The sequence below is a fragment of the Paraglaciecola sp. MB-3u-78 genome, assembly GCF_002835935.1.
Taxonomy (GTDB): Bacteria; Pseudomonadota; Gammaproteobacteria; order Enterobacterales; family Alteromonadaceae; genus Paraglaciecola.
Map to the genome: position 1 here is coordinate 115,343 of NZ_PJCF01000009.1, position 52,228 is coordinate 167,570.

At 42.1% G+C, this 52,228-nt stretch carries 50 protein-coding genes, 5 tRNA genes, 3 pseudogenes and 1 riboswitch (1 of these 59 only partly in view); of the genes and pseudogenes, 28 read left to right on the forward strand and 30 right to left on the reverse strand.

Annotated elements, in window-relative coordinates; all coding sequences use genetic code 11:
- The 4 genes and pseudogenes from CXF95_RS21375 to CXF95_RS21390 form a co-directional block, all read right to left on the reverse strand.
- A protein-coding gene (locus tag CXF95_RS21375; RefSeq protein WP_101200599.1) for an amidohydrolase family protein crosses the window boundary here: on the reverse strand, window positions 1-349 show its 5' end (the start). It extends 932 nt beyond the left edge of the window; only the first 349 of its 1,281 coding nucleotides appear in the window; it begins with the start codon at window positions 347-349; its stop codon lies beyond the left edge, outside the window.
- Window positions 346-1,771: pseudogene (locus CXF95_RS21380) on the reverse strand (amidohydrolase). The gene CXF95_RS21375 and the pseudogene CXF95_RS21380 overlap by 4 nt, the downstream one beginning before the upstream one ends.
- 91 nt (window positions 1,772-1,862) lie before the next feature.
- Window positions 1,863-2,789 (reverse strand): tRNA dihydrouridine(16) synthase DusC, encoded by a 927-nt coding sequence (dusC, locus tag CXF95_RS21385; RefSeq protein WP_101200600.1) that lies wholly within the window; start codon window positions 2,787-2,789, stop codon window positions 1,863-1,865.
- Window positions 2,789-2,986 (reverse strand): DUF1289 domain-containing protein, encoded by a 198-nt coding sequence (locus tag CXF95_RS21390; protein ID WP_101200601.1) that lies wholly within the window; start codon window positions 2,984-2,986, stop codon window positions 2,789-2,791. Before CXF95_RS21390 ends, dusC begins: the two co-directional genes overlap by 1 nt.
- Before the next feature lie 289 nt (window positions 2,987-3,275).
- On the opposite strand from CXF95_RS21390, the gene CXF95_RS21395 reads away from it, so the two are divergent.
- The 3 genes from CXF95_RS21395 to CXF95_RS21405 all read left to right on the forward strand — a co-directional run bounded on the left by CXF95_RS21395 (window position 3,276) and on the right by CXF95_RS21405 (window position 7,680).
- Window positions 3,276-4,454, forward strand: a complete 1,179-nt coding sequence (locus tag CXF95_RS21395) for a YjgN family protein (protein ID WP_101200602.1) — start codon at window positions 3,276-3,278, stop codon at window positions 4,452-4,454.
- Window positions 4,454-5,485, forward strand: a complete 1,032-nt coding sequence (locus CXF95_RS21400) for a M48 family metallopeptidase (RefSeq protein ID WP_101200603.1) — start codon at window positions 4,454-4,456, stop codon at window positions 5,483-5,485. The genes CXF95_RS21395 and CXF95_RS21400 overlap by 1 nt, the downstream gene beginning before the upstream one ends.
- Before the next feature lie 374 nt (window positions 5,486-5,859).
- Window positions 5,860-7,680, forward strand: coding sequence for an acyl-CoA dehydrogenase C-terminal domain-containing protein (locus CXF95_RS21405; protein ID WP_101200604.1), 1,821 nt, complete (start codon window positions 5,860-5,862; stop codon window positions 7,678-7,680).
- Window positions 7,681-7,937: 257 nt separating this feature from the next.
- Here the strand turns inward: CXF95_RS21405 and CXF95_RS21410 are convergent.
- A pseudogene (locus CXF95_RS21410) lies at window positions 7,938-8,244 on the reverse strand (STAS/SEC14 domain-containing protein).
- 369 nt (window positions 8,245-8,613) lie between these two features.
- Here CXF95_RS21410 and CXF95_RS21415 point away from each other — a divergent pair.
- Entirely contained in the window at window positions 8,614-9,075 is a 462-nt protein-coding gene (locus tag CXF95_RS21415; protein ID WP_232787966.1) for an oleate hydratase, read from the forward strand.
- Window positions 9,076-9,095: 20 nt separating this feature from the next.
- Here the strand turns inward: CXF95_RS21415 and CXF95_RS21420 are convergent, their stop codons facing one another.
- Genes CXF95_RS21420 through CXF95_RS21430 form a run of 3 tightly spaced genes read right to left on the reverse strand, consistent with a single transcriptional unit; the run spans window position 9,096 to window position 11,412 of the window.
- The gene (locus CXF95_RS21420; RefSeq protein WP_101197785.1) at window positions 9,096-10,712 is read right to left on the reverse strand and encodes an IS66 family transposase; all 1,617 of its coding nucleotides are present in this window, start codon (window positions 10,710-10,712) and stop codon (window positions 9,096-9,098) included.
- A 35-nt stretch (window positions 10,713-10,747) separates the two neighbouring features.
- Window positions 10,748-11,113 (reverse strand): IS66 family insertion sequence element accessory protein TnpB, encoded by a 366-nt coding sequence (gene tnpB / locus CXF95_RS21425; RefSeq protein WP_101197784.1) that lies wholly within the window; start codon window positions 11,111-11,113, stop codon window positions 10,748-10,750.
- Window positions 11,110-11,412: a hypothetical protein gene (locus tag CXF95_RS21430; RefSeq protein ID WP_101197783.1), complete on the reverse strand. Its 303-nt coding sequence runs from the start codon at window positions 11,410-11,412 to the stop codon at window positions 11,110-11,112. The genes tnpB and CXF95_RS21430 overlap by 4 nt, the downstream gene beginning before the upstream one ends.
- Window positions 11,413-11,475: 63 nt before the next feature.
- Between CXF95_RS21430 and CXF95_RS21435 the strand changes: the two genes are divergently transcribed.
- From CXF95_RS21435 to CXF95_RS21455, 5 genes are all read left to right on the forward strand, one after another.
- Window positions 11,476-12,639, forward strand: a complete 1,164-nt coding sequence (locus tag CXF95_RS21435; RefSeq protein ID WP_232787967.1) for an oleate hydratase — start codon at window positions 11,476-11,478, stop codon at window positions 12,637-12,639.
- A gap of 104 nt (window positions 12,640-12,743) precedes the next feature.
- Window positions 12,744-13,061: an STAS/SEC14 domain-containing protein gene (locus CXF95_RS21440; RefSeq protein ID WP_255418945.1), complete on the forward strand. Its 318-nt coding sequence runs from the start codon at window positions 12,744-12,746 to the stop codon at window positions 13,059-13,061.
- A gap of 230 nt (window positions 13,062-13,291) precedes the next feature.
- On the forward strand, window positions 13,292-15,448 hold the full coding sequence (gene katG, locus CXF95_RS21445; protein WP_101200606.1) for a catalase/peroxidase HPI: 2,157 nt from the start codon (window positions 13,292-13,294) through the stop codon (window positions 15,446-15,448).
- A 237-nt stretch (window positions 15,449-15,685) separates the two neighbouring features.
- On the forward strand, window positions 15,686-17,059 hold the full coding sequence (locus CXF95_RS21450; RefSeq protein WP_101200607.1) for a hypothetical protein: 1,374 nt from the start codon (window positions 15,686-15,688) through the stop codon (window positions 17,057-17,059).
- Between the two features lie 241 nt (window positions 17,060-17,300).
- Window positions 17,301-17,936: a LysE family translocator gene (locus tag CXF95_RS21455; protein ID WP_101200608.1), complete on the forward strand. Its 636-nt coding sequence runs from the start codon at window positions 17,301-17,303 to the stop codon at window positions 17,934-17,936.
- Window positions 17,937-18,301: 365 nt separating this feature from the next.
- On the opposite strand, the gene ltrA is transcribed toward CXF95_RS21455, so the two are convergent.
- The 6 genes from ltrA to gltX form a co-directional block, all read right to left on the reverse strand.
- Window positions 18,302-19,543 carry a group II intron reverse transcriptase/maturase gene (ltrA, locus tag CXF95_RS21460; protein ID WP_232787834.1) on the reverse strand — a complete coding sequence of 414 codons (1,242 nt, stop codon included), beginning with the start codon at window positions 19,541-19,543 and terminating at the stop codon, window positions 18,302-18,304.
- A gap of 247 nt (window positions 19,544-19,790) precedes the next feature.
- Window positions 19,791-19,973, reverse strand: coding sequence for a hypothetical protein (locus tag CXF95_RS21465; RefSeq protein WP_101199148.1), 183 nt, complete (start codon window positions 19,971-19,973; stop codon window positions 19,791-19,793).
- A 355-nt stretch (window positions 19,974-20,328) separates the two neighbouring features.
- Window positions 20,329-20,404: transfer RNA gene (locus CXF95_RS21475), tRNA-Glu, on the reverse strand.
- 187 nt (window positions 20,405-20,591) lie between these two features.
- Window positions 20,592-20,667 (reverse strand) — tRNA-Glu (locus CXF95_RS21480).
- Between the two features lie 248 nt (window positions 20,668-20,915).
- Window positions 20,916-20,991 (reverse strand) — tRNA-Ala (locus CXF95_RS21485).
- Between the two features lie 102 nt (window positions 20,992-21,093).
- Window positions 21,094-22,503, reverse strand: coding sequence for a glutamate--tRNA ligase (gene gltX / locus CXF95_RS21490; protein WP_101200610.1), 1,410 nt, complete (start codon window positions 22,501-22,503; stop codon window positions 21,094-21,096).
- 507 nt (window positions 22,504-23,010) lie between these two features.
- Here gltX and CXF95_RS21495 point away from each other — a divergent pair.
- The 3 genes from CXF95_RS21495 (at window position 23,011) to CXF95_RS21505 (ending at window position 23,835) form a co-directional block, all read left to right on the forward strand.
- A tRNA-Val gene (locus tag CXF95_RS21495) sits at window positions 23,011-23,086 on the forward strand.
- Window positions 23,087-23,136: 50 nt separating this feature from the next.
- Window positions 23,137-23,212: transfer RNA gene (locus CXF95_RS21500), tRNA-Val, on the forward strand.
- Between the two features lie 365 nt (window positions 23,213-23,577).
- A complete protein-coding gene (locus CXF95_RS21505) occupies window positions 23,578-23,835 on the forward strand; it encodes a hypothetical protein (protein WP_101200611.1) in 258 nt (85 codons plus the stop codon).
- Window positions 23,836-23,958: 123 nt separating this feature from the next.
- On the opposite strand, the gene CXF95_RS21510 is transcribed toward CXF95_RS21505, so the two are convergent.
- The 6 genes from CXF95_RS21510 to CXF95_RS21535 are packed head-to-tail and all read right to left on the reverse strand — an operon-like array spanning window position 23,959 to window position 28,977.
- Window positions 23,959-25,209 carry a lipopolysaccharide assembly protein LapB gene (locus tag CXF95_RS21510; protein WP_101200612.1) on the reverse strand — a complete coding sequence of 417 codons (1,251 nt, stop codon included), beginning with the start codon at window positions 25,207-25,209 and terminating at the stop codon, window positions 23,959-23,961.
- Window positions 25,206-25,847, reverse strand: a complete 642-nt coding sequence (locus CXF95_RS21515) for an energy transducer TonB (protein ID WP_157828197.1) — start codon at window positions 25,845-25,847, stop codon at window positions 25,206-25,208. The genes CXF95_RS21510 and CXF95_RS21515 overlap by 4 nt, the downstream gene beginning before the upstream one ends.
- Window positions 25,848-25,876: 29 nt before the next feature.
- Window positions 25,877-26,284 carry a biopolymer transporter ExbD gene (locus CXF95_RS21520; protein WP_101200614.1) on the reverse strand — a complete coding sequence of 136 codons (408 nt, stop codon included), beginning with the start codon at window positions 26,282-26,284 and terminating at the stop codon, window positions 25,877-25,879.
- Window positions 26,277-26,828 (reverse strand): MotA/TolQ/ExbB proton channel family protein, encoded by a 552-nt coding sequence (locus CXF95_RS21525; RefSeq protein WP_101200615.1) that lies wholly within the window; start codon window positions 26,826-26,828, stop codon window positions 26,277-26,279. The genes CXF95_RS21520 and CXF95_RS21525 overlap by 8 nt, the downstream gene beginning before the upstream one ends.
- Window positions 26,822-28,210, reverse strand: a complete 1,389-nt coding sequence (locus tag CXF95_RS21530; RefSeq protein ID WP_101200616.1) for a MotA/TolQ/ExbB proton channel family protein — start codon at window positions 28,208-28,210, stop codon at window positions 26,822-26,824. The genes CXF95_RS21525 and CXF95_RS21530 overlap by 7 nt, the downstream gene beginning before the upstream one ends.
- Entirely contained in the window at window positions 28,207-28,977 is a 771-nt protein-coding gene (locus CXF95_RS21535) for a DUF3450 domain-containing protein (RefSeq protein ID WP_101200617.1), read from the reverse strand. The genes CXF95_RS21530 and CXF95_RS21535 overlap by 4 nt, the downstream gene beginning before the upstream one ends.
- Before the next feature lie 381 nt (window positions 28,978-29,358).
- Here CXF95_RS21535 and ppdK point away from each other — a divergent pair, with 381 nt between their 5' ends.
- The 9 genes from ppdK to CXF95_RS29675 all read left to right on the forward strand — a co-directional run bounded on the left by ppdK (window position 29,359) and on the right by CXF95_RS29675 (window position 40,024).
- Window positions 29,359-32,142 (forward strand): pyruvate, phosphate dikinase, encoded by a 2,784-nt coding sequence (gene ppdK, locus CXF95_RS21540; RefSeq protein WP_101200618.1) that lies wholly within the window; start codon window positions 29,359-29,361, stop codon window positions 32,140-32,142.
- A gap of 96 nt (window positions 32,143-32,238) precedes the next feature.
- Window positions 32,239-33,612: a V-type ATP synthase subunit B gene (locus CXF95_RS21545; RefSeq protein WP_198556663.1), complete on the forward strand. Its 1,374-nt coding sequence runs from the start codon at window positions 32,239-32,241 to the stop codon at window positions 33,610-33,612.
- A complete protein-coding gene (locus tag CXF95_RS21550; RefSeq protein ID WP_101200619.1) occupies window positions 33,593-34,198 on the forward strand; it encodes a V-type ATP synthase subunit D in 606 nt (201 codons plus the stop codon). Before CXF95_RS21545 ends, CXF95_RS21550 begins: the two co-directional genes overlap by 20 nt.
- Window positions 34,195-35,991, forward strand: coding sequence for a V-type ATP synthase subunit I (locus CXF95_RS21555; protein ID WP_101200620.1), 1,797 nt, complete (start codon window positions 34,195-34,197; stop codon window positions 35,989-35,991). Before CXF95_RS21550 ends, CXF95_RS21555 begins: the two co-directional genes overlap by 4 nt.
- A complete protein-coding gene (locus CXF95_RS21560) occupies window positions 35,988-36,446 on the forward strand; it encodes an ATP synthase subunit C (RefSeq protein WP_101200621.1) in 459 nt (152 codons plus the stop codon). Before CXF95_RS21555 ends, CXF95_RS21560 begins: the two co-directional genes overlap by 4 nt.
- Window positions 36,446-37,141 carry a hypothetical protein gene (locus tag CXF95_RS21565; RefSeq protein ID WP_101200622.1) on the forward strand — a complete coding sequence of 232 codons (696 nt, stop codon included), beginning with the start codon at window positions 36,446-36,448 and terminating at the stop codon, window positions 37,139-37,141. Before CXF95_RS21560 ends, CXF95_RS21565 begins: the two co-directional genes overlap by 1 nt.
- 176 nt (window positions 37,142-37,317) lie before the next feature.
- Window positions 37,318-37,962, forward strand: coding sequence for a DUF2764 family protein (locus CXF95_RS21570; RefSeq protein WP_157828198.1), 645 nt, complete (start codon window positions 37,318-37,320; stop codon window positions 37,960-37,962).
- A gap of 22 nt (window positions 37,963-37,984) precedes the next feature.
- On the forward strand, window positions 37,985-39,850 hold the full coding sequence (locus CXF95_RS21575) for a V-type ATP synthase subunit A (protein ID WP_101200624.1): 1,866 nt from the start codon (window positions 37,985-37,987) through the stop codon (window positions 39,848-39,850).
- Between the two features lie 6 nt (window positions 39,851-39,856).
- A complete protein-coding gene (locus tag CXF95_RS29675; protein ID WP_157828199.1) occupies window positions 39,857-40,024 on the forward strand; it encodes a hypothetical protein in 168 nt (55 codons plus the stop codon).
- Between the two features lie 76 nt (window positions 40,025-40,100).
- Here the strand turns inward: CXF95_RS29675 and CXF95_RS21580 are convergent, their stop codons facing one another.
- A complete protein-coding gene (locus CXF95_RS21580) occupies window positions 40,101-40,235 on the reverse strand; it encodes an antitoxin Xre/MbcA/ParS toxin-binding domain-containing protein (protein ID WP_101200625.1) in 135 nt (44 codons plus the stop codon).
- Between the two features lie 267 nt (window positions 40,236-40,502).
- On the opposite strand from CXF95_RS21580, the gene CXF95_RS21585 reads away from it, so the two are divergent.
- The 4 genes from CXF95_RS21585 to CXF95_RS21600 all read left to right on the forward strand — a co-directional run bounded on the left by CXF95_RS21585 (window position 40,503) and on the right by CXF95_RS21600 (window position 42,874).
- Window positions 40,503-41,411, forward strand: a complete 909-nt coding sequence (locus CXF95_RS21585; RefSeq protein ID WP_101200626.1) for a tetratricopeptide repeat protein — start codon at window positions 40,503-40,505, stop codon at window positions 41,409-41,411.
- 117 nt (window positions 41,412-41,528) lie between these two features.
- Window positions 41,529-41,882 carry a hypothetical protein gene (locus tag CXF95_RS21590; RefSeq protein ID WP_101200627.1) on the forward strand — a complete coding sequence of 118 codons (354 nt, stop codon included), beginning with the start codon at window positions 41,529-41,531 and terminating at the stop codon, window positions 41,880-41,882.
- A gap of 60 nt (window positions 41,883-41,942) precedes the next feature.
- Window positions 41,943-42,416: a hypothetical protein gene (locus CXF95_RS21595; protein WP_101200628.1), complete on the forward strand. Its 474-nt coding sequence runs from the start codon at window positions 41,943-41,945 to the stop codon at window positions 42,414-42,416.
- Entirely contained in the window at window positions 42,416-42,874 is a 459-nt protein-coding gene (locus CXF95_RS21600) for a hypothetical protein (protein ID WP_101200629.1), read from the forward strand. The genes CXF95_RS21595 and CXF95_RS21600 overlap by 1 nt, the downstream gene beginning before the upstream one ends.
- A 296-nt stretch (window positions 42,875-43,170) precedes the next feature.
- Here the strand turns inward: CXF95_RS21600 and CXF95_RS21610 are convergent.
- The 5 genes and pseudogenes from CXF95_RS21610 to CXF95_RS21630 all read right to left on the reverse strand — a co-directional run.
- A pseudogene (locus tag CXF95_RS21610) lies at window positions 43,171-43,845 on the reverse strand (RHS repeat-associated core domain-containing protein); the annotation flags it as partial.
- 55 nt (window positions 43,846-43,900) lie between these two features.
- A complete protein-coding gene (locus CXF95_RS21615) occupies window positions 43,901-44,494 on the reverse strand; it encodes a hypothetical protein (RefSeq protein WP_101200632.1) in 594 nt (197 codons plus the stop codon).
- Between the two features lie 14 nt (window positions 44,495-44,508).
- Window positions 44,509-44,805, reverse strand: a complete 297-nt coding sequence (locus CXF95_RS21620; RefSeq protein ID WP_101200633.1) for a hypothetical protein — start codon at window positions 44,803-44,805, stop codon at window positions 44,509-44,511.
- A 56-nt stretch (window positions 44,806-44,861) separates the two neighbouring features.
- On the reverse strand, window positions 44,862-45,839 hold the full coding sequence (locus tag CXF95_RS21625) for a tyrosine-type recombinase/integrase (RefSeq protein ID WP_157828200.1): 978 nt from the start codon (window positions 45,837-45,839) through the stop codon (window positions 44,862-44,864).
- Complete coding sequence (locus tag CXF95_RS21630) at window positions 45,820-46,287, reverse strand: hypothetical protein (protein WP_101200634.1); 468 nt, start codon at window positions 46,285-46,287, stop codon at window positions 45,820-45,822. The genes CXF95_RS21625 and CXF95_RS21630 overlap by 20 nt, the downstream gene beginning before the upstream one ends.
- A gap of 563 nt (window positions 46,288-46,850) precedes the next feature.
- On the opposite strand from CXF95_RS21630, the gene CXF95_RS21635 reads away from it, so the two are divergent.
- From CXF95_RS21635 to CXF95_RS21645, 3 genes are all read left to right on the forward strand, one after another.
- Window positions 46,851-47,507, forward strand: coding sequence for an RHS repeat-associated core domain-containing protein (locus CXF95_RS21635; protein WP_101200635.1), 657 nt, complete (start codon window positions 46,851-46,853; stop codon window positions 47,505-47,507).
- An 80-nt stretch (window positions 47,508-47,587) separates the two neighbouring features.
- Window positions 47,588-47,872, forward strand: a complete 285-nt coding sequence (locus tag CXF95_RS21640) for a hypothetical protein (RefSeq protein ID WP_232787969.1) — start codon at window positions 47,588-47,590, stop codon at window positions 47,870-47,872.
- Window positions 47,873-48,069: 197 nt separating this feature from the next.
- Window positions 48,070-48,423, forward strand: a complete 354-nt coding sequence (locus CXF95_RS21645; protein WP_101200637.1) for a hypothetical protein — start codon at window positions 48,070-48,072, stop codon at window positions 48,421-48,423.
- Between the two features lie 41 nt (window positions 48,424-48,464).
- On the opposite strand, the gene moaA is transcribed toward CXF95_RS21645, so the two are convergent.
- From moaA to CXF95_RS30835, 4 genes are all read right to left on the reverse strand, one after another.
- Entirely contained in the window at window positions 48,465-49,568 is a 1,104-nt protein-coding gene (gene moaA, locus CXF95_RS21650; RefSeq protein WP_101200638.1) for a GTP 3',8-cyclase MoaA, read from the reverse strand.
- A gap of 440 nt (window positions 49,569-50,008) precedes the next feature.
- Window positions 50,009-50,560 (reverse strand): RES family NAD+ phosphorylase, encoded by a 552-nt coding sequence (locus tag CXF95_RS21655; protein ID WP_157828201.1) that lies wholly within the window; start codon window positions 50,558-50,560, stop codon window positions 50,009-50,011.
- On the reverse strand, window positions 50,557-50,928 hold the full coding sequence (locus CXF95_RS21660) for a hypothetical protein (protein WP_101200639.1): 372 nt from the start codon (window positions 50,926-50,928) through the stop codon (window positions 50,557-50,559). The genes CXF95_RS21655 and CXF95_RS21660 overlap by 4 nt, the downstream gene beginning before the upstream one ends.
- 524 nt (window positions 50,929-51,452) lie before the next feature.
- Window positions 51,453-51,863 (reverse strand): hypothetical protein, encoded by a 411-nt coding sequence (locus tag CXF95_RS30835; RefSeq protein ID WP_232787970.1) that lies wholly within the window; start codon window positions 51,861-51,863, stop codon window positions 51,453-51,455.
- Window positions 51,864-51,902: 39 nt separating this feature from the next.
- Window positions 51,903-52,026: riboswitch (SAM-I-IV-variant riboswitch) on the reverse strand.
- Window positions 52,027-52,228: the final 202 nt, after the last annotated feature.

A 52,228-nucleotide genomic window follows, 5' to 3' on the forward strand; every position in this document is an offset into this window, starting at 1 on the left:
ACACATCAAACGCTGCGCCGGTTTTAGAAATGCTAGTCAAACTCGAGTTACTGTCATTGGTACCCGCAGAAAAACCCACATCGACCAGACCCAAACTAGTGCTTGCACCTATTAACCCTGGTGTCACGACTTTGCCTTTGGCGTCAATAATTTCGTATCCAGCTAAAGCTGGCTCACCTTCCATAACACTTTGGATCTTGCCGTCTTTGATCAGCACAGTGGCATTATCGACTGTGCCTTGGGATGACATGGTATGTACCTTAGCCCCCACAATAGCGACATTTTTAGCATCAACAACTTGCGTCAACAACATACTGCCAAGAAATGAATATTTAATTAATTTGTTCATTTGCTGTCTCCTTCGCCGGGTTGTCCTAACTCAAAATCACTCACTGGCCATGATGCAGGATCATTGCGGTCATATATTAATGCTCCGTCTAAATAAACGTGTTCTGCTTGAGCATAGGTGGAAAATGGATCAGCCGACCAAATTACCACATCAGCGTTTTTACCTTTTTCCAAAGAGCCTGTTTGCTCAAATATTCCCAAAGACTTAGCAGGGTTAGCGGATAACCATTGCCATGCGTCAGCCTGGCTAATGTTGATCCCTGCACGGCGGCCATTGGCCCACGCTTTAGCCGCTTCTTGATTTAATCGTTGAATACCTAAATCACTATCAGAATGCACTATTGCACAGGCTTTCGCTGCATGAACCATAGGTATGTTTTCTTGAATTCCGTCATAGGCTTCTAACTTAAAGCCCCACCAATCAGCCCACATTGCTGAACACACACCCGCCTGCGCTAGTTGGTCAGCTATTTTGTATGACTCAACCGCATGATGAAACGCGGCAATCTTATAATTAAACTCTTTCATGACATCCAGCATAGTGCCCATATCGTCAGCGCGATAACAATGCATATGAACTAGGATTTCGCCTTTTAATGCTAAGGCTAAGGTTTCAAGCTTTAGGTCACGTTTAGGCACTTTAAGGTCTTTTTTACCTGCTTTATGATCAACATAATATTTGTCCCATGTGCGCTGGTAGTTTTGAGCATCGGCCCACGCTTGTCTGTAACCAGCCACATTGCCCATGCGTGTAGAAGGGCCCCCTTTTGTGCCATACACCCTTTTAGGGTTTTCGCCGCAGGCCATTTTCATACCGTATGGTGCATCAGGAAATTTCATATCTTGCACGGTTGCACTAGGCAAATTTTTGACTGTTACCCCTCGCCCGCCAACTAAATTAGCCGAGCCTGGTAAAATTTGCATCACAGTCACACCACCAGCCAAGGCTCGTTGAAAACCAGCATCTTGTGGCCAAATAGAATGCTCAGCCCAGACTTCTGCAGTCACGGGGTTAGTCGCCTCGTTACCGTCAGAATGGGCGGTGCCACCTGGAGCGGGATACACCCCTAAATGGCTATGCACGTCGATAATACCTGGAGTGACCCATTTACCTTTAGCATCAACAGTCACGCCATCATCAGGTACAGATAAATCCTTGCCTATCGCAACAACTTTACCATTTTGTAACAACACCGAACTGTCAGTAAAAACCCCACCTATACCATCTAAAACAGTCGCATTGGTAATTAAAACACTGATGCTGGCCATGGGGTTTGTAAGTACTTGGAAAAGGATTTTGATTGATTTGAAATGCTGGCTCTTGGTTTTTATCTTCGCCTGAATCTGAACACCCCACCAAAGTCAATAAACCTGCAACCGCAGCTATTTTAAATAGCTGTCGTTTCTTATTTAAAATTTTCATGTTTTTCCCTGAAAGTATTTGTTAGTTGTGATGACACAATGAGTCAATCTTTGTTGACTAAGATTATCCTAATAACATTAACCAGATTTTACTAGGATTGGATCTGTTGCAAAATCTCATCCGCGCTTTTCAACGCACGAATCCCCATAAACAGCGCCTCCGCTTCTGGATATTGGCGACTCAAATACCCCAACCATTGTTTCACCCGATTAGGGTAATATTTACCTTTATCACCAAACAATTCGTAACCAGAATATCGTACCAACAAAGCCTTAACTTGCTCCCATGGCATAGCTAGCTCGGTATTTTTAATCACCTGAGCCAAATTAGGCATCGCCAAAGCACCACGGCCCAACATAATATTTTCACAATCAGATTGTTGTTGGCAATTTACCGCGTCTTGCTCATTCCAAATTTCACCATTAGCGATTATAGGTATATCCACATGTTGTTTTATCTTCGCAATCCAGTCCCAATAAGCAGGAGGCTTATAACCATCAACTTTGGTGCGGGCATGAATAACTAGTGAGTTAGCCCCTGCATCAGCAATGGCCTGTGCATTGGAAATCGCCAAAGATGTGTCATCAAAACCCAAACGCATTTTGGCACTCACAGTGTGTTCTTTTGGGACAGCTTGGCGCACAGCACTGACAATGTTGTAAATCGTTTCAGGTTCCCGCAGTAATATCGCACCACCTTTGCTCTTATTAACTGTTTTAGCTGGGCAACCAAAGTTGAGATCAATACCATGGGAGCCTAACTCAACCGCTCGAAAAGCATTTTCTGCTAACCAATCTGCGTGTTGACCTAATAACTGCACTTTGACTGGCACACCATTAGGCGTAAAACCTTGATTGTTTAACTCTGGGCATATCCGATGAAACACACGCTTGGGCATTAACTGATCAACGATCCTGACAAACTCAGTCACGCACAAGTCAAATCCCCCTACTTGAGTCAACATGTCTCGCATAAGGTGATCAACTACCCCTTCCATCGGGGCTAAAGTAATATGCATTAAGGCAACTCACTTTGCACTTTTTGCTGTCTACGTATCCCACATGCCTGCACAATATCAACCTGCTGCTGTGAACTCGCGTTGCTCCAAATCAATATTTCATCCAACATTCTAAAACATCCCAGACACATATCTTTATCATCAAGACAGCAATTTCGGACACAAGGGGATGCAACGTTTAATAGGGTATTGGTCATGACTTATTCATTCAAAATAGATTAGCCATATTCTATCAATAAGCTTGTACCAATCCCAGTAAAGAAGTGACCGCGCAGCGACGCCTTGCCTAAAATCGGCTGGGGCTTTCTGAGTGAACACGTCTTTATTGGGATTGGTATTATGGAAGACCAAAGTTTGCTATGTATCTAAAATTCATTCACAAGTTCAACTCGCTAAGGTAACCTTCAATGGTGATCAGCAATTGATTTGTAGTAGCCGTTTTCTGATCACAAAGGCTACGGATATTTAAAAAGAGAGAAAGGAATTATGGATAATAAAAATTACCAACACTTTAGTTTTAACGAATTATTGAATGCTCAGCAGAACATAGGCTCAGAAACCCCACCGCAAGAAATAGCAGATTTGCAGGCCGTGATTAGTGCCCACCCAAATAACCCCGCTAATCAAACAGCAAATAAACGAACAGTGCCAGTAAAGTTTTTAGGTAAAACGGACGAATTTTTCTCTATTTGGATTGTCAATTTGTTACTAACAATTGTCACCCTTGGTATTTATTCAGCGTGGGCTACCGTCAGAAATAATCGCTATTTTTATTCCAACACTGAAATTGATGGCCACAGATTGGCATACCTAGCAGACCCTATTCAAATACTAAAAGGCAGGATTATAGGTGTATTATTATTTGCTAGTTATTTTTTAGCAGCCTCATTTAGTCCTATTGCTGCTGGTATCATTATGCTGGTATTGGTATTTGCATACCCGCTACTGATTTGTATGAGCCTGAGATTTAAAATGCGCATGACAGCATATAGGAATGTGCGCTTTAATTTTAATGGTAAGTATGGACGTGCTTTTGTGGTGTTTATTTTGTTACCCATTATGAGCATATTTACTTTGTACTTAGCACTTCCTTGGGTAATGAAAAAAGTAGATCAGTTTATTTATGACAACATCACCTTCGGCGACAAAAAACTTAGCACTAGCCTTGAAACAGGAGAATATTTTATAGCTGGTTTAGGTGCAGCTTTTATAGGTATCGCCCTATTTGTATTAGCCAGCTTCGGCCTTGGGTTATCTTTTTCTGACTTGGTGCCAGGAGAAAGCGGAATAGACTTCACTCTTGGATACGCGCTCTTTATTGTGACATATGTCGCAGTAATTTTAATTTGTTCTAGTTTTTACGCCGCTCGCATTCGTAATCATATATTTAATAATAGTGTGATTGAGGACGTGTCTGAATTCACATCACAACTATCAGTCTCACAATTGATTTGGTTACGAAGTTCAAACTTTGTGGTGATTGTCGCCAGCTTAGGTTTTGCCATGCCTTGGGTAAAAATTCGAAGCGCCAGATTATATGCTTCAGCGACGCAAGTGACAGTGTTAGCAGGAGCTGACAACGTTCTGACTAAAGACTCTCAATCCAGCAGTGCCATTGGCGAAGAAGTGGCTAACGCCTTCGATATTGATGTGGCTATCGGTTAATGAAAACCTTAGAAGTAACGGGTAAATTTTACCCCCTAGGAAGGTCTCAGTGCCTTCCCGTTACTGTTTTGATGACGGCATCTGACGGTCTTCGCATTATTGATTTATCGAATCAACTATTAGCCGAAACAGATGTCAGTCAAATACAGGTCGCTGAAAAATTAGCCTCTGTGCCCCGAGAAATATCGCTGTATGATCAAGGCCTTGTTGTCGTCGACTCAACCCCTGCTGTAGATGTTTGGATTGCGTCAAATAGCCAACAAAACAAAGTATCCAAACTAGAAAGCAGTAAGTCTACGGTTTTGCTCTGCGCGGTTTTAGTGCCTGTTTTTCTGTTTGCTTTCTTTAAATACCTGATCCCTAGCTCAGCTATTCTGTTTGCAGACTATGTGCCCGAAAGCATTGTGAACATTGCTTCAAAACATACCTTAAGCGCATTAGATAACAGTATACTTTCTGACACGTCGCTGAATGATGAAACCCAGAATAGTTATCAAAATATGTGGCGAGATATTATATCTAAAATTGATGTTCCGACCCAATTTGATATTCAATTCAGGCAATCTGACACTATGGGAGCCAATGCCTTCGCCCTGCCCAATGGCACGATAGTCATCACAGATGAATTAGTTAAACTGATTGGCGACAACCATGACCTGTTAACCGCTATTCTGTTACATGAAATTGGACATGTGGAACATAAACATTCCATGCGATTTATTTCAGAAGCATTGGCAACATCTATTGCAGTGAATTATTTTTTTGCTGATTTAGGTGGTTTAGTAGAGTTCTTTGCTGGCGTCTCGAATACCGTGGTTCAAAATCAATTTTCCCGAAAGTTAGAATGGGAAGCTGATAACTATGCACTTAGTAAACTCGTCGGATTAGGAATGGACAGAGAAAGCTTTGCCGAGGCCATGCAAAAGCTAGCTGTAACACTGCCTAAAGAGTCCAAGCTGACACTATGGCTTCAATCCCACCCATCTATGCAATCGCGTATAGATAATGCCAAAGATAAGCACCTAGATTAATTTAAAAAAACACCGATGTGTATATGCTTCTGCATATTGCATCGGCTTTTAATATTTATTCGGCACTACCTTGTTTACCTTAAGTTAAGTGAAATATTTACATAATCTGTGGATTTCATGCACGGCATTTTATGACTAAGGCACCATAATTATGATCAACAAATATTACGTTCACAATCCTCTGAAATAAAGAACATCACAATAATTTCAAAAAATCATGTAGTCCGAGTAAAGCAAAAAATTAACGTTTTCAAATCGATAAACACATCTATATGTTACTCAGTTGTAAATAATCACAAGTCAGTGGTAAGACCAGTTAATTATTCTGCTATACTCTACAAGTTTATCAAAGCCAACTATCTTGGAGTTCTATTATGTTGCATTACAAAGCGCCGGTTATGGACATGAAGTTTCTTATCGAAGACGTGTTTAATTATTACCCTCATTATAAAAAATACCCAGAGTTTGCTGAAGCAACGCCTGATTTAGTCGATGCGATATTACAAGAATGTGCAAAATTTTGTGAAAATGAATTATTACCTTTAAACCAAAGTGGTGATAAAGAAGGCTGTAAATTTGATAATGGTGTCGTGACTACGCCTAAAGGTTTTAAAGAAGCTTATACAAAATATGTTGAAGGCGGATGGCAAAGTTTATCTCACCCTATTGAACATGGAGGCCAAGGTTTACCCCCATCATTAGGCATGGTAAAACAAGAAATGATGGGCACAGCGAATTGGTCATGGGCGATGTATCCTGGCTTAAGTCATGGTGCAATGAACACCGTTCAAACCCACGGCACACCTGAGCAAAAAGAACTGTATCTGACACGTTTAACTCAAGGCACGTGGACCGGCACTATGTGTTTAACCGAACCCCAATGCGGCACCGACTTAGGCCAAGTTAAAACCAAAGCCGTAGCAAACAGTGATGGTACCTATGACATTGTGGGTACTAAAATATTTATTTCTGCAGGTGAACACGATTTAACTGAGAATATAATTCACATCGTCTTGGCCCGTATTCCCGGCGCACCTAAAGGCACTCGTGGTATTTCTTTATTCATTGTGCCCAAAATCCAAGTAGACCAACAAGGTAACTTAGGTGAAACCAATCATGTCACCTGCGGTGCCATTGAGGATAAAATGGGTATTAAAGGCTCATCTACTGCGGTGCTAAATTTTGATAATGCTAAAGGTGTATTAATAGGCCCTGAAAACAAAGGCTTAGAATGTATGTTCACCTTTATGAACGCCGCGCGTGTGGGCACAGCGTTACAAGGTGTCTGTGCCTCGGAACTGTCTTATCAAAACGCATTATTATATGCCAAAGACCGTTTATCGATGCGCGCCTTAACCGGTAAAAAATTCCCAGACAAAGTAGCAGACCCCATCATTGTTCATCCTGATGTACGTAAAATGTTAATGACCCAAAAGGCCATCACTGAAGGTGGTCGTGCCATGGTGTATTACACCGCCAAAATTGTTGATGACTTGGAGATGGCTACAACAGATGAAGCACGTAAAGCCGCAGATGACAGATTAGGTTTCCTGACTCCCATCCTTAAAGCCTTTTTAACAGAGCTAGGCTGTGAAAGTGCCAGTCACGGTATGCAAGTATTTGGTGGCCATGGATATATTAAAGAATGGGGCATGGAGCAGATTTATCGTGACGTGCGTATTGCGACTATGTACGAAGGCACAACCGGTATTCAGGCATTGGATTTATTGGGCCGGAAAATATTACTCACCCGTGGTAAGTCATTAAAAGCATTCAGTAAAGAAGTGTTAGTTTTCTGCAAAGACAAAAGTTTGATTTCTAGTAACCCCCATAAACGTCAAATGAATAAATTTGTCTGGGCATTAAGCAAAAATGTGGCGAACTGGCAACAATACTCCATGCGTTTAGCCTTGAAAGCTAAAAAAGACAGAGACATAGTAGGTTCAGCCTCAGTAGATTATTTAATGTACTCAGGCTATATAGTGATGGGGTATTTTTGGGCGCAAATGACGCAAACCGCCTACGAAAAATTAGCCGGAGAAGTTGAAAACCGTGACTTTTATCGTGCCAAAATCAAAACCGCCGAATTTTATTTTGAACGTTTATTACCCAGAACAAAGTCTTTAGCTAAAACCATGATGGCCGATCCAAAAACCTTAATGCAGCTAGACGAAGATTTGTTATCTTTTTTATAGGTTAATGTTTGTTGGAGCACTGAGTGTTAAAAATTAACATATTCAGTGCTTCAATATTTTCTTAAGCAAAGACAAGTAAGAGCAATGTTCGCCTAGGTAGACTAGAAAAAGGTGAAGAAAACAGCTAAAACATCTATCATTTAGTTTTGGGTCCAAAATAGCGGTGAAAACTAGCTTTGCAGTACACACAGGTTAATTTAGGCATGTACAAAGAAATATGCTTAGAATTAGCTGAACTTGTTATACGTTTTAGTATTTTACTCATTGAGCCAAGAAATAGCATCATCTTCATTATCAAAGTATCTAATTTCACCAGAAATGAACCAACTACCCATCTTCGCCGCAAACTCTTGCCATTTTTTGTTTCCATAAATAGCCACTTTTGAAAATTTCATTACCGTGTTTTAAGCCTATTTTGAAATCATCCCACGCAGCTCTGACGTCCCATCCTTGCAACTCTGTGCCATCAATAAGGGCTTTCACTTTTGGATCCTTAACTTCAGACAATGCAGAATCAATTAACGGAGCTATACATCGAATGCCTAATGATTCAACTATGATCAGCTCGTTATTTGCGCGTTCCTGACATTTTTTTTGTTGGACGAAGCTGCAATACCAGTGTTTTTAATACCTACATTACCCGCTGCCGATCTTAAGGTCTATTTATAGTCTCTCGATAGTTATTTACAGAGACTACTATTTTAATCTCGAGTGTATTGGTAAATAATTTAATCAGAATTGACCAAGATCAATAAGCGTTAAACAAGCTAATTTATAGTAACCGTAAACCATATCAAATCATCGTAAAACTGTTTTTGAGAGCATAGATACAACTATCCTCGCGTAATTTACTACGTAATATCAAGAACGTGTTTGAAGCGCTAAGGGACTTAGCATAATCATACATAAAGATATAATTCAAAGGATAATTAGATGAAAACAGACAATAAACAAAACTATAAAGACTCAAAGGTTTATCTCATTGGCAGTGGCATAGCTGGGCTGGCTAGTGCCGTATATTTAGAAAAGGATGTGGGTGTACCTGGTGAAAATATCCATATTTTAGAAAAAGATTTAATCGCTGGCGGAGCTACTGACGGCGCTGGCGATAAAGATAAAGGATTTGTCGTTCGTGGTGGAAGAATGCATGAAATGCACTACGAATGTTATTGGGAACTACTTTCCCATATTCCATCATTGGAAGACTCAAATATATCAGTACGAGATGAGTCATACGAATTTAATCAACGATTTGTATCCAATGCTCAGGCCCGTCTATTAAAAGAAGGCAAGAAATTAGATGTCTCCTCCTATGGGTTGTCTTTTAAGCAACAGGCCGACTTTATCAAGCTCACCTACGTTTCCGAAAGCTCACTAGCTGATAAACGAATGTAAGCGGCTAATCAACCCACGTATCAAACAGTCGTAATACTGCGCTTATAGTTCCACGGCAATAACGCTTCAAAATCTTCCACCGTTTCCGCATAGGGTATCGCTTTGAATATAGTATTGAGATATGCGTATGGCTCAATGCCATGTAACCGAGCGGTTTCAATCAAGCTGTAATGTGCGGCACTGGCGTTTGCGCCAGCAGGTGTGTCGGCGAATAACCATGCACGCCTCCCAACGGCAAAAGGGCGAATGGCGTTTTCAGCCATAATGTTACTGATGCGAAGCTGCCCATCTGTGCAATACACAGTGAGTTTATCCCACTGATTATGCAAGTAGGTCATGGCCTTGCCAGTTAAACTGTCGGTGGCCACGCGCGGTTTGTTTGCCGTGAGCCATGCCTGCAGTGTGTTTAATATCGGCATGCTCTTAGCTTGGCGAACGGCCAGTCTTTTCTCATTGCTAGCATGTTTGATGGTGCGCTCAATCCCATAGAGCTTGTTAATCAGGCTCAAGGCCATGTCGGCTTTGCTGGCTTTTATTTTTTTCCCTTTAGGTTGTGATTGCTGTGCCTCGATGAATTTGCGGCGAGCGTGATCCATACAGCCTAATTGAATGAGCTGGTTTTTGCGGCACACTTCGTTGTAACCTGCATAACCGTCGGTTTGCAGGTAGCCATGAGTAAATCCATGTAGCAAGCGCATAGGCACATGGCGAGCACGCGATGGGTCATAGTCAAACAGCACGCTTTGTTGGTCGGCTTTACCGCCGAGTGTCACCCACATAAATTTATCGCCCGTGGGCGCAAGCCCTGGCTCTTTTAATACCTGAATGCGGGTTTCATCCGCCATAATGAGTGAGCCGGCATGCTGAGTCTCCCTTAATAAGTTAATTAAGGGTTGGATTTGTTTGCCTAGCGCAATGACATAGTTGGCGAGTGTTGTTCTTGATATGCTGCCCCCGTATCGTTCGATAATCCCCTCTAATCGATAAAGCGGCATGCCATCGGCGTATTTAGCAATAATGATGTAGGTCATTAAGTTGATACTGCCCATGGCTTTGGGTACAGGGTGTTTAATGACCTCAGCCGCTTTCATGGTGGTTGTGCCTTGTTCGTCTTTAAACACCGCCTTTTCCTGCATGTACTCTAGTACCTGTACTTTGGCAGGGATAATATCTAGCTCTTCTCTGACTTTCACAAAGAAGGTATTGATTGCGCCTTCTTTTTCAGTATCTGACAAATACGCAAACACTTGGGTGCGTGGTAGGTTTTTAGCAAAGGGTTTGCGACCGGTTTTGGCTTTAGGCTCGCTTGTGGTCGGTAACTCAGGCTCAGTTTGTTCTGGCTCACTGGTCGCTTCGGCTTCGTTGAACAAGTTACCTTGCTCTGGCGGGGTTTGTTCAGAGCTGCTGCCAAAGCGTTTGCTATTAGATAAGCGTAAATACTCTTCGAGTAACTCAACGCGCTTTTTAAGTGAATCGATGACATCAGACTTCTTTTCGATGATGTCACTTTGCTCTGCAATCAGTGTTTCTTTTTCCCCAATCACCCCGTCTTTTTCAGACAGCATAGCTTGCAACCTTGACATGGTATCGGTGTCGCTAAAAGCCTTGTTTTTATGGGTGTTGGGCGGTAATTTCATGCCCGATATTATACTAAACTTGAGGCTAAAAAGCCCTAAAAAACACTGTCGAAATGCAACTTTTTATGGCCCTTCATGGCACTAATATCAAGACCATCAAGTAGCCAGTTTATTTGCTGGCCGTTGAGTGTTATCACCTCCTTTTCACACCTCGGCCAAATGAATCTATCTTCCTCTAGGCTTTTGTAATACAGCACGAAACCATTGTTTTCCCAGAACAGACATTTGATTTTAGTGCGCCGTTTATTGGTGAACACATACAAGTGACCCGAAAAAGGGTTGTGACCCAACTCACATTCGACAATGGCGCTAATGCCTCGAAATGACTTACGGAAGTCAATTGCCTGCGGATATAGATAAATATGCGTAAGCGACATGCACGGGCGCATCGCACTTGTCATGACAATGCCGCCGTTAGCTGTTTCACCACATCGATATTATTGGGCGCAATACCCGATAACGACAGGCCATTGGCGAAGTGCAGCGTTAATAATTCTGGCTTGGGTAAATACTCTGGAATAGGCAATGCAATGAAACCCGTTTTGACCGGTGCTGTTTCTTGCGTTTCTAATCTACGCTTATGGTGACTTAGTCGCTGCGGGTTTAGTTGATGCTTTTTACAATACTGCGTTTGTGTTAATGCTGAATCCTTCCATTGGCTTACGTGTTGCTGCCAAAAGATGATGGGTTGTTTTGACATGTCATTTCCTCACTTGATTTCAGTGACGAAATTATGCACCAGCGGTAATGGTAAAATAAGACCGTGGGTTTATTTGGCGCTTACAAACGAATTGAAGATTGGTTTGAGCAAAGCTTTTTTGAAACCAAATTTTGGTTTATCTGGAGTTCCATGTTTGCGTTCCAAAAATGGAGCAGTCTGGCAGAAATGCGACGATATATGCAACGCTTCATACATCTTGTGGATGGTTTGCCGAAACTCGGTGGTGTGATGCGCACCAAATATAACCAATATGATTCAGTTGTTAGACCGATGAAGAAGTACCTTGAAGAAAAGGGTGTGAAGTTTGAAATGGGCAAAGAAGTCGTTGATATTGATTTCAATCTATCCGCGGACAAAATATCGGCGACTGTCATTCATCTTAAAAACAAAACAGAAATAGTCCTTAGAGAAAATGATTTTGTGTTTTTCACCAACGGCTCAATTACAGAAAGTACCGATAATGGAAGTTGGGATAAACCAGCCAAATTGAAAGGTGTAGAAGAATCCGGCGCTTGGACCTTATGGAAAAAAATAGCCAAAAAAGATCCGTCTTTTGGCAACCCCAATCCATTTTGTGACAATATTGATTTGCAAAAATGGTACTCATTTACCGCAACAATGAAAGACAGTACATTTCTCGATTACATGGAAAACTTCTCAGGCAATGTAGATGGAACTGGCGGACTTGTCACTATGATCGATTCCAACTGGCTCATGTCAATTGTAATAGCACGGCAGCCCCACTTTCCAAATCAACCTAATGACGTGAAGATTTTTTGGGGGTATGGACTCTACCCTGATAGAAAAGGCAATTACATCAACAAAACAATGGCCGAATGTAGTGGTGCTGAAATACTAGAAGAGCTTTATTACCATTTAAAAATCCAAGAGCTTATGGCGCCGATTACAAAAGCTGGGAAAGTGAATTGTATCCCTGTTGCCATGCCGTTTATTGATAGTCTTTTTATGCCCAGAAATAAGGGTGATAGACCCGATGTAATTCCAAGTGGATCAACAAACTTTGCGTTCTTAGGCCAGTTTGCTGAAGCTCCTAAAGATTGTGTATTTACCGTTGAATATTCAGTGAGAACCGCCCAAATGGCTGTTTATGGTTTGTTTGATACCGATAAGAAGGTGCATCCAATGTACGAATCAACCCACAACCCCAAGTACTTACTTGCGGCACTTAAAGCCATTAGTCGATGAAGAAACACCATTGGGTTCAATGTTTATATGCCCAAATCAATCAGTAGGAGAAGTACATTTTAGAAATCATAGATATCGGTATTGATAATGCCCTCGCCTTTCAAATGTCAGGGAAAATCACTGAAAGTGACATGAATTTGGTGCTTATTCATGCAAAGCAAAAAATTGAAAGTTATGGCAGTATCGTTGTTTTTGAAAAAATCAATTCTTTCGAGGGTGTTGAAGTAGCGGCAATTGTCGAAGAGTTCAAATACATTTTCAAAGCCGGAATGTCCAATATAGCAAAAGTGGCAATATTGACAGATAAGAAATGGATCGAACATATCGTTAATATTGAGGACAAGATTTTTAACCAGATTGAAATGAAATGTTTCCCTATTGAAGAGCAGTTAGCAGCCGTACAGTTTCTTAAAAGCCCCTAACAAGGTGCGAAGCCGAAACTAATGTTATACCTACAATGCACCTCAATCCTATGGAATAGTAGATTAATAAAAACTATCAATTACATTAATCCTGACAGAAAAAAAAACGATTAGAGCCACCGCAGCAAAAGGTTTTACCTATAGTTTGAAATATTCGATAGTGTTGTTCGAGCGCATTATAAACGTGAACAAATAAATACTTTTTTTCATACAAAAAAGGAAATTAATTAATGTCTAACAATAAATGTCCCGTGATGCATGGTGGCGCTACAGAAAGTAGCATGTCGAACATGGAATGGTGGCCAAAGACCCTAAACCTAGATATTTTGCATCAACACGATAACAAGACCAATCCACTGGGAGCAGACTTCAACTATCGGGAAACGATTAAAAACCTCGACGTAGTCGCTCTTAAAAAAGACATGCATGCACTGATGACTCACAGTCAGCCTTGGTGGCCAGCAGATTGGGGGCATTACGGCGGTCTGATGATCCGTATGTCCTGGCATGCAGCCGGTACTTATCGCATCGCTGATGGTCGAGGTGGTGCTGCTAGCGGCAATCAGCGTTTTGCTCCCATCAATTCTTGGCCAGACAACGTCAACCTAGATAAAGCTCGTCGTCTACTTTGGCCCATCAAGAAAAAATACGGCAACAAGCTTAGTTGGGCCGATTTAATTGCCTATGCAGGTACCATCGCTTATGAATCCATGGGCTTAAAAACCTTCGGCTTTGCTTTTGGCCGTGAAGATATCTGGCATCCAGAAAAAGACACTTACTGGGGATCTGAAAAAGAGTGGCTTGCCCCCAGTGGTAGTGAAGGCAGCCGTTACACCGGCGAACGTGATCTAGAAAACCCCCTAGCCGCAGTGATGATGGGACTTATTTACGTAAATCCCGAAGGTGTGGACGGCAATCCTGATCCTATTAAGACAGCTGATGATATACGTGTCACGTTTGAACGCATGGCCATGAACGATGAAGAAACAGTTGCCCTTACCGCAGGTGGACATACAGTAGGTAAATGCCATGGTAATGGCGATGCTGAGCTACTGGGTTCCACTCCAGAAGGTGCTGAACTAGAAGATCAAGGCTTCGGCTGGCTAAATAAAACCAAACGTGGCATTGGTCGTGACACCTTGTCCAGTGGTATCGAAGGTGCATGGACGACCCACCCTACCCAATGGGATAACGGCTATTTTCAACTGTTACTTAACTACGAGTGGGAGTTGAAAAAGAGCCCAGCAGGTGCTTGGCAGTGGGAGCCTATCAATATTAAGGAAGAAGATAGACCGGTCGATGTTGAAGACTCATCTATCCGTCACAACCCAATTATGACTGATGCTGATATGGCCATGAAAATGGATCCTGAATATCGGAAAATTTCCGATAATTTCTACAAAAATCCTGATTATTTTTCTGAAGTATTCGCACGAGCATGGTTCAAATTAACGCATCGCGATTTGGGACCAAAGTCTAATTATATTGGTCCTGACGTGCCTCAAGAAGAACTTATCTGGCAAGATCCAGTGCCTTCTGGGAACACTAGTTATGATGTTAAGGCAGTGAAAGACAAAATAGCGGCCAGTGATTTGAGCATAAGCGAAATGGTGTCTACCGCATGGGACAGTGCCAGAACCTTCCGTGGTTCAGACAAACGTGGCGGTGCCAATGGTGCTCGCATTCGGCTTGCTCCTCAAAAAAACTGGGAAGGTAATGAGCCTTCACGTTTAGCTAAAGTGCTCACTGTACTCGAAAGCATTGCAACCCAGAGCGGTGCAAGTGTCGCTGATGTCATTGTGCTGGCGGGTAACATCGGTATTGAGCAAGCAGCAAAGGCAGCTGGCTTTAATGTTAGGGTACCGTTCTCCCCAGGACGTGGGGATGCAAGCGCGGAGATGACCGATATCGACGCTTTTGAAGTGTTGGAACCCATTCATGATGGTTACCGTAACTTGCTTAAACGGGATTACGTGGTCAGTGCAGAAGAATTGATGCTCGACCGAACACAACTGATGGGCTTAACTGCCCCTGAGATGACAGTATTGGTTGGCGGTATGCGCGTATTAGGTACCAACTACGATGGCACCAAACACGGGGTATTGACTGATCGTGAAGGCATGTTGACCAATGACTTCTTCGTAAACCTCACTGATATGAATTATTCATGGAAACCTGCCGGCAATAATCTTTATGAAATTCATGATCGTGAGACAAAGCAGGTCAAGTGGACAGCAACCAGAGTGGACCTTGTTTTTGGATCTAACTCTATCCTTAGATCATACGCTGAAGTTTATGCACAAGATGACAACAAAGAGAAGTTTGTCCATGACTTTGTTGCAGCATGGACCAAAGTTATGAATGCTGATCGCTTCGATTTAGCCTAATCATAGCAACATATCCCTACGCCGCTCATTAGTTCGGCGTATGGATATCAAATTGAGAGTATTTCGACTTTGCTAACAAGGTCAGTGATGACTTGTCAACTAACTGTAAATCTACGTCCCCCTTAGTGATCTGCTATACACAACACTGACAGATCAATTTGGGTAATCAGCTAAAAGTAAGGCATAATTGTTCAATTCAGGCATGATAATTTAACCCACAAGGAGAAGAGGATATAAGTGAATAAAATTAAACTCACACAAGACGAAAATCTTTCCATAAAAGTCAGTTACCAGTTATTGCCTAGCGATCAGCAGAGGCTGGATCTCTATTTTTCCTTACCGGATGAAATGGGTATTAGTCCTAAAACCTTAGCAGAAGAGCATTATTTCCATAATAGTATACAAAGCCACAGTGCTTATTACTCAAACCAACTGCATTTACCTTTAGTACGAAGCCGCTTTATTAGCCAACAAAAAGGTGAGCAAAGTGACTACCGTTTAAACCTTAATCTGTTTTCATATCAAATTCGAACTGCATTGGATACGGATATAAAACAAACCATTAAGCTTAAAGAAAGCAAAGATTTTTATCCTCAAGCCATAGAGTTGGCAGAGCAAATTTCTGGCTTGCTAAAAAAGCTAAGAAGATATACGCCTCCAGATCAAAAACTCAGCGCATATCTTGAAAATGCCGACAACTACCTCAGTTGGCAAGTGGAACAATCGTTTTTAAAACTACTGTCTAGAGCCCCCAAAAGTAGTGATTTTACCAGTGAGAGAAACTTCTTATTGGCCCTGTGCCGTAGTGAAAATGAATACCGAGAAGAGAAACAATATAACTCACAAATCACCTTGGGTGACCCAAATCGCATCACCAATAAAATGCGCTTGCTGCAACGATTAATCGAATATGGTGTGGTATTTCAAAAAGAAGTTAAAAACCTCAATAGCAGTTTAAACCGCATAGTACGCGGCACAGTCACTGCTGTTATTATGGCTTTTGTTATGGTGCTAGTATTAAATGCGCGAACTAACTTTACTGAAGTGACGATTGCATTAGTCGGTATGTTGGGCGTTATTTATGGGTTAAGGGAAATATTCAAGGATGATATTACCCGTATCATTTGGCGTCGTATTCAAAAAGGGCTACCAAAATGGAAAATCATTTACAGTCATAGTGTCAATAAAACTCGAGTGGCGAGTCAAACTATTTGGCTTGAATACATTCGTAATAAAGATTTACCCAAACAAGTAGATAAATTATTTCAAACCCGGAGACAACAAAACAAACAGGCCGCACAATTACTGCATTTCCGAAGTGACACTAAGGTAAGTGCAAAAGGTTTTTTACCCGGATACGATGAAGTTCAACAACGTATTTATTTTAATTTAACCCCCTTCATTCGCTTTTTAAAAAAAGGCGAAGGCCGTTTATATTCACTCGAAAGCAGTAAAATAACCAAACAAGCGGTTGAACGTCGTTACCAAATCAACCTAGTGTTAATGCATACGGACAAACAAGATCAACAACAAATACAGCGCTTTAAAATCACCCTAAACCGCTCTAATATCATTAATATTGAGGCAATACAGTCAGATATCGATGAGTAATAAGAAACGCGTCCTAGCTCTGCTATAAGCTCTTATCACAAGCACGGATAGTATGTTAAGCATCAGTCTCGTGCTAATGAGTTACTCAATCAAATATTTAGAGCCCATATTCAAAGTAGAAATTCACTGCATTTAGTCATTTCTTGGTAAGGCATGAATTTGTTTGCGTTGATTGATGTGGTATAAAAACTGTAGTGATATTTTATACCGCAATCGGATGGTTAAAAGTGAATTTAGCTTAATGCACATTTTGAATTTTGAAGCTTTTCTTGTGGCGATTACGCTGTTAACCATTACCCCTGGAATTGATACTGTGCTGGTGATTAAGAATACCAGCCGTTCGGGTGGTTTGGATGGTGTAGTGACCAGCCTTGGCATTTGCCTTGGACTTTTTATACATGCGACGTTTTCCGCTGTGGGGATCTCAGCAATATTACTGCAATCGGCAGAACTCTTTCTAGCAATGAAATGGATAGGCGCCGCGTATCTAATTTGGCTAGGCATTGGAGCGTTGAAAGCCGCCATCAACGGTCACTCCGGGATAGCGATTAATGATTCTGTTTTCAGGTCTGTTAGCATTCGTCGGTCTTTGAAGGAGGGCTTTCTGTCAAACGTGCTAAATCCGAAGACGGCGGTTTTTTATCTAGCGTTTTTACCGCAATTTATTGACCCTCAGTACTCCCCATTTCTGCAAGCAATGACCATGGCCGGAATACATTTTATTATTGCTATGATTTGGCAATGTGGGCTTGCCGGAGCTGTTAGCTCAGCTAAACGTTTTTTTGCCAGCAGTTTGGCCTTGAGATGGATGGACGGAATAACAGGTAGTGTATTAGTATTCCTTGGGTCAAAACTAATCCTTGATGACCAGAATTAAGACCTTAGTTAAAATGACGAGTTAGCAGGGTATACCGATAAGCGCAGCCTTTGCTTTTCTCTGTGATCTATGTGCGCGGCACCCGGTGTTCTCGGTGGTTCAAATATCTTGTTCTTTGGCCTTTCGGTAGATTTCAACTACAAAAATTTTCACCACAGAGAACAAAGAGCGTCGGGCGCCGAGCGCTGCGCTACACAGAGGAAAGAAATTAAGAATTAGTATTAATTGCTTAGGCGGCTTTGATATTATCTTTAAGGTAATATCGAGTAGGGTGAGGCTTATGCCTCATCCCTCTCACAGAACCGTACGTACGGGCCTCGTATACGGCTCATGCGTACTATAAAACCACCAAGGGTGATAACAAGTTAGTCATAGAATACCCTATCAATGTGATAAAGCCCTATTTCATCGAACCAGCTATTCTTCATGGCAATAGTCGCCATTGGACAATTCGCATTGCGCCATGACGCCATTTTTATGAAGACACACTTTCCTTTGAAGCCAAGTTGCCTTAGTCGTCTATGAAGACGAGCTGGGCGTTTCCACAACTTCAATTGAATAGCGCGCATGCGTCTTCTTATCCATTTCATCAAGCTCACAAACTCTCGCTTGCAATTGGCTATCTTAAAATAATGTGCGAACCCTCTTAGCACAGGGGTTAACCGTTTAATGATATCTATCAGCGGTTTCCCTGTATTACGCTTAGTGAGCTGCTTCACTCGCTGCTTGAAGTTAACCAGTTTCTTAGGTTGAATTCGGGTATATTGTGTCCCAATTTCGACTCCGAGGAACTTAACACCATCATCACTGTGCGTGATATGGGTTTTGGTCTTATTCACAACAAGTTGTAAATCATCCTCTAAAATAGTCGTGGCAATGTTCAAGGCATGCTCTGCGCCTACTCGGCTGATGCATAACACTAAAATATCATCCGCATAACGCACTATTCGGTGCCCTCTGCGTTTCATTTCTTGGTCGAATGCATCAAGGTAAATGTTCGATAACAACGGACTGATTACCCCGCCTTGCGGACTGCCTTTGATAGTCGGTATCACTTCGTTACCTTCCATCACACCACTGGATAAAAACTGTTGGATTAATTTCAGCACACTGCCATCTGTGACTTTGCACTTAACGCCTTTGAGTATTAACTCATGGGATAAACGGTCAAAGCACTTTGACAAGTCCATATCCACGACCCAACGCCGACCATATTGCCTTATAAACAATGTGGCCTTGTTAATCGCATCATGGCAACTTCGCTTCGGGCGATATCCATAGCTAGATGGATGAAAATCCTTATCGAAGATGGGCTGCAATATCGTTAATAACGCTTGTTGGACGATGCGGTCTCGCACTGTCGGTATCCCAAGCAATCGCATACTGCCATCTTCTTTGGGTATTTCTACCCGACGTACAGGCTGCGCTTGGTAGGTTTTACCTTTCAGTTCGAGCAGTAAAATATGAAGATTGCTCTGCAAGTCAGCTGCAAAATCGCTTAGGCTCTGCCCATCTATTCCGGCCGCACCTTTCGCCCTTGCCACTTGTTTATAAGCCGCTTCTAATGCTTGCGCATGTAACAATCGACCATAAAGACTGTAGAACATTTCCACCCTCACCTTTAACTTGTGGTCGTTGTCTTGGCTTTATCATCATTGTGGCTGACAACTTCACTTGTTTCTCAAACGTGCTAGCCCCTTAATCGGGGCAATCTACTTGAGCGTTAACAAGCTAATCCAATACTCGGCTCTTCACCACAGTCCACTTATTCCTAAGCAACCATTAGCAAGATGTCTGTGCCCGTCGGCACACTTATGAGTCCACAACACTTCAAAAAAAAAGAACAACAGACACTTATAGTACACTTCCCCCCTTCGCAACAGACAACACCTTTTGAGTATTGCCTGCTCTGTTGAACACACTGCCAACAGTCGGTCTGGTTTTATCCTCCACACCATTACTGGCTTTCACAGGCCTGACCTTACTCACTACTACGGGTTCATCTGCCACCTCCCACCAATCTGTACCTTGAATCACTTCTTGGATACAAACTTCCAGTTACACTGGAAATGATGTCAGGCTTCCCCAGTTACTGCACTGGCTCCCTATTAGCTATTCCACCCTCAAACACGTAATGGGTCTGATTGAGTATTGGGCGTTGCGCTATTTTGCACGCTTACCCACCCACCACGCCGAAACAGGTTCGCTTACGCTGTGTATCGCTAACTTCCTATGGCTTCCTTCACACCCCACCGTTAGCCAGTGACGCACTTACCATTCGGATTATCTTCCCCTCAATCGGGGTGATTCAGGTTTCTTTCAACCTGACGGGTTTGCCAGCTTCGCTGGGCAAACAAAAAAGCCGCTTAATTGCTTAAGCGGCTTTGATATTTGGCGTCCCCAAGGGGATTCGAACCCCTGTTACCGCCGTGAAAGGGCGGTGTCCTAGGCCTCTAGACGATGGGGACAAAAACTTCGTTCATCGAAACACGTTTCGATAAGTTTTTGTATGGCAAAATGAGCCTGCGAATCGCGCGACCTAACTTTTGCTGCACTACAAAAACGAAACTTCTATCAAACATTTTATTAACTGGCCTAGGCGGTAGTTAATAATCCTTGTTTTCAAACTTAAGTTAAATCATTTAACTTAATATATGGCGTCCCCAAGGGGATTCGAACCCCTGTTACCGCCGTGAAAGGGCGGTGTCCTAGGCCTCTAGACGATGGGGACAAAAATCTGCTTCAAAAACATGTTTTTGAGATTTTTGTTAGGAGAAGTGAGCCTGCGAACTGAGCGACTTTATTCTTCTAACTAATCCAACAACGCGTTTTCAAAACATTTTATAAATATAAGTAAAACTGCGAACAGAACGACCTTATTGGTATTCTTTCGTAACTACTACATTTACAAAAACAAAATTCTTATCTTGTCTAATCTTTTTATCTACTGGCCTAGGCGGTAGTAGACATCCTTGATATTGGTGGAGCCAGGCGGGATCGAACCGCCGACCTCTTGCGTGCCACGCAAGCGCTCTCCCAGCTGAGCTATGGCCCCAAACTTATCAACTAAGCTTTCGCTTTTTCCTAATAAGTAGGCGTCGTTCCGTGACAGCGGGGCGCATTCTAGGCATCTGCCCTTTTTATGTCAATGCTTTTTTCAGGAATTTTCTCTGTTTGCTATATATTCCAGCGCTTTGTTTATACGTTGCTCAATTTGTGCCGGTTTAAGTAAATTTAAGGTTAAATCTAATGAAGGTGAATTACCTGCTCCTGTGACTGCAACGCGTAATGGCATACCCACTTTACCCATACCCACGTCCAATTCTTCAGCGGTTTGGTTAATCGCGTTATGAATCGACTCGGTATTCCACTCAGTCAAAGCTGACAATTTACTTTGCACTAGCAATAAAGCTTCTTTGGCCACCGGACGTAAGTGTTTTTTAGCCGCCTTTTCGTCAAGGGCTTCATATTCATGATAAAAATAGCCACTGATTTGAGCTAACTCTTTTAAGGTCTTCACCCGATCAGCCTGAACGGTAATCACGTCTTCTAATGCAGGGCCTTGGGTTATATCAATACCTTGTTGAGCAAAATGCCATTTTGCATATTCAGCCACCTCTTTGGCAGGCAAAGTTTTCATATAATGTTGGTTTAACCAAATAAGTTTATCTGTATTAAACGCAGAAGCAGACTGACCAATGGCATCTAAAGAAAATAACTCAATCATTTCTTCTAATGAGAAAATTTCCTGATCGCCATGGGACCAACCAAGGCGCACCAAATAATTTAACAATGCTTGTGGTAGATACCCTTCATCTCTAAATTCCATCACACCGACTGCATTAGTACGTTTTGATAACTTTTTACCGTCGTCACCTAAAATCATAGATACATGGGCATACTCTGGAATAGGCGCGCCTAAAGCCTTTAATATATTAATTTGACGTGGGGTATTGTTGATATGGTCTTCGCCTCGAACCACATGACTAATGCCCATATCCCAATCATCTACCACCACACAAAAATTGTAGGTAGGTGCACCGTCAGTGCGACGGATAATCAAGTCATCTAATTCACTGTTAGCAATTTCGATATCACCGCGAATATGATCTTTTATGACCACACTGCCTTCTTGTGGCGTTTTAAAACGAATCGCAAAAGGTTTATCTTGAGGATGGTCAGTACGTTCGCGCCAAGTGCCAGGATAACGAGGCTTTTCGCCCTTAGCCATTTGTTGTTCGCGAATGGCATCCAATTCAGCAGATGGCATAAAACACTTATACGCTTTACCCTCGGCTAACAATTGGTCAATCAGTTGATTGTAACGATCAAAACGCTGGGTCTGATAAAACGGACCTTCATCCCAGTTTAAACCTAACCACTGCATACCTTCGAGAATTGCATCGATAGCCGCTTGGGTGGAACGTTCAATATCAGTATCTTCAATACGTAATACAAATTTACCGCCCTTACTTTTGGCATACAACCAAGAATAAAGCGCGGTACGTGCACCACCAACGTGAAGATAGCCTGTCGGGCTAGGGGCGAATCGAGTTACTACTGTCATTAAATTAAAACCTATTCAAAAAATTGGCAGTATTTTAACAGCCAATGCAGTGAATTTATATCTACAAACAAGCTTTATTGCCCAAAGTGTTTTTTATCTAAACGGAGCACTCGCATTACACATGAATGAGCCGTTTTGATGGACAAACCTAGCCCCTTTTTTCACTGCGTTGATACAAAATATTTGTTCGCAACCATTTTTATGGACTTGCTTAGTAACTCTAATTTGAAATTTTGGTTACTGCTGTAGAGCACTAATGTTCAATTAATCTACACCTAAGGCCTAAAGCGAACAGTTTTCAACCATAAAAACATTAATTTTCATTTAGGTGTTGACAGTTAAAAGCCCACACCTATAATAGCGCTCCACTTACCGGCACAGTCTAGTAAGTAGCAATATTTTGGTCGCTTAGCTCAGTTAAATAAAGAGAAAGCATCGCCGCCTTTTTATGATGAAGGCGAAGATAACGGGTTAAACCCCAGAGGCTCAAAGGTAGTAATAAATTTTGGTCGCTTAGCTCAGTTGGGAGAGCATCGCCCTTACAAGGCGAGGGTCACTGGTTCAAGCCCAGTAGCGACCACCACATTTTTAGTTTTTTAAGAGATAATTTCTTAAAAACACATCACAGTTTACGGTCGCTTAGCTCAGTTGGGAGAGCATCGCCCTTACAAGGCGAGGGTCACTGGTTCAAGCCCAGTAGCGACCACCACATTTTATCTTCATGATTTATATACACTTTATCCATTTACTTCCTAATGCTATTCGAGCGAATTAGGGTGATTAAGAAGAATTGCGCTGCAAGCCACTCTACGACATTCTTTGCCAAAATAAATCATAATCAAAGCCATAGATATCTTTTACCTTATGTACCGGCCCAGAAGACGCTGTGAACGTTCTGTCACGTCTCAGTTATTCCTAAAGTTTTTTAATCTCTTCGTTATACAGCAAAGGCAGAACGCCAGAAATGCTCTATCGCTGAATAGCAATTATCAAAAATACTCATTGGGGTGAATTTGAGTAGGATTTTGTTATAATGCAAGTCGCTATAACATCAATAGATTTATCAACTTCCTAATGAACTTAAGCTATGACAATATTTTCGATGCAGTGTCAGAATCACCTGAACAAGCTTTGCTTGATAAAAAGTGTTCAGACCTAATGATAGAAATTCATGGGATGTTGGATTTGAAAAATGCACCGATTAAAACAATTGTTCAAGCATTGGGGTTAACTCCTGAACAAGCCAGAAAACTAGCAAAAGGTAAAACCGAAAAATTTAGCTTTTACGAACTTCAAACATTTGTAGAGCGTCTTTCTCCCTGTATTAAATAGACAGGGACAGTATATATAATGAGCTGTCTCACAACTTATCGGGTATACACATATTTCAATATTACTAACTGCTACTTTTATATAGTGGGATGGCGTGTGGGTAGATAGCTTAATGACTTGGCGTTACATAATTGACGCCTGCATACTTTCATATTTACGTTTTTCGGTGGCAATATAATCGATCCATTGGCTAGCGTGTTTGGCGCTTTTTTTATAATCTTTTGCCTTTTCACAGGCTTCTATAGCACTGTCAAATTTCTTCATATTAAAGCGCGTCATTCCCAATAATAACCAAGCTTCTCCGTTATGTTTGTCAGTTAACCCTTTATCAAATCCTAACAACAAAGACTTTTCTGCTTCTTTGTATTGAGCCAAACTAAAATGTAGATATGATTTTCTTAGGTAGTTTTCGCCCTTGTCACTAAGCTCTGCGGCGAAAGCGAGTGCATCCAATGCATTATTTCGCTCACCAGCCAATTGCCATGCTTGGGAAAGCATTTCAAAATTTCTCTCAGTAGCGTCCAACGTCCCTGATCCCAGAGCCTCTTTCAATACTTTTGCAGCTTTATATGGCGTCTTTTGGGACATATACAAACTGGCCAAATTACTTATTTGTGATGCCTGTATTAACTTACCGTCTTCATAAAGTGCTTCCATCAGCACCATTTGTTTATCGAGTCTATCTAGTTGCCCATATACCGATGCCAAATAGAGGATATAACTAGATTTTGGGTAGTACTTGATGATTTCTTCTAATACCTCTGGCATTTTATTCAAGGCATTAATTTCAAAATACACCGCGTTGAGCAATAGCAGTAGGTTTTCATCTGGATCTTGTTGTTGTTCATAGGCTGCTTTTCGACCTTTCAGGGCCGCATCGATTGCGCCCTGCCAATCTTCCATCTTATAATTAGCTTGGGCCAGCAATGCGTAATCAAGTTGCTCAGGCACTTCAGTAATGGCTACTAGCTGCTCACAATACTCTTTTGATTTAGCATAATTTTCATTAACCATACTTAATTGTGAAAGGGTTTTTAAGGTCTGCTTATGTAAATTAATCGGCATGCCCCCAACAGAATCCAGTACTTTTGTAAATGAAACCAAGGCGCTGTCTTGATTGGAGTTACGGTAATGGATAGAGCCCATCAATGAATGTATCTGAGCCTTTTCATATTTAGACGCGCGTTTTTCGAGTAGTTGTGAGAGGTCCTCTAAGGCTTCTTCAAATTGCCCTTCTTCTACCAGTAAATTTGCACTCTCCATCTCTTTAAAAACCTGTAGACTAATGGCATAGGCCTTTTTATCTTTGCTATGCAGTTGTGTTTGGATGCTCAGTAGACCTGTTAGTACTAAAACAATGATTGGCCACTTCATTGGGAGTCCTGCCGATCTTCAAGCGTATATTCAAATCTGTTTCTCACGTTAGGCACCTCTATTGCCTCTGAATTAACAATTCTGGGTTTATACTTAAACCTTTTCGCAGCAGATATTGAAGTGCGTGCAAACACAATCAGACATTCCCCTGGTACTATCTCAACGTCTTTTGTTGCCCCAGTAGTTGATACCGTGAATTCCACCGTACACGTCCCCTCTGTATTGCTCATCGAAGCTTTAATCGGATACGCTGGGGCAACTTTTACAATAGGTAAATACTCGCCATCGCCAGTGCCAATCATGCCTCCAATATCTACAGTTATATTGGCATCCGCTGCAGGAATGGATACTTGCAAACCGACGTCGCTCATGTTTTGTTGGTTGTTTTGTGGTGTTGGTGGCGCCGGAGGGGCTGCTTGGGTCTGGGGACGTTGGGGTGTTGTTTTTTTTACTTGGGAGCTTTCATCGCGTTTTACCCGCACAAAATCTAAAAAGTTGGCTCTTGACCCTTGTACTAGTTCCTGTTGACTAAATTCAATTAAAATATGCATAAATAAAGTCAACAGTCCAGCAATTGCCAAGCCGGCAATCGTGGTGATAGCAAGGCGCAAATAAAAATAATGATCGTTAAATTCCAAGCTATGAACTAGGTGTGAATTCTTCATTATTAACTTCTGTCCGCCGCTAAAGCAATATCATAAACGCCTGCTTTACGGGACGCATCCATCACTTTTATCAAGGTTTCGTTTCGTGACATTTTGTCTGCCTGAATAACCACCATGCCTTTTGGATTTTCTGCTTGTAATCGTTCGATATTAGGTCGCAACGCTCTAAAATCCACTTCTCGGCGGTTAATCCAAATCTTGTTATTAGCATCGATAGCAATCAATATGTTGGCTTTTTCCTGCACAACAGAGGTAGAGGCCTTGGGCGCATCCACTTCAATCCCAGATATTTTCACAAAGGTTGCGGTGACGATAAAGAAGATCAACATAATAAATACCACATCCAGCATGGGCGTAATATCTACGGTAGCGTCCTGATCCTGCGGCTGATGAAAAATAAACTTACGCATTGTTTTGCTCCTGATGTTTGTCTAACGTCAATTTTTCTTGAAAAACCAATTTCATAGCTGTGGCTTTGTCGATTAGATAGTTACTGATCATCAAGCCTGATATCGCCACAACCATGCCAGCCATGGTCGAAACAGTGGCCTTTGAAACGCCACCTGCTGTTGTTCTGGCGCTATTGTTGCCAGTTACCGCTAAGGCATCAAATATCTCCAACATACCCATAACTGTTCCCAGCAAACCCAACAGAGGACAGACCTTAACTATAGTGCCGATAAGCTGCAGGTTACGGCCCATTTCTCGATTTACGCGACTTACCAATAACATTCGAAAGTGCTGAGTATACCAATCTGCCATGTCTTCCCGCTGCTGCCAAAGGGCTGAAAGTTGTTTCTGTTTGTTGGGGAATACCCAAAATAAAAACACCACTCTTTCTAATATCAATGCCCACATTACCGCTGCCATAATAATAATCAGTAACAGTATGTCCCCACCCAGTTCCAGCATATCGCCGAACCAAGGAAAAAGATTATCAATCAAGGCTAACATGGCTTGTCCATTAAATTTTCTGAGCGCAGAGCAACTAAAGCGACTGCTTCTTGCTCAATAATTTGGGTGATTTTGTTAGCTTTGCTATTGACTAAATTGTGCAACAGCAAGGTTGGAATGGCGACAACCAAGCCTAAAACCGTTGTTACTAGTGCCTGTGAAATACCACCCGCCATCAGTTTGGGGTCACCTGCACCAAATAGAGTAATGGCTTGAAAGGTGATAATCATGCCTGTTACTGTGCCCAGCAATCCTAATAAGGGCGCCACCGCAGCACTGATTTTCAAGAAAGAAAGGCCTCGGCTGATTGGTGGTAATTCACGTAAGACTGCTTCACCTAGTTTCAATTCTAAATGTTCTAAATTGTCAGATTTGTTATCTTGAAATACTTGTAACACTCGCCCTAACGGGTTGTTGCCTGGCGTGTCCAGATGGGACAGCTGTGTTTGAATTTTGCGATCGACTAATAATAAATAGATAAATCGACCAATAGCCAATATCACCACTAGTACACCCAGAGTTAAAATAACGTAACCAATCATGCCTCCTTGTTGTACACGCTCAGTCAAATTTGGTGCTGCGCCCATGAGTGAAATCAATTGACCACGAATGGGATCGATTGTGAACGGGATGAGCGCACCAGCACTTGCAGCTATGGATGTTGCCCCAGTCATGTAGCGTCCTGAGGGCTGGCGCGGATACTCTACAATTCTACCAGTCTCGTTTATGCGCTGGATATATTTCCCATCGGCTATAAGGTTAAACGTACCGATGCGTATGAGGTCCATCTCTACTTCCTGACCATTTTGCAGCAAAACTGTTTGTTTAGATTGGACGATTTTGCCAGACTCGGTCATTTCACGTTGCAACTCGAACCACAATCCTTCGATTTCCGCCACTGATGGTAATTCAGTCACCTGGCCCATTTTTTCAGAAAAGGCATTAAGCTCAGCCGTTCGTTCTGGGTAATGCATTTGCACTAGGGAGTTATCAAATTGCCCCTGCGTGTCATTAGCTACCAATTGTAAAACTCCGAACAATTCTTTTAACGAACCCAAGCGTTGACTTAACCTTTCTTGCAGTAAGCCAATTTGTTGCTCATTTACCTCAAACTGTTGTTCTTGCTGCAAACTCAGGGCTTCAGCTTGTACTCGCTGTTGTTTTAAGTCCGACAAAAGGTTGCTCTGTTGTTGACGATCCTGATTGAATTGCTCAATCCTTTGCTGATTTACCTGTTGGTCACGTCTGTAACCTTGCTTCACTTTTTGTAGTAATTCATCAACCGAAATTGTGTCATTATTTTGAGTGTAACCAAGTCTACTGAATAGTAAAAAATACATAGCAAATGCAATAATACTTAGGTAATTAAATGGGGTTTTCATGGGCGTACCTCAATATCTGCAAGCAGAGGCAGTGTAATCAATTCGGGGGATATTTCTTCACGGGCGATTTTTAGCCCCTTAGTAATATGTCTTTTGTATTGGCGCTCAGTGAGTGGTTGCCAACCTTTCGTTTGGTTATTCCAAAATCCCACTTTATCACCAGCTAAGTCCCGGTACATTAAACCTATTCGTCCTATTCGCAGAAAATCAACCGCAAACTGACTGTCAACCAGATCTACTCGGCCCTTGTAAGATTCGATGGTATAGCCATATTCATTTTCAATTTGATAGGCTTCGAAGACCCGTCGGCATTTTTCAGATGTAGTGAATTCGGCTTTATCCAACAACTCACGCAGATCAGCGACCCGTTGGGTGCGTTCTTGATTTAGAAAAGGCATATCAATGTCGACAAATGATTCAAGTGCGTCGACCATACGCACCAGCAACGGCATTATTTGTCTCTCGATTAAGGTGGCATTGTTAATTGAAGTGTTAAATTTGTTGATTTGAAGCTGTTGATCATCTAACTGGCGTTTTAGCATGGCATTGTACATATTTAAGCCATCTAACAGTTGTAGTTCATCCTGATAATCTTTCTCCATTGCTTGTATCTGTTCTAATGTTTGGTCGACGGACTGTTGTGCTAACTGATTTTTGGTCAGTCGCTCTAATCCTTCGTTAACTAGTTGTTGTGTTTTTTCCTGATTCATCGCCTCGGCACTGAAACCAAGTAAAATGGTTAACAGCATAATTTTTATTAATTGCATAAACCCTCTTATTAACTGTGCAGAACTCACCAATTAATAGATGATAATGCCCTCCAAATGCCAGATGAAAGTGCCCTAAACATGTCCTAGATCATAATTTATTAATTTAACTTATTCTGAACTGACTATTTTATGAATATCTATCAAATGTATGTTGAGCATTGGAAAAAGCCTGGATTTTGGATAATGAGGACAAGCTGGAGTAATACTGTCGCAAAGGTCGAATTTGTTGGAGAGCTAACAGGTAGAGCACCTTACTTCGGTAACCCAGTGGTAAGAGTTATGATTAATTCTTGATCTGCATCAACACCAAATAACAGAATATAGATAAGAATCAAGCTAGGTTTTTAGTTCTTATAAAAGTTATGTTTGGAGTGAAAAATGATCGCGAATGCCGCACCCTCAACCTATGTATATTCATTTAAAAACGGTGACGGAAAAAACAAAAAGTTGTTAGGTGGCAAAGGTGCAAATTTATGCGAAATGACTCAAATTGGTATTAATGTCCCTGCTGGTTTTGTTATCACTACGCAAGCTTGTCTAAGTTATCTCGACACCAAAAACCAAGGCATGCCCGATGGCCTAATTGAACAAGTAAAGCAACAAATAAAAGAACTAGAGCAGGCAACTGACAAAGGTTTTGGTGATCCTAACAATATGCTGTTGTTATCGGTTCGATCTGGTTCGGCCATGTCTATGCCTGGCATGATGGATACTATTCTTAACTTGGGACTTAATTCGCAAACACTGCCTGGCCTGATTAAACAAACAGGCAATCCACGTTTTGCATGGGATGCCTATCGCCGCTTTGTACAATTGTTTGGCAAGGTTGCATTAGGTATTGCTGACGATAAGTTTGACAAACCCTTTGATGCCATCAAAAAACGTGAAGGGTTAACCGAAGACACAGATCTTTGTGCTGAGCATTTTCAGGAAATCACGCAACTCTTTCTTGAGGTGGTTAAAAACGAAACCGGCAAACCCTTTCCTGAAGATGTATATGAACAACTACAAATTTCCATTCAAGCAGTATTTGGCTCGTGGCTAGGCAAACGAGCTATTGATTATCGCCGTGAGTTTAATATCACTCCCGATTTAGCTAACGGCACAGCTGTTAATGTGCAGAGCATGGTGTTTGGCAACATGGGCGATGACTGTGCAACTGGCGTTGGCTTTACGCGAAATCCAGGCACCGGCGAAAATATCATGTTTGGTGAATACCTGATCAATGCTCAGGGAGAAGATGTGGTCGCAGGCATTCGAACCCCCAAAGCTGTGCAAGAGTTAGAACAGGATATGCCACAAATGTACAAAGAGCTGGTTACCTTACGCAATCGTCTGGAAGACCATTATAAAGAAGTGCAGGATTATGAATACACCATCCAAAATGGTGTGCTGTTTTGCCTGCAAACACGGGATGGCAAAATGAATGCTGCAGCTCGTGTACGTACCTCTTTGGAAATGAGTAATGAAGGATTAATTACACGTGATCAAGCGCTACTGCGGATTAACCCTGAAGAACTAGAGCAACTATTACACCCTCGACTTGATCCGAAATCAAAACAGCTACCAATTGTACAAGGCTTACCTGCGTCTCCGGGGGCTGCTTCAGGAACGATTGTATTTGATGCTGATCGTGCCGAACTGGCTCGTGATCAAGGTGAAAATGTCATTTTAGTGCGAGAAGAAACGAAGCCAGAAGATATACACGGTTTTTTTGCTGCCCAAGGTGTACTCACCAGCCGAGGGGGGAAAACTTCACATGCTGCTGTGGTCGCTCGTGGTATGGGTAAACCCTGCGTAGCTGGCGCCGAAGGTATTATTGTTGACGTTGAAAAACGCATTGCTCGCATCAATGATACCGTGCTTCATGAAGGTGACACTATTACCATTGATGGTGCAAACGGCAACGTCTACTTAGGGAAAATAGACACTGTGCCACCGCAGTTTTCCGATGAACTGCAGACCTTACTGAGTTGGGCCGACGAGATTTCTACTCTCAAAATCATGGCTAATGCCGACACTATGGAATCAGCCAGTAAGGCATCTGATTATGGTGCTATGGGCATTGGTCTTTGCCGCACTGAGCGCATGTTTAACGCACAGGATCGGTTGCCGTTGGTGATTGATATGATTTTGGCAAAAGACAAAACTGAGCGACAGAAGGCGCTGGATGTGCTGCGTCCGATACAAAAATATGATTTTAAAAGTCTGTTTAAGGTCATGTCTCCGCGGCCTGTTACTATCCGTTTACTTGACCCACCTATTCATGAGTTTTTGCCCAGTGAAAAACAACTTGAACGGGAAATTAAACATCTTATACGCCTGCAAGAAACGGTTGCAGGCGTCAATGATTTAATGAATACCATGCAACTGTTAAAACACCAAGCTGAGGCTCAAAAACTGCCTAAACCTTTTGGCCCTGGTGGACGCGAATTGGTGGAGTCTGCCATCGCCAAGAAAAAACAAATGCTGTTGAAGGTGCGTGAGTTGTTTGAAGTCAACCCGATGTTAGGCCATCGGGGTGTGCGCCTAGGTATTACCTATCCAGAAATTTATGAAATGCAAATACGAGCAATATTGGAAGCCGCTGCTGAATGCACCAAAGAGGGTATAGAAGTGCGCCCTGAAATAATGGTGCCCCAGGTATGCACCAATCAAGAGTTAATATGGGTAAGACAAATAATGGATAAAGTGCTGCTTGAAGTGGAAGCCGAACACAATATTAAAATCAAATTTAAATTCGGCTCAATGATCGAAGTGGTACGCGCTTGTATGCGAGCTGGCCATCTGGCAGAAACTGCCGAGTTCTTTTCCTTTGGCACTAACGACCTCACACAATCCACTTTTTCGTTCTCCCGTGAAGACGCAGAAAACAAGTTCCTGCCATTGTACGAAGAGAACCATATTCTTCAGGACAATCCATTTGAAACGCTGGATGTAAAAGGTGTTGGCCGACTAATGGAAATGGCAGTGCAATGGGGACGTAAAACCAACCCCGATTTGAAAGTGGGTATCTGTGGAGAGCAAGCTGGCCATCCTGAGTCGATACGTTTTTGTCATCATATTGGACTGAGTTACGTTTCATGTTCTGCTCCGCGCGTGCCGATTGCTAGGCTGGCTGCAGCTCAGGCGAAGTTAACTGAAAAGGACTACTCGATTTAGTAGTCAATAGAACTAGCAATACTAATATCACCACTTTATACGCAAAGCATCTGAGCGTAGCAGTGTTGACCATGCATGTTTCGGAGTGTTGTCATTGTGAAAACTCTTTTTCGATATACCAATATTTTGGAAATTGTAGGGGATATTGTCAAAATAAAAGTCCCTTTGAGTGAAAATGGGCAAGGATCCGCCGTCAAATTTGGTGATCTTGCGATCCTCGAAAATAGTCTTGGAAAACCTTCAACTGCGCAGGTTATTAGCATCAATCGAGAAGAGGTCTCATTACAGGTCTTTTCTGGTACTAAAGGCGTGTCAACGGACTCAAGCGTAAGGTTTTTGGGACACCCGATGCAAGTGACCTATTCCAACAATATCCTAGGGCGTGTATTTGGTGGTAGTGGAATGCCAATCGACAATGGCCCTGATTTATCGTCAGATTCAAAGGTGCAGATTGGAGGCCCGTCAGTTAATCCTACTGAGAGGATTGTCCCCAAAAAAATGATACGCACCGATGTGCCTATGATTGACGTCTTTAACTGTTTGGTTGAAAGTCAAAAGATCCCAATCTTTTCTGTATCAGGAGAACCCTATAATGCATTTTTGGCCAGAATTGGAAATCAGGCAGATGCCGACATTGTAATATTTGGTGGAATGGGATTGATATTTGATGACTACCACTTCTTCAAAACGAGCTTTGAGGATGCGGGGGTATTTTCAAGAACAGTGATGATGGTAAATCAAGCATCGGATCCAATTGTTGAGAGGTTGTTAGTACCCGATATGGCTTTAGCGGTAGCAGAGCGATTTGCAACTGATGAAGGGAAACGAGTGCTGGTACTGTTAACCGATATGACTGCTTATGCGGATGCACTCAAAGAAGTCGGTGTGTCGATGGAGAGAGTGCCCTCCAATCGCGGTTATATGGGAGACCTATATTCGCAACTTGCCAGACGTTATGAGAAAGCATGCGATTACGCAAGAGGTGGTTCAGTGACCATTCTTTCAGTGACAACCATGCCAGGAGGCGATGTCACTCATCCTGTGCCTGACAACACCGGTTATATTACTGAAGGGCAGTTTTATTTGCATGATGGTGTCATTGACCCGTTTGGATCTTTATCTAGGCTAAAACAAAATGTCATAGGTAAAGTCACCCGCGAAGACCATAGTCAGATTATGAACACTATGGTGCGTTTCTATTCTGAAGCAAAAGACGCTGAGCAAAAGATGGCTATGGCCTTTGAACTGTCTGATTTTGACCATCAACTACTTAAGTTTGGGCGCTTTTTTCGTGAGCGTTTTATGGATATCAATGTCTCAATAAATCTCGAAGATGCACTGGATCTTTGTTGGCAAACTCTTGCTGAATGTTTTGAGGCAGAGCAACTACTGATGAAGAATGAACTGATCTTAAAATATTTTCCTACAAAGATAGAGGCACAAGAGACTGATGGCGCAGCTACAGCTTAATAAATCGTCACTGGCGAATGAAGCAAAGAGCTTAGTCACCTATAAGCGCTTTCTACCCTCTCTTGATTTAAAGCGTCAGCAATTAACAGCAGAGCGTAACAAAGCCAAGACGATAGTGAATGAAACTGCCAAGCGGATCTGCGCACTTGAGTTTTACGTCGCTGACCAGCTACCGATGTTGGCCAATCAAAATATAGATCTTGAGGGGTTGGTTGAGTTTTCCCATGCCAACATCAAAACTGAAAACATCGTGGGTACGCAACTTCCTAAATTGAGCAGCGTTAAGATTAAGGTGAAGCCATTTTCAGTCATGGCCACACCTCATTGGGTTGATAATGTGGTGGCTACCTTAAAAGAAATGCTTGAGCTGCAAGTCTTTGCAAAAGTTAACGAGCGAAGGTTGCAGTTGCTAGATAAGGCCGTTCGCACCATTACTCAGCGGGTTAACTTGTTCGAGAAAGTACTGATCCCGCAAACCGAGTCTAATATTAAGCGCATTAAAGTGTATTTATCAGATGAGCAGATGGCCGCGGTTGTACGCTCAAAAATTGCCAAACGTAAACGTCAAAGTGTGTTGTCAGAATGAGTATTTTAAAACAACATAAAGTGACCTTATTTGGCCTCAATCACGACAAACAAATCCTTTTAGAAGGGCTGCAATCTTTGGGGTGTATGCACGTACTGCCATTAGTTCCAAAGCCCAAAGAAGTCGAAAATGTGATTAATCCAAAGTCTGACAGGGCCCACAAAGCGCTGCGATTTTTAAATGATTTGAAAACCAAGAGACGCCAGATACTGCACAAATCTGATTTCGATGTCGACAACTGTATTCAACAGGCGGTGGATTTGAAACTCGATATGCGCAGAGCATCCGACAAAAAAGAGCTAATCCTGCAACGTTTAGTTGAAATTGAACCCTGGGGGAACATTGAATACCCGCCAAAAGCGACGTTAATGGGTTACCTTTTTTGGTATTACATTTTGCCATTGGATAAGCGTAAAGTCTTATTTTCAATCGCTCTGCCTTGGTCTATTGTTCACAAGGACAATAAAAACGCTTATGTGGTGGTGGTATCTAAATCTGAACCTAAGCTTGAATTGTTGCCGGTCCCGAGAGTCCATTTGGGCTCTAAATCGAAGGCTGAACTGCTCAATGAGCTAGAAGAAGTTGAGCTGTTACAAGATGAATTAAATGCCAAGCGACAAAGCCTAAGTCGGTTTATCTATTTGCTCAGTGTCAATATTGCTGAAGCCGATGATAAGGCTGCTTTAGGCAACGCATCACAAAAGATATTTGAAGATAAAGATTTGGTTGCGTTACAAGGTTGGGTGCCAGTTGAACGACAAGATGAAGTAAAAGAGTTTGCCAGACAAGCTGAATTTGCTTGTTTGATTTCTAAGCCCGATAAAAACGACACTCCGCCAACTTTACTAAAGCAACCTAAAAAGATGGATGCGGCTAAAGATCTGGCTTTATTTTACCAGGTGCCGGGTTACTACGGTTGGGATCCAAGTTGGTTACTGTTTATTTCTTTTTCGCTATTTTTCGCTATGATCCTTGCTGACGCAGGTTATGGATTGCTGCTTCTAGGTGGCTTACTTTTATCTTGGAGGAAACTTGGTCGTAGCAATAAAGCAAAGGCTTATCGACTATTGGCTTTGTCCTTAACTGCAACAACCGTTGTGTATGGGGCGCTGGTGGGAAGTTACTTCGGGGTAACGCCGACAGTAGGTACCGTGTTCGACCAACTGCATATCATCGACATGAATAATTTTGACATGATGATGAAGCTGTCAATCATTATTGGTGCTATTCATATAGGCGTTGCCAACCTATCTATGGCATATATTAACCGCCATAGACGCATTGCACTGGCTAAATTGGGCTGGTTATTTGTGATTTATGCGGGACTCACTTATTGGTTAGCAGACGGAAACTCCACAGCTCATCTCATCAGTTATTTACTCTTAGGCTCGGGAGTGCTGTGCATTGTTCTATTTACAAGCGAACGAGCAATTAATAAACCTGTGGATCACCTGATGCGAATACTCGAAGGTATCTTTAGTTTGAAGGATTCGCTGAATGCCTTTGGTGACATCTTGAGCTACATGCGCCTTTTTGCTCTAGGTTTAGCCAGTGCATCATTGGCGATCACCTTTAATGAGCTTGCAGACAATGCTTATTCTTCAATATCTGGAGGGGGTTTGTTAATCGCAATTTTAATTTTATTAGTCGGACATGTATTGAATTTGGTGTTGTCGATAATGAGCGGAGTGGTGCACGGTTTACGCTTAAATTATATCGAGTTTTATAATTGGGGCCAAACAGAAGAAGGAACAGAGTTCCAACCATTTGCTCGAACGGAGGTTAAGAAATGAGTGATAATTATTTTATTTTAATGCTTGGATGGGTTGGCATTTATGCGCCTATGGCTCTGGGAGCGGTTGCCAGCGCAATAGGATGCGGGATTGCTGGACAAGCCAGTATCGGTGCGATGCTGGAATCTGAAGGTGGGTATGGGCGGTATATTGGCTTGTCGGCCTTTCCTTCTACATTTGTCATCTACGGGATCGTCATCATGTTCACCCTAAATCGTGCGATAGACATTACTAACGCGGGTGGCATTTTTGCGGTCGGTTTATTTTCAGGGATCGCTCTTTTGTATTGTGGCATGTGGCAAGGTAAAACGGTTGCTTCTGCGATCAGCGCCACTAGAGAGAAACCTGAAATATTTGGCTTATCTTTAGCTCCAGCAGCGATTATTGAGGGCTTTGGTGTTTTTGTCTTTGTATTTGCTTTAGTCATCAGTGCAAATATTCCTGGGGGGGTGTAATGGCAGAACAATCAACACATCCGGCTCTGGTCTCACAAGGCGTTGATGAACTCATCTCTAAGCTACGCCAAGAAGGGGTTGAAGCTGGCAATGCTCAAGCTGAAATAGTATTAAATGCAGCGCGAAAGCAGGCAAAGACAATATTGGCCGATGCAGACCATCAATCAAGCCAAAAAATCAGTGAGGCACAAAAAAAGGCTACAGCATTACTAAATGGTGGGCAAGAGGCGCTCAAGACAGCCATGCGAGACATGGTGCTGACATTGAAAGCAGAGTTGACTGAGGGTTTCAGGACTGATGTGAAGCGCTTGGTTGAGCATGAGCTGGCAAATCCTGAATTATTAAAAACATTGATATTAGAAATTGCTGGAAAACTAAGTAAGGATGCTGATATCAATGAAGATTCCAAGCTTGAATTTATTTTGCCTGAAAAAGTAGTAGGTCTTAGCGACCTGCAACATTCTCCAGAACAACTAGAAAACAGCCCGTTAACTGAATTTGTTTTTGGCCTAACCCGAGACATGTTGATTGCCGGCGTTAATTTTAAAACCAGTCATGATGTACAGGGCGGTATGAGTGTGAAGTTGCAGGATCGCGATTTAACCTTGGACTTTACTGGGCAAGCCGTGGCTTCGATGTTGCTGGAGCATTTACAACCGCGCTTTCGAGCTATTCTCGAAGGTGTAGTGAGATAAATTGATATGTTCAATAACTACCCAAAATCATTAAACGTGTTTGGCGGCGGCAAACCAATAAGATCCAATAAACTTAGTCAACCAAGTACCACATTGGTTACCGAGTGGGACCAAAGCGTGCAGTCAACAAACAGGCCGTTTAAAGGATGAAGGGTATAGATGAATACGTGAGCTTAATGTCTAGTTTGCCTAGTACTGAGCGATTATTTTTGGCGAAGTTAACACCTATCTCTCGATTGAGACTTGAGCAACGTTTAAAACAACTTAATGAACAAGATTTAAGGACGCTACGACAGGTCGAATCAGTTTTGAATTGGAGTATGCAAAATCTTGCGTTTTCAGATCAGCAGCTTATCAAGCACGCAAAAATGGTTTTCGTAGGTTTGCAGAGTGAGACTCTGAAAACACTGGTACGGGATAAAATGGAGTTGCGAACATGTGTAGCGGCTTTGAGGCATAGGGCGCAAGGAGAAAATGCGCCAGATAACCTGAATTGGGGCTTTGGACGTTGGGTTAGCCATATCAACCGAAACTGGAATGAAACGCATTTTGCACTGGAAACTGTGTTTCCTTGGTTACCTCAAGCGAAAGGTTTTATGGACAATAAAGATGCTGAAGGTATGGAACGTTTTATCTTAGATCACGCGTTTAAACAACTGCAACGTAGTGTTAACCAGCATTATTTTGATCTTGAGGCTGTGATTATTTATGTACTCAAGTGGAGTATTGTTGATCGCACCACGGGCTACAACATTGAAGCTGCAAAGATAAGATTTACTGAATTAGTTGAACAAGGGTTGGGGGATTTTGAGGTTGCATGAGTATAAAACTTAAGGATTAAATATGAACTCCAACAGTCGAACTGAGAATACACAAATAGATATCGAGCAGGGAAACGCCCCTGTTACTGCCAGAGTCGTAGCTGTTCAAGATGATCTTGTTGAGATACAAGCTCAGCTTGATAGTAATGGAAAGATGTATCGATTGACTAAAAATGAAGTGATATACATCTGTTCTAGTACGATAAACGCTTTAGGAGAGCCAGAAAAGTTAAAGGCAGAAATATTGCGGGTTAAAGGGAATTGCGCTGATGCCCAAGTGTATGAAAATACTCAAGGGGTGGCAATTGGCGATCCGGTAGAGCAAAGCGGCAAGTTATTGTCTGTCGAATTGGGGCCCGGACTATTAGGGCAAGTCTACGATGGTTTGCAAGCGCCATTACCAAGAGTCGCGGCAAAATACGGCATATTTTTACCAAAAGGCGCTCAAGTTGAGCCCCTTGAGCAACAAACTAAATGGTCATTTGTTCCAACGGTGAAAACGGCTGATTTATTATCAGCCGGTGATGCATTGGGCACCGTGCAGGAAGGCAGGATAAAGCACAAAATCATGGTCCCGTTTGATTGGCCTAACACTTATGCTGTGGATTGGATCCAAGAGGGATCATTTACGATTAAACAGCAAGTGGCTAGACTCAGGGATGAAAACGGTAAGGAATATCCTATTACGCTGTCACAGACTTGGCCAGTCAGATGGCCTTTGAGTAGCAATTTACTGAAGCGTAATCTTTCACAACGAAAATATCCCAATGAACCGCTTATAACAACACAACGTATTATCGATACTTTTTATCCTATTGCTCGTGGCGGCACTGCCTGTATACCAGGACCGTTTGGCGCCGGAAAAACGGTACTTCAAAACGTCATATCACGGCATTCATCAGTAGACGTGGTTATTGTCGTGGCCTGTGGTGAAAGAGCCGGTGAAGTGGTTGAAACGATCAACGAATTTCCGCAGATGTTAGATCCCAAAACAGGTGGTACTCTTATGGACCGCACTATTATCATTTGCAATACATCCTCAATGCCCGTTGCTGCCCGCGAGGCATCTATTTTTACGGGCATAACATTAGGTGAATATTATCGTCAGATGGGATGTGACGTTTTGTTGATTGCCGACTCTACTTCGCGTTGGGCGCAAGCCATGCGCGAGACGTCAGGTCGACTTGAAGAGATCCCAGGAGAAGAAGGGTTTCCTGCCTACTTAGACTCTTCAATAAAAGGTTTATACGAACGAGCCGGATTGATTGAAACCAATGACGGAACACTAGGGAGCTTGACGATGATTGGCACTGTGTCGCCAGCAGGCGGCAACTTTGATGAGCCTGTAACTCAAGCCACGCTTTCAACTGTGAAGTGTTTCTTGGGGCTTTCAGCAGACAGAGCATATAAGCGATTCTATCCGGCCGTGGACCCGTTAATCTCATGGTCGCGATATCTGGATCAAATGCAACAATGGTTTGATATAAACCTTGAGCCAACGTGGACCAAAAAAGTAAATGAAATGAAGATGTTACTCTCAATGGGTGATAACACCCTTAAAATGATGCAGGTTACGGGAGAAGAAGGAGTCACCCTTGAAGATTTTGTTGTTTATCAAAAGGCGCTGTTTTTAGACATGGTTTATTTACAGCAAGATGCCTTTGATAAAGTTGATGCGTCAGTATCACTTGATAGGCAAAAATACTCGTTCAATAAAGTGTATGAATTAGTCTCGCGAAGTTATGCTTTTGATGACAAAAAAATGGCTAGAACTTACTTTGTAAAACTCACAGGTTTGTTCAAAAACTTCAATTATGCCCCTGCTAATACCCAAGAATATGACAATTTATTGAAGCAAATAGGCAACTTATCTGAACAATATTTGTAGTGAATAATGAGCAAACACCCGATTCATTTCAATTATTTATCACAGGATGATCCCATTCAAGCGGGCGCGTTTGACTTGCCCATGGTGATCGATACAGCAGAGCAAGCTATGCTGGATTTTGAGCAGCAAAAAATCCTGTTTCCAGAAAAATTGTGCAGATTTTTAATCAGGTAACTCAAGAGCGTATTAATTGTTTGCCCGCCACATTCACATTATGTAATTATGAAACGCTTTCAAAAATCACCCTATTTCATTTTTCTAAGCAATCCAAGAGAATATTCTCACCATCTTCTTTCAGCAGTAATTCAATTGATTTTTTTCCCTCAAGCGCTGGAATAGCAGTATTCATCCATTTAGCAATATCCTGCTCGTTTGAGCCGAACATATTTCACTTAGTAGTCAGTTCGGACAAGGAAAAGATAATTTAATGTTGTTCTGACCCCGATATTTTTTGACCCCGATATTTCCGATATTTTTATTGTTTATCATAAATCAAAGACCCCGCAGGTGTTCTATAATGGCCGTTTTGTTAATTATTTATCATAAATCAAAGACCTGACCCGCAGGTGATTCGCAGTATGCAAAAAAATCTGGCAAACTGATTTTTAACTATCTTATGCTTAACAATATCAAAGCCCAATAAAGAGGTAATATGACGATTCAAATTGCTGGTAAAGGAAACGTGCTTGGCCTAATACTATGTCTATTATTGGCATTACCTGCATACGGTACTGCTGAACCTGTCAATACGCCAGATACCACACAGCACAACAGTGTAATTGAAAATTTGGACAAACCTCTCTACACCCCCTTCGTCGAACGATATGTGCTTGACGAACTAAAAACACTTCGCACAGATTTGCAAGGGCAGCGTACAGAGTTTGTTGAACGATTTACCTCTACCGAGCTAGCGGCATCAGATCGCGCCATTAACTATGCGACCAGCACGGTGAACAATATTTTTTACATTATCGCAACGGCCGCCTCCATACTGGCGCTTGTTGGCTGGAGTTCAGTCCGTGAAATACGACACAAGCTCAATGAGGTCATCGAACATAAAGTGACCCGTATTTCCGAAGACTATGAGCAGCGTCTGCAGTCCCTTGAAAGTAGCCTCAAAGATCGCACTAATCGCATCGTCGCTGCACAGGAAGACATCAGCCGCACCAATGCCCTGCATTCACTCTGGATGCGTGCGGGTTTGGAGGCGACACATCAGGCGAAAATAGATGTCTACGACCAGATTTTGGTGATTAACCCGACTGATACAGAAGCCCTAACCTACAAGGCCGACGAGGTATTAGAAATAGGGGAAGCACAATGGGCCCTCAGTCTTTGCAACAGAGCACTTTTGATCGACGCAGAATATCATTATGCATTTTACCAACGGGCCTGCGCTAATTCGACCCTTAATCAACTTGATGCCGCACTGGCTGATCTGAGCAACGCCATAGAACTATCAGGCACCTATCTTGATGAGGCCAAAACGGATAAAAGTCTTGAAAACCTCAGGTCTTCCGGCAAGCTCGATGAATTGCTTGAATTTTGTGTAGGCAGCTGAGTCAATCAATTGAGTCGGATCAATAAAACTATCGGAAAACTATCGGGGTCAAGAACAACGTTAAATAACGCATAGGCTAACCTTGTCGCTTACTTAACTCAAAGATAAGGACATCCTATGAGTCGTTTGCCTCGTATTGAGCTAAACCCAGTTAGGGCCTCGATGGTGGCACAGCCTTCTGAATATGTTTGGTCTAGTTATCAGATAAATGCATTAGGTAAGGTTTCAAATCTATGCACTCCACATTGTTTATACACCGCGTTAGGTATTAATGATACTGAGCGCCAAGCCACCTATCGTCGTTTATTTACTAGTCATGTCGAGGGGGAATTGTTAGAAGAAATTAGAGCCGCCACTCAGTCAGGTATGGCCTTAGGTAATGATAGATTTAAAAGCGAACTGACATCACTAACAGGTAGACGCTTACATACATTACCGCCTGGCAGGAAACTTGGATGGCGTAAGAGTTAATTTAACTTTGTTCTGACCCCGATAGTTCACCCCGATAGTTCCGTTGGCTATGAAGATCAGATGAATCTTTATGCTTATGTTGGGAATGATCCCGTAAACATGTTCGATCCTTCAGGAATGGAGATGGAATGCGTTACTGATAAAGACGGTAACGAAACGTGTACATTTACCCCAGATGATTCTAACGATTACTCATGGGGCGATGCGGCTATTGATGGCAGTTTAATTCTTTTTGATATATTGAATAGTCCTGTTAGTCCGACACCTGATGCCTCTATTATTGTTGGGGCAAGGGCTACTGCTAGAGCTGTGGCCAAGAACCAAGCTGCTAAAAAAGCATCAGAGAAATTTGCTAAAGATATTGCGAAGAAAATAGAAAGAGACTTAGGAAAAAAAACTAGGCGAGAATTTCATGATGTAAAAACGCCTGGAGCTGGTGACAGAACAAAAGAAGAGCTAATTGAAGATGCTGTAAGTATGTACCAAAGTGCGAACAAGCCTATTCCTAGCTGGTTAAAGTCTTTGGGGGGATAATGATTAATATTGAGATAGATAAAAAAATAGATGAAGTGATCAACTTGCGTTGTGTTCGCCAAGCAGTAGGTAATAGCACATCCTTGAGTTTAGGTTTTGGAAAAAAAGATAACGATGCCAGTACTGAAAAGTACCGTGAATGGGAAATAGGAACGTATTCAAGCAATTGGAGAGTAATAAAAAACAAACAGGTAATTTGTGCAAGTTTAGATGACGTTGAAACAAATGAAGAACTAGATGCTAAACTTAAGAACATAAGTTTCGGTTCAATTAGGTCTGTTTCTCAAAATGAAGTGGGTGACGTAACTTTATTTTTTGATAATTCTGTTCTTGTAGAGTTTATTTGTTTGTCAGACGAAGACGATGAAATGTTCCATGTTTTCTGCCCTAATTCAGAATATATTGAATATAACCCGTGCTCAGGTTGGAAAACTGGTCGTTCTGACTCCCCTTGGTAACAATCATTCGAATCCAAAGCCCGGCAAGAGCGAGGCTTTGGATTCAAAATTTGTAATCTAAACTTGCGGTGATCGTCTCCTCAATTTTAGCCAGAGTTTAGTTGATGAGAACAGCATCATGGCAAGTCCGACTAACAAGCCGCATGTAAAAATAAGGAAATTAGAATCGTAAGATAACAGATTCAAGTGATCCCCCAGAAACAGCAGCAACTCAAAAAATCCGCCTAAAACAATTACACCAACTCCCTGCAAACAGACAATCAAGTATGCAATCGAGATTTTCTTTTTGTTTTTATCTAACATTGGTTTTTTACTCCACATGAGTCTGCCAAACCAGCAGCATTCGAGGCAACATTTCCTAGCGCATCACCAACACCAACGGATGTTGAGCTAGCACCGCCACCTGTTGCGCCTTTAAGATGCATTGTTAGATTCTGATCTGCTACCGAAGTTGCGTTAAATACCTTTTGTTTGAGTGCAGCTGTACCTGCATCAATTGTGTCACCAACAATTGTTCCAGCCGCTCCTCCAGCGGCTCCAAGCACAATTCCAACCCCTATATTGTCAGTTAAGTTATTACCATCAATAGCATTATTGGTTACCGTTGATATTGCACCTATTGCGCCGCCCCCCGCTGTATTAGCAGTAACCCTAAGTGCATTACCTAACTGAGCAGTTTTTGTTGCGAGACCAGCTCCTGTAGCTCCTGCAAGTCCAGAAACTAAAGCCTTACCCGCGTTCCTCGCTATTCCAGATAAACTTGTGTCTTTAAGTTCTCCCGTAAATGCTTGTCGAGCAACTTCTAATCCAGCACCAATTATGAAACCAGCAACCCCCCATTTTCCTGTAGGGTCTGACATATTAATCGGATCATTCCCAACATAGGCATAAAGATTCATCTGATCTTCATAACCCACCGGGTCAGTCTGTAAGAATCGACCTAACTTTGGATGATACATCCGTGCTTTGTAATAAAATAATCGTAATTGTAAACCACCGTATTCTTACTATATTACAACGACTTAATTATAGAAAGGTTGAAGCTAATCCTTTTAGCTGATTTATGCGGCGTGGTTTAGGCCTAACTAGAATGTCATCATTTATCTTCAAAACAATAGCTTTGATAACGTCCGTTGTTCGAGTTAAATGAGAATAATCTTTAATAAACTTCAATTCCCAATCTATAAGAGTTCCTTTCAAAGATATTCTCTTGTCAGCCGCTCCTTTCGCTAAATCATTTTCCAAATATTTGGCAAGTGAGGTAACAGCCTTTTCATCATTTGAAAGTTCATGAAAATAATACTTCATCAGATAGAAAGAAAAATCTGGGGTTGCTCCCAATTCAGAACTAGCAAGATTTAGAATATCAATCATATGAGCCGGAACCCTTGTTTCGATTGATTTCCTCCGTTTATCCAATTGTCTTTTTATTGCAGGAGCTGATTGTTGAGGTGTGAGGATCGCTTTCTCACAGGTATTACAAACGCCAACTAGGACGTTTTTAACAGTACCAATACCATCACTAAAAGGCACATCTCGCAATGAGAATGTGGCATTTTGAATCGACTTACACTCCTCGCACATTGCTTTTTGTGTATCGCCTACTTTAAATATTTTCATACACTGACCTTTACCTAATGATGAACACTAATAAATACGCTATTAGGCTCAATTAAATACCACTTGATGTACCAATTTTTTCCCTGAAAACTAGTTTTTATTACATGAACATCAACTGTTGAATCAAAATAATGTGGACTTTCCCTATGCTCATTGCCTCTTGTCTGGGAGACAATATCAGTAACAAGATCTACACTGATTTGTCCTGTTGCTAACAGATTTTTAAGATTAATGTTGTCTCTTTGCTCGTGAACAATATTCCCCGATTTGAGACAGTCCACCAATTGACGCTTAACGTCTTTAAATCCCATAGTAAACTCCCTTTAGTGTACGCCATGTGTCGTACACTTAGATCACAATAACAGATTTAAGCATCTAAGTCACTATCGCTAAACATTGATGACTGGCTCAACGCAGATGGATGAGTTTTGTTATAAACCTCTGTTAGTTTTGAACGAGAAACAAAAGTATAAACTTGTGTGCTCGTAATGTTCGCATGGCCTAGCATCTCTTGCACATGACGAAGGTCAGCGCCATTATCTAACATGATCGTTGCCGTTGAATGACGAAACAAGTGACATGCGCCGCCACGTTTAAAGCCAGCAAGTCTTACAAAACGTGAAGTCGCATCAGATAATGCGTTTACTCTAAAACGTGCTCCTTTATCATTTAGAAAAAGCGCACTGCCTGATGCAATGGTGGCAAGTTGAGGTCTTAACTTAGCAAGATAAAATACTATCCATTCACATGCTCGCTCACTAATGGGCAATATGTATTCTCTGTCACCTTTGCCTTTTCTGATACGCACCAGTTGTTGCTTAATATCGATATCTTCAACATCGAGGTCTCTCAGCTCAACTCTGCGAATACCTGTAGCAAAAAAAGTTTCAAGAATGACTCTATCGACAAGTCCTTTTTCACCAAACAGAAGGGGTTGCTCTAGTATTTTTTCAACTACCTCTGCGGTAAAAATAGCTTTAGGTAATGGTCTACCCACTGTAGGTAATTCAATATGCGCCACTGGGTTATTTTCAATCAACCCTCGGTTGTGCATTTTCCCCATAAAGGTTTTCACATTTAACAGTAATGCGTATTTATTCGCCTTACAAATTGGCTGGTTGTCCTTAGGTTTGCGGTACGCATTGAGATGCTCCATATAATCATCCATCAATGCGATATCAATCTGCTGGATAGTCAATACGTCTCGAGTAAAACACCACATGCAGAATTTTCTTAGACTGTATTTTTTTGCTCGAATGGTATCATCAGCTTGTCCACGTGAGAGGCATAAGGCTAAGTAGTAGCGAACACAACGCCATAAACGATTAGTGGTAGGCTTTTGCATATGATATCTCCTTAACTAATTTCATACCGTCTAAGACAAATTGACCCAACTCAGGTTTGTGCCAGCGGATAATCGCAGGTTGCCATGAACGAACCCGACCATAACGATAGCCAACGGCTGAAACGAAATGACCAAATTCATCACGCTCTGGAAAAACAACACAGCCACGAAATAACTCACCCCCTTTCGCTGTTAATAAGCCGCAATGTTGAAGTTGACCACGAATAGCGCCACCTTCTAGTGTTCTTCCGTTAGGGATTTGTAAGCCTAAAGTTCGGTCACAAATCCCCATGTAGGAGTGAGATTGTAGCTCTGTGGGTATCGTTGTTAGTGAAGATGTAATCAAGCGCTTGTTGTCACTACCAAGTAAGCAGCTTCGGTAGAAATCGAACGCTTGCTTGATATACATATCTTCAAGCGATAGCTGTCCAAATATTTCTTCATGCATTGGTTTCACCTATTTCCTTTAATCTGTATTAACTCGGCTATTTCAAGCTATTTGGGTTTGGCTGGATGCTTAACGTTACTCGTATGCAAATAAAATATTCTTAAGCAATTAGAAGTATTTGTTAAACAGAAATGGCATGTCGTTAAGTTAGCGATGTTATTAGCATCGACATCCTTAACTTCTTTATACTGCTTTATGGGCACTACAGCATAGCAAGGTAAAGTATTGGAACCCTGATGCGTTACTTTTTGCTTTTGCTTTGTTCTAAACCGCTGTTGTCTAGTGGCATTATTTAGACGACCAATGCGGGTAGCTTGATATCTTTTAGCGGCTCGTTGAAGCGTGATTTTGCGTGCAAAATATCCGCAAGCGGAGCGACAATATATATTGCCTCTATCACAACGAGAACATATAACGGTTTTTGAATGGCAACGAGAACAATAAAACAGGCGAAATGAACCTTTCATGAAGAGATCCCCGTTGCTCAACCCGATAATATAAAATATATGATATTTTAAGGTAACTCATATCAACCCCAACAAAAGTCACTTAATATGAAGTAGTTGGGTAGTCAGAATACTGGTTCGTCATTACGATTACTTTATTACAAAGCACGGATTTATCATCCAAAGTTAGGCCGATTCCTGCAAACTGATCCTGTGGGTTATGAAGATCAGATGAATCTTTATGCTTATGTGGGGAATGATCCGGTTAATATGGTGGGTCCGACTGGGGAGTTTGGACAGTTTGTGGCAGGAGCGTTATTTAGTATGGGTTTAGAATTGACGGTACAACTTATAGAAAGCGGTGGCGACTTCTCTAAAGTGAACGGTTCTAAAATTTTAGTAGCTGGTGTTATGGGTGCAGTAGGTGTTGGAATCGGATCGAAAATTGATAAAGCAGCGATTGCAGTCAAGGCGTTGACTGGAAGCAGTGTGAAAGCAACAGCGACAAATATAGGTTTAAATACTACTACTGCAACGCTTACATCTGGTTTGGAAAATGCTACCAACAATATTGTTGATAGCGTGCAACACGAAGGTTTGCAGCATGATCTAGGTGGCGACTTGGCTAGTGGCGCTGAAGGCGGATTGACTAACTCAAGTGTTTCTGCAACTACTGGGAAATTGGGGTTGAGTGGTGGTAAGCAACAAGCAGTCAATCAAGCCGTAGAAGCGACCAAGAAAATATTTGAAACCGTGTGGAAGGACGACAAATAATGAATGTGAAAAGGTTAACGACTAGGTATGAAAACTTTTTCTCATATTTAGTTAATTTAACGTTGGTTATACTTATTGTCATGGTAATTCAAAACTTTAAGTCTTTCGATCTTGAGAAGTCTTTTATAGCTTTTTCATATGCATTTGGCGGCCTTTTGGTTTTATGCACACTTATTGCGTTGCCATTAGACATCATTACATTAAGAAAAGACAAAATTATGTGCAGTGAAGTTGGTGTGGATTATGAAAGCCAATTTGCTGAATTAGACAAGTCTAGCCGAAAATCTCTTAGAAAGAAGTACGCAGATTGGATTGGAAAAGGTAAAAAAGAAACCAAGGTAGATTGGTTAAACTTTGAAGAATAAGCAACGTGTTACCCGCGGTTTCTGAGCCACATGGGGCAACAAGATAACAATTAACAATAACAATTAACAAGACACCCATTGTAAATAACTATCGTAACTATCGGGGTCAGTAACTATGAACTATCGGGGTCAGTACAACGTTAAATAACGCATAGGCTAACCTTGTTGCTTACTTAACTCAAAGATAAGGACATCCTATGAGTCGTTTGCCTCGTATTGAGCTAAACCCAGTTAGGGCCTCGATGGTGGCACAGCCTTCTGAATATGTTTGGTCTAGTTATCAGATAAATGCATTAGGTAAGGTTTCAAATCTATGCACTCCACATTGTTTATACACCGCGTTAGGTATTAATGATACTGAGCGCCAAGCCACCTATCGTCGTTTATTTACTAGTCATGTCGAGGGGGAATTGTTAGAAGAAATTAGAGCCGCCACTAAGTCAGGTATGGCCTTAGGTAATGATAGATTTAAAAGCGAACTGACATCACTAACAGGTAGACGCTTTCATACATTGCCGCCTGGCAGGAAACTTGGATGGCGTAAGAGTTAATTTAACTTTGCTCTGACCCCGATAGTTATAGACTGAAACTGTCAGCCGCCGATATAAGACATCTCAACTTTTTTGTGTCTTGTCGTCGCTTCTGTGCGAAGTTCTGAATACCGATCTTCTCGCTGGTTCCAAATTAGCCCTATAGCATTGGTAATTTGCGTATCGCTCTTACCTGAACGCATAAGTGCCCGTAAATCATGGCCCGCCCCCGCGAATAGGCAAGTGTACAACTTGCCATCAGTTGAAACACGGGCGCGTGTGCAGGTAGAGCAGAAGGCTTGCGTTACGCTGGATATAACGCCGATTTCGCCGCTACCATCCGCATAGGTCCAGCGCTGGGCGACTTCACCGCTGTAGTTGGATGGTGCTTCGATGAGCGGCATCTCAGCGTTAACCATGCGTACAATCTCGGCCGAGGAAACGACATCGTTCATACACCAGCCGTTGGAGGTGCCCACGTCCATGAATTCGATAAAGCGTACAATGTGACCGCTACCTTTGAAATGCCGCGCCATGGCAACGATATCTTTATCGTTGACCCCCTTCTTGACCACCATGTTGATTTTAATGGACGTAAAGCCAGCGCCGTGTGCCGCGTCGATACCCTTTAACACATCGGCCACGGGGTAATTAACATCGTTCATAGCACGAAATGTCACCTCATCGAGGGAATCGAGTGAGACAGTCACTCGATTCAGGCCTGCGGCCTTGAGCGCTTTGGCTTTCTTGGGTAATAACGTGGCGATCGTAGTAAGGGCTATATCAAGTGGTTTTCCGCCTTGTGTTTTGAGGGTGGCCAGCATTTCGACCAACACATCGAGGTTTTTACGCAGCAGGGGCTCGCCGCCCGTGAGACGAACTTTCGTAACACCGTGTGCAACAAACAGCCGCGCCATGCGCGTGATTTCCTCGAAACTCAAAAGTTCGGACCGTGGCAGGTATTGGTAGCCATTCCCGAAGATTTCCTTCGGCATACAATAGGTACAACGGAAGTTACAGCGGTCGGTTACCGAAATACGTAGATCGCCCAAGAGCCTACCGCGTGTATCTGAGGTCTGGCCACTAGGGGCAGCCGCGTTCGCTGGAATTATCGGCATTTGGCCTGCAGAAAGCAGGTCAATAATAGGGATTAACTTTATAGTCATTGGGCGCCTGATATGGATAAATTGATTCTTGAGCGATAAGTTGTGACGAGCAGCTATAGTGCGATAATCCACCTGTCTCAAAGAACGCTAGCGGCTTCAGCCGATAGTATTTTCTTCCACATCGATTGTTTGCTCGGCATATTGCTGCGACATGACTCCCTGCAACTCTCGCACTAGGGAGTAACTCCCTATGCTCGCTTACCGAAACCATAACACTGCTAAGATAGTTTTCAATCGCTACTATAACAATAAATATTATAAATAATTGGCGAACATACATTGCCGCCTGGCAGGAAACTTGGATGGCGTAAGAGTTAATTTAACTTTGTTCTGACCCCGATAGTTTTTTTGACCCCGATAGTTTTTGTTCTGACCCCGATAGTTTTATTAGTTTTATTGTTCTGACCCCGATAGTTTTATGAACTGTCGGGATGAGAACTCTACTGCGGTTTTGAGTCAAATTGGTCAAAACAATCGCCATAAGTGTTGCGTAAGCTGCCGTCAGGATCGTGGACTTTGACTGTATCAGCAGACCAATTAAGAAAGACCACGTTTTTACCCTTTGATTTGGTGTAACTTGGCACGATAAGCGCGTTGACCCTAGATTGTCGTGCACGCTCAAACAATGTCCATCCGCGACGTTGACTATTAGGTAGTAACCATCCACCACTGAAGTAAGCGCGAGTGTCGGGATGGTCAACGGCATTTAATACCCTGTCACAGGTGGCTGTATAGGACAAAAGTACGACGGGATCAATAAGGGTGATGCCATCGCCAGCGGCCTTACTTTCATACATTGCAGTGAACTGGTCGATGCAGGTGTAAAGTGCTGCCTGGCCTTTGGGGTTAAAGCGACCTCCTCGCGATTTCGAACCATCACCACTTAACGGGGCATAAGCCCATTTTAGGCTGTGTACGCGATAGACTGTCTGATTAATTGAGTCGCCCTGGGTGTGTTCAAAGTCACCTATGAGTTCATCAATCAAGCTCACTCGAACCCGCCTGCCTCTTTCATGCCGATGTAGTCGTTTATCGCAATCAGTCCCTGGCTGCCGAATTCGCGCAGAACTTCAGAGGCTGACTTGTTATCAAATGCCGGAATGGGTGTACTGCGAAACCACAGCCAGCTGCGCTCTTTGGAATAGTCGAACCATGGAGATATTCGCTCAATGATGGCGTGAATATCTTGCAAACGAGATTGCACTTTGATTGACTGAAACCGGTCGGTACGTTTTAGCGATGTCTCTGGCAGACCTGCAGAGAAGGCCAGCGTTTCCATATTGGTATGCAGTTGTTCAACCCATTTGCGCGGGTCTTCTATTTCAGAGCCGTCAGGCATTTGTGAGAATGTAGAAAGCATAGTGACGCCATTTGTGACCAGTAATATGTCGAATTATATGTCATAATGTTGGCAGTGTCACCAATATTCACGAAGAGTTGGAAGCAACATTCAACCTAGACTAGGTAAATTAAGGATCCACATTCTTTTTTCCTAAGGCATGAGACGATAGTTTCACCATATTAATGGCATCATGAATTCCATGGTGATGGGAACCCTTTTTAAAGCATAAACGGAAAGGAGCGCGAAGGGGAAAGTAATCAGGACGAAGTACCAAATTTAGTTGTAAATGATTCTCATTTGCTACAAGCCAAGTCGACCTTATGTTTAAGAAAACCCAAAATTAGAGAAGATTTTTTAGCGGTCTGCGTATCTTTTTTTATGATTTTAAGAAATAGCCTACTCTGTAATTGAGGAGTAACCATCCATAATCTCACATTTTATTTTTGCTTATGTGACACTAAGAGATAATAAAAGAAAATCATTAAATGGAATGTATGAAATTAGCGGGGAAAGACATGTTAATCTTCCCCTAACAAAATTAGTCAGCTTATTTCGTAATTTTTTTGATCCTGCCCTTCCTGCACCTTCCAACATGCCGTTGCTGCATCTGGGTTTGGCTCATTGGAAATTTTAATAAACTCACCAGAAATCGAGAATACCTCAGCAATATCAGCTGAAGTGAAATACTTATAGCAAGCAATATCTCCCCATATAGGTAGTGATCCCCCTGTCATCGAATAGTGAGTAACGATTTTTTCAGCAATAGCCATGCGATGTCTCTCTTGATCGGCATTAATCACGAAAGGTAACAAACGTAACCGTCGTTGGTTCTCGCATAGCCCCATAACAAAAAACGACTCGCGTTTATGCTCAAAAAACGTTTCGACAAATAAAAAGGGGCAAAACTCACTCTGTTTCTTCTTTGGAAAGGTAATAATGTTGTCGTTGCTCATGTGATGTCCTTAATAAACAGGGTCAAAATTAAACAAGACAAAGTGCCTTAAAGTTCTCATGCAATAATGCAAGAGCACATCTTACTCATTATTTGAGTAAAACCACCTTACAAAATAATAATGCAGGTTGGTGAAGTCTGGCGACTTTCTCTTGATGAAATGTTACAAAATTTACAATACATTCATTTCATATAGATGTCTAGACTTAGCCTTGTCCAATATGAAATGAGTCTTAACTAATTGCGTGTTTCCAAAATGAAATGCGTCTAAAGACTTAAATTCTGTTCATGATCATAAGATGAAAGCGATCATGAATATAGAAAACCTCACCACTATTGAAGAGCTTGAACGCTTTATTCAAGGTA

Coding starts and splice junctions, on each gene's coding strand:
- dusC (WP_101200600.1), bottom strand. CDS start 2,789: ATGCATATTACTTTAGCCCCGATGGAAGGGGTAGTTGATCACCTTATG.
- CXF95_RS21390 (WP_101200601.1), bottom strand. CDS start 2,986: ATGACCAATACCCTATTAAACGTTGCATCCCCTTGTGTCCGAAATTGC.
- CXF95_RS21395 (WP_101200602.1), top strand. CDS start 3,276: ATGGATAATAAAAATTACCAACACTTTAGTTTTAACGAATTATTGAAT.
- CXF95_RS21400 (WP_101200603.1), top strand. CDS start 4,454: ATGAAAACCTTAGAAGTAACGGGTAAATTTTACCCCCTAGGAAGGTCT.
- CXF95_RS21405 (WP_101200604.1), top strand. CDS start 5,860: ATGTTGCATTACAAAGCGCCGGTTATGGACATGAAGTTTCTTATCGAA.
- CXF95_RS21415 (WP_232787966.1), top strand. CDS start 8,614: ATGAAAACAGACAATAAACAAAACTATAAAGACTCAAAGGTTTATCTC.
- CXF95_RS21420 (WP_101197785.1), bottom strand. CDS start 10,712: ATGAAATTACCGCCCAACACCCATAAAAACAAGGCTTTTAGCGACACC.
- tnpB (WP_101197784.1), bottom strand. CDS start 11,113: ATGACAAGTGCGATGCGCCCGTGCATGTCGCTTACGCATATTTATCTA.
- CXF95_RS21430 (WP_101197783.1), bottom strand. CDS start 11,412: ATGTCAAAACAACCCATCATCTTTTGGCAGCAACACGTAAGCCAATGG.
- CXF95_RS21440 (WP_255418945.1), top strand. CDS start 12,744: ATGTCAGGGAAAATCACTGAAAGTGACATGAATTTGGTGCTTATTCAT.
- katG (WP_101200606.1), top strand. CDS start 13,292: ATGTCTAACAATAAATGTCCCGTGATGCATGGTGGCGCTACAGAAAGT.
- CXF95_RS21455 (WP_101200608.1), top strand. CDS start 17,301: ATGCACATTTTGAATTTTGAAGCTTTTCTTGTGGCGATTACGCTGTTA.
- ltrA (WP_232787834.1), bottom strand. CDS start 19,543: ATGTTCTACAGTCTTTATGGTCGATTGTTACATGCGCAAGCATTAGAA.
- gltX (WP_101200610.1), bottom strand. CDS start 22,503: ATGACAGTAGTAACTCGATTCGCCCCTAGCCCGACAGGCTATCTTCAC.
- CXF95_RS21505 (WP_101200611.1), top strand. CDS start 23,578: ATGAACTTAAGCTATGACAATATTTTCGATGCAGTGTCAGAATCACCT.
- CXF95_RS21510 (WP_101200612.1), bottom strand. CDS start 25,209: ATGAAGTGGCCAATCATTGTTTTAGTACTAACAGGTCTACTGAGCATC.
- CXF95_RS21520 (WP_101200614.1), bottom strand. CDS start 26,284: ATGCGTAAGTTTATTTTTCATCAGCCGCAGGATCAGGACGCTACCGTA.
- CXF95_RS21525 (WP_101200615.1), bottom strand. CDS start 26,828: ATGTTAGCCTTGATTGATAATCTTTTTCCTTGGTTCGGCGATATGCTG.
- CXF95_RS21530 (WP_101200616.1), bottom strand. CDS start 28,210: ATGAAAACCCCATTTAATTACCTAAGTATTATTGCATTTGCTATGTAT.
- CXF95_RS21535 (WP_101200617.1), bottom strand. CDS start 28,977: ATGCAATTAATAAAAATTATGCTGTTAACCATTTTACTTGGTTTCAGT.
- ppdK (WP_101200618.1), top strand. CDS start 29,359: ATGATCGCGAATGCCGCACCCTCAACCTATGTATATTCATTTAAAAAC.
- CXF95_RS21550 (WP_101200619.1), top strand. CDS start 33,593: ATGGCGCAGCTACAGCTTAATAAATCGTCACTGGCGAATGAAGCAAAG.
- CXF95_RS21555 (WP_101200620.1), top strand. CDS start 34,195: ATGAGTATTTTAAAACAACATAAAGTGACCTTATTTGGCCTCAATCAC.
- CXF95_RS21560 (WP_101200621.1), top strand. CDS start 35,988: ATGAGTGATAATTATTTTATTTTAATGCTTGGATGGGTTGGCATTTAT.
- CXF95_RS21565 (WP_101200622.1), top strand. CDS start 36,446: ATGGCAGAACAATCAACACATCCGGCTCTGGTCTCACAAGGCGTTGAT.
- CXF95_RS21570 (WP_157828198.1), top strand. CDS start 37,318: ATGTCTAGTTTGCCTAGTACTGAGCGATTATTTTTGGCGAAGTTAACA.
- CXF95_RS21575 (WP_101200624.1), top strand. CDS start 37,985: ATGAACTCCAACAGTCGAACTGAGAATACACAAATAGATATCGAGCAG.
- CXF95_RS29675 (WP_157828199.1), top strand. CDS start 39,857: ATGAGCAAACACCCGATTCATTTCAATTATTTATCACAGGATGATCCC.
- CXF95_RS21580 (WP_101200625.1), bottom strand. CDS start 40,235: ATGTTCGGCTCAAACGAGCAGGATATTGCTAAATGGATGAATACTGCT.
- CXF95_RS21585 (WP_101200626.1), top strand. CDS start 40,503: ATGACGATTCAAATTGCTGGTAAAGGAAACGTGCTTGGCCTAATACTA.
- CXF95_RS21590 (WP_101200627.1), top strand. CDS start 41,529: ATGAGTCGTTTGCCTCGTATTGAGCTAAACCCAGTTAGGGCCTCGATG.
- CXF95_RS21595 (WP_101200628.1), top strand. CDS start 41,943: ATGAATCTTTATGCTTATGTTGGGAATGATCCCGTAAACATGTTCGAT.
- CXF95_RS21600 (WP_101200629.1), top strand. CDS start 42,416: ATGATTAATATTGAGATAGATAAAAAAATAGATGAAGTGATCAACTTG.
- CXF95_RS21615 (WP_101200632.1), bottom strand. CDS start 44,494: ATGAAAATATTTAAAGTAGGCGATACACAAAAAGCAATGTGCGAGGAG.
- CXF95_RS21620 (WP_101200633.1), bottom strand. CDS start 44,805: ATGGGATTTAAAGACGTTAAGCGTCAATTGGTGGACTGTCTCAAATCG.
- CXF95_RS21625 (WP_157828200.1), bottom strand. CDS start 45,839: ATGCAAAAGCCTACCACTAATCGTTTATGGCGTTGTGTTCGCTACTAC.
- CXF95_RS21630 (WP_101200634.1), bottom strand. CDS start 46,287: ATGCATGAAGAAATATTTGGACAGCTATCGCTTGAAGATATGTATATC.
- CXF95_RS21640 (WP_232787969.1), top strand. CDS start 47,588: ATGGTAATTCAAAACTTTAAGTCTTTCGATCTTGAGAAGTCTTTTATA.
- CXF95_RS21645 (WP_101200637.1), top strand. CDS start 48,070: ATGAGTCGTTTGCCTCGTATTGAGCTAAACCCAGTTAGGGCCTCGATG.
- moaA (WP_101200638.1), bottom strand. CDS start 49,568: ATGACTATAAAGTTAATCCCTATTATTGACCTGCTTTCTGCAGGCCAA.
- CXF95_RS21660 (WP_101200639.1), bottom strand. CDS start 50,928: ATGCTTTCTACATTCTCACAAATGCCTGACGGCTCTGAAATAGAAGAC.
- CXF95_RS30835 (WP_232787970.1), bottom strand. CDS start 51,863: ATGAGCAACGACAACATTATTACCTTTCCAAAGAAGAAACAGAGTGAG.